At 71.6% G+C, this 55,635-nt stretch carries 55 protein-coding genes and 1 pseudogene (1 of these 56 running past the window's edge); 25 read left to right on the top strand and 31 right to left on the bottom strand.

Annotated features, from left to right (window positions below; genetic code table 11):
- The 12 genes in view from ACLJQE_RS38350 to ACLJQE_RS38295 are tightly spaced (at most 31 nt apart) and all read left to right on the top strand, a layout consistent with a single transcriptional unit that may run on beyond the window.
- A protein-coding gene (locus ACLJQE_RS38350) for a hypothetical protein (protein WP_410644497.1) crosses the window boundary here: on the top strand, positions 1–74 show its final stretch. Its footprint begins 334 nt before the window's first position; the window shows 74 of its 408 coding nt (coding positions 335–408); its start codon lies beyond the left edge, outside the window; it ends in the stop codon at positions 72–74.
- Between the two features lie 29 nt (positions 75–103).
- Entirely contained in the window at positions 104–427 is a 324-nt protein-coding gene (locus ACLJQE_RS38345) for a hypothetical protein (protein ID WP_410644495.1), read from the top strand.
- 18 nt (positions 428–445) lie between these two features.
- Entirely contained in the window at positions 446–3,724 is a 3,279-nt protein-coding gene (locus ACLJQE_RS38340; RefSeq protein ID WP_410644493.1) for a hypothetical protein, read from the top strand.
- A 1-nt stretch (position 3,725) separates the two neighbouring features.
- Positions 3,726–4,601, top strand: coding sequence for a phage distal tail protein (locus ACLJQE_RS38335; protein ID WP_410644491.1), 876 nt, complete (start codon positions 3,726–3,728; stop codon positions 4,599–4,601).
- 11 nt (positions 4,602–4,612) lie between these two features.
- On the top strand, positions 4,613–5,791 hold the full coding sequence (locus ACLJQE_RS38330; RefSeq protein WP_410644489.1) for a hypothetical protein: 1,179 nt from the start codon (positions 4,613–4,615) through the stop codon (positions 5,789–5,791).
- A 2-nt stretch (positions 5,792–5,793) separates the two neighbouring features.
- Positions 5,794–6,951 (top strand): hypothetical protein, encoded by a 1,158-nt coding sequence (locus ACLJQE_RS38325; RefSeq protein ID WP_410644488.1) that lies wholly within the window; start codon positions 5,794–5,796, stop codon positions 6,949–6,951.
- Entirely contained in the window at positions 6,952–7,641 is a 690-nt protein-coding gene (locus ACLJQE_RS38320; protein ID WP_410644486.1) for a hypothetical protein, read from the top strand.
- A 16-nt stretch (positions 7,642–7,657) separates the two neighbouring features.
- Positions 7,658–7,936, top strand: a complete 279-nt coding sequence (locus ACLJQE_RS38315) for a hypothetical protein (RefSeq protein WP_410644484.1) — start codon at positions 7,658–7,660, stop codon at positions 7,934–7,936.
- On the top strand, positions 7,933–8,364 hold the full coding sequence (locus tag ACLJQE_RS38310; protein ID WP_410644483.1) for a hypothetical protein: 432 nt from the start codon (positions 7,933–7,935) through the stop codon (positions 8,362–8,364). Before ACLJQE_RS38315 ends, ACLJQE_RS38310 begins: the two co-directional genes overlap by 4 nt.
- Complete coding sequence (locus ACLJQE_RS38305; RefSeq protein ID WP_410644482.1) at positions 8,364–8,702, top strand: hypothetical protein; 339 nt, start codon at positions 8,364–8,366, stop codon at positions 8,700–8,702. The genes ACLJQE_RS38310 and ACLJQE_RS38305 overlap by 1 nt, the downstream gene beginning before the upstream one ends.
- A gap of 8 nt (positions 8,703–8,710) precedes the next feature.
- Positions 8,711–9,532 carry a hypothetical protein gene (locus ACLJQE_RS38300; protein WP_410644481.1) on the top strand — a complete coding sequence of 274 codons (822 nt, stop codon included), beginning with the start codon at positions 8,711–8,713 and terminating at the stop codon, positions 9,530–9,532.
- A gap of 31 nt (positions 9,533–9,563) precedes the next feature.
- Positions 9,564–9,830, top strand: a complete 267-nt coding sequence (locus ACLJQE_RS38295) for a hypothetical protein (protein WP_410644480.1) — start codon at positions 9,564–9,566, stop codon at positions 9,828–9,830.
- A gap of 71 nt (positions 9,831–9,901) precedes the next feature.
- On the opposite strand, the gene ACLJQE_RS38290 is transcribed toward ACLJQE_RS38295, so the two are convergent.
- The 3 genes from ACLJQE_RS38290 to ACLJQE_RS38280 all read right to left on the bottom strand — a co-directional run bounded on the left by ACLJQE_RS38290 (position 9,902) and on the right by ACLJQE_RS38280 (position 11,352).
- Entirely contained in the window at positions 9,902–10,144 is a 243-nt protein-coding gene (locus ACLJQE_RS38290; RefSeq protein WP_410644479.1) for a helix-turn-helix transcriptional regulator, read from the bottom strand.
- Between the two features lie 672 nt (positions 10,145–10,816).
- Positions 10,817–11,113: a hypothetical protein gene (locus tag ACLJQE_RS38285; protein WP_410644625.1), complete on the bottom strand. Its 297-nt coding sequence runs from the start codon at positions 11,111–11,113 to the stop codon at positions 10,817–10,819.
- A 2-nt stretch (positions 11,114–11,115) separates the two neighbouring features.
- Positions 11,116–11,352, bottom strand: coding sequence for a hypothetical protein (locus ACLJQE_RS38280; protein WP_410644478.1), 237 nt, complete (start codon positions 11,350–11,352; stop codon positions 11,116–11,118).
- Positions 11,353–11,535: 183 nt separating this feature from the next.
- Here ACLJQE_RS38280 and ACLJQE_RS38275 point away from each other — a divergent pair, with 183 nt between their 5' ends.
- From ACLJQE_RS38275 to ACLJQE_RS38265, 3 genes are read left to right on the top strand one after another with little or no spacing between them, the layout of a single operon-like run.
- On the top strand, positions 11,536–11,766 hold the full coding sequence (locus ACLJQE_RS38275) for a hypothetical protein (RefSeq protein ID WP_410644477.1): 231 nt from the start codon (positions 11,536–11,538) through the stop codon (positions 11,764–11,766).
- Positions 11,766–12,290 carry a DUF6879 family protein gene (locus ACLJQE_RS38270; protein ID WP_410644476.1) on the top strand — a complete coding sequence of 175 codons (525 nt, stop codon included), beginning with the start codon at positions 11,766–11,768 and terminating at the stop codon, positions 12,288–12,290. Before ACLJQE_RS38275 ends, ACLJQE_RS38270 begins: the two co-directional genes overlap by 1 nt.
- 9 nt (positions 12,291–12,299) lie before the next feature.
- Positions 12,300–13,133 carry a helix-turn-helix domain-containing protein gene (locus tag ACLJQE_RS38265; RefSeq protein WP_410644475.1) on the top strand — a complete coding sequence of 278 codons (834 nt, stop codon included), beginning with the start codon at positions 12,300–12,302 and terminating at the stop codon, positions 13,131–13,133.
- 15 nt (positions 13,134–13,148) lie between these two features.
- On the opposite strand, the gene ACLJQE_RS38260 is transcribed toward ACLJQE_RS38265, so the two are convergent.
- The 6 genes from ACLJQE_RS38260 to ACLJQE_RS38235 all read right to left on the bottom strand — a co-directional run bounded on the left by ACLJQE_RS38260 (position 13,149) and on the right by ACLJQE_RS38235 (position 17,714).
- On the bottom strand, positions 13,149–13,562 hold the full coding sequence (locus ACLJQE_RS38260) for a hypothetical protein (RefSeq protein WP_410644474.1): 414 nt from the start codon (positions 13,560–13,562) through the stop codon (positions 13,149–13,151).
- A gap of 232 nt (positions 13,563–13,794) precedes the next feature.
- Positions 13,795–15,708 carry a hypothetical protein gene (locus ACLJQE_RS38255; protein ID WP_410644473.1) on the bottom strand — a complete coding sequence of 638 codons (1,914 nt, stop codon included), beginning with the start codon at positions 15,706–15,708 and terminating at the stop codon, positions 13,795–13,797.
- Positions 15,701–16,360: a DUF2637 domain-containing protein gene (locus tag ACLJQE_RS38250; protein ID WP_410644624.1), complete on the bottom strand. Its 660-nt coding sequence runs from the start codon at positions 16,358–16,360 to the stop codon at positions 15,701–15,703. The genes ACLJQE_RS38255 and ACLJQE_RS38250 overlap by 8 nt, the downstream gene beginning before the upstream one ends.
- A gap of 42 nt (positions 16,361–16,402) precedes the next feature.
- Entirely contained in the window at positions 16,403–17,017 is a 615-nt protein-coding gene (locus ACLJQE_RS38245) for a hypothetical protein (RefSeq protein ID WP_410644472.1), read from the bottom strand.
- A complete protein-coding gene (locus ACLJQE_RS38240) occupies positions 17,014–17,202 on the bottom strand; it encodes a hypothetical protein (RefSeq protein ID WP_410644471.1) in 189 nt (62 codons plus the stop codon). The genes ACLJQE_RS38245 and ACLJQE_RS38240 overlap by 4 nt, the downstream gene beginning before the upstream one ends.
- Before the next feature lie 263 nt (positions 17,203–17,465).
- Positions 17,466–17,714: a hypothetical protein gene (locus tag ACLJQE_RS38235; protein WP_410644470.1), complete on the bottom strand. Its 249-nt coding sequence runs from the start codon at positions 17,712–17,714 to the stop codon at positions 17,466–17,468.
- A 356-nt stretch (positions 17,715–18,070) separates the two neighbouring features.
- Between ACLJQE_RS38235 and coaE the strand changes: the two genes are divergently transcribed.
- On the top strand, positions 18,071–19,255 hold the full coding sequence (gene coaE / locus ACLJQE_RS38230; protein ID WP_410644469.1) for a dephospho-CoA kinase: 1,185 nt from the start codon (positions 18,071–18,073) through the stop codon (positions 19,253–19,255).
- 148 nt (positions 19,256–19,403) lie between these two features.
- On the opposite strand, the gene ACLJQE_RS38225 is transcribed toward coaE, so the two are convergent.
- The 6 genes and pseudogenes from ACLJQE_RS38225 to ACLJQE_RS38200 form a co-directional block, all read right to left on the bottom strand.
- Complete coding sequence (locus tag ACLJQE_RS38225) at positions 19,404–20,027, bottom strand: response regulator (RefSeq protein WP_410644468.1); 624 nt, start codon at positions 20,025–20,027, stop codon at positions 19,404–19,406.
- A complete protein-coding gene (locus tag ACLJQE_RS38220; protein ID WP_410644467.1) occupies positions 20,024–21,295 on the bottom strand; it encodes a sensor histidine kinase in 1,272 nt (423 codons plus the stop codon). Before ACLJQE_RS38220 ends, ACLJQE_RS38225 begins: the two co-directional genes overlap by 4 nt.
- Entirely contained in the window at positions 21,292–22,800 is a 1,509-nt protein-coding gene (locus ACLJQE_RS38215; protein WP_410644466.1) for an ArnT family glycosyltransferase, read from the bottom strand. The genes ACLJQE_RS38220 and ACLJQE_RS38215 overlap by 4 nt, the downstream gene beginning before the upstream one ends.
- 85 nt (positions 22,801–22,885) lie before the next feature.
- On the bottom strand, positions 22,886–24,382 hold the full coding sequence (locus ACLJQE_RS38210) for an ArnT family glycosyltransferase (protein WP_410644465.1): 1,497 nt from the start codon (positions 24,380–24,382) through the stop codon (positions 22,886–22,888).
- A gap of 68 nt (positions 24,383–24,450) precedes the next feature.
- Positions 24,451–24,648, bottom strand: a pseudogene (locus ACLJQE_RS38205) (ATP-binding cassette domain-containing protein); the annotation flags it as partial.
- A gap of 117 nt (positions 24,649–24,765) precedes the next feature.
- A complete protein-coding gene (locus ACLJQE_RS38200; RefSeq protein ID WP_410644464.1) occupies positions 24,766–25,284 on the bottom strand; it encodes a DUF402 domain-containing protein in 519 nt (172 codons plus the stop codon).
- Positions 25,285–25,382: 98 nt separating this feature from the next.
- Here ACLJQE_RS38200 and ACLJQE_RS38195 point away from each other — a divergent pair, with 98 nt between their 5' ends.
- Entirely contained in the window at positions 25,383–26,993 is a 1,611-nt protein-coding gene (locus tag ACLJQE_RS38195) for a DUF5685 family protein (protein WP_410644623.1), read from the top strand.
- Between the two features lie 67 nt (positions 26,994–27,060).
- Positions 27,061–29,217, top strand: coding sequence for an excinuclease ABC subunit UvrB (uvrB, locus tag ACLJQE_RS38190; RefSeq protein WP_410644463.1), 2,157 nt, complete (start codon positions 27,061–27,063; stop codon positions 29,215–29,217).
- A gap of 287 nt (positions 29,218–29,504) precedes the next feature.
- On the opposite strand, the gene ACLJQE_RS38185 is transcribed toward uvrB, so the two are convergent.
- On the bottom strand, positions 29,505–29,894 hold the full coding sequence (locus ACLJQE_RS38185; protein WP_410644462.1) for a VOC family protein: 390 nt from the start codon (positions 29,892–29,894) through the stop codon (positions 29,505–29,507).
- Between the two features lie 60 nt (positions 29,895–29,954).
- A complete protein-coding gene (locus ACLJQE_RS38180; RefSeq protein ID WP_410644461.1) occupies positions 29,955–31,346 on the bottom strand; it encodes a S28 family serine protease in 1,392 nt (463 codons plus the stop codon).
- A 247-nt stretch (positions 31,347–31,593) separates the two neighbouring features.
- Between ACLJQE_RS38180 and ACLJQE_RS38175 the strand changes: the two genes are divergently transcribed.
- Complete coding sequence (locus ACLJQE_RS38175; protein WP_410644460.1) at positions 31,594–32,118, top strand: SRPBCC family protein; 525 nt, start codon at positions 31,594–31,596, stop codon at positions 32,116–32,118.
- On the opposite strand, the gene ACLJQE_RS38170 is transcribed toward ACLJQE_RS38175, so the two are convergent.
- From ACLJQE_RS38170 to ACLJQE_RS38160, 3 genes are read right to left on the bottom strand one after another with little or no spacing between them, the layout of a single operon-like run.
- Positions 32,094–32,840 carry an enoyl-CoA hydratase/isomerase family protein gene (locus tag ACLJQE_RS38170; protein WP_410644459.1) on the bottom strand — a complete coding sequence of 249 codons (747 nt, stop codon included), beginning with the start codon at positions 32,838–32,840 and terminating at the stop codon, positions 32,094–32,096. The genes ACLJQE_RS38175 and ACLJQE_RS38170 overlap by 25 nt on opposite strands.
- 19 nt (positions 32,841–32,859) lie before the next feature.
- Positions 32,860–33,783, bottom strand: a complete 924-nt coding sequence (locus ACLJQE_RS38165) for an ABC transporter permease (protein ID WP_410644458.1) — start codon at positions 33,781–33,783, stop codon at positions 32,860–32,862.
- Complete coding sequence (locus ACLJQE_RS38160; protein ID WP_410644457.1) at positions 33,780–36,647, bottom strand: alpha/beta fold hydrolase; 2,868 nt, start codon at positions 36,645–36,647, stop codon at positions 33,780–33,782. Before ACLJQE_RS38160 ends, ACLJQE_RS38165 begins: the two co-directional genes overlap by 4 nt.
- 307 nt (positions 36,648–36,954) lie before the next feature.
- Here ACLJQE_RS38160 and ACLJQE_RS38155 point away from each other — a divergent pair, with 307 nt between their 5' ends.
- Together ACLJQE_RS38155 and ACLJQE_RS38150 are read left to right on the top strand one after the other, a co-directional pair.
- Complete coding sequence (locus ACLJQE_RS38155; protein WP_410644456.1) at positions 36,955–37,917, top strand: TerC family protein; 963 nt, start codon at positions 36,955–36,957, stop codon at positions 37,915–37,917.
- A gap of 51 nt (positions 37,918–37,968) precedes the next feature.
- Positions 37,969–39,915 carry a S9 family peptidase gene (locus ACLJQE_RS38150; protein ID WP_410644455.1) on the top strand — a complete coding sequence of 649 codons (1,947 nt, stop codon included), beginning with the start codon at positions 37,969–37,971 and terminating at the stop codon, positions 39,913–39,915.
- A 97-nt stretch (positions 39,916–40,012) separates the two neighbouring features.
- Here ACLJQE_RS38150 and ACLJQE_RS38145 read toward each other — a convergent pair whose 3' ends face one another.
- From ACLJQE_RS38145 to ACLJQE_RS38130, 4 genes are all read right to left on the bottom strand, one after another.
- Complete coding sequence (locus ACLJQE_RS38145; protein WP_004558748.1) at positions 40,013–40,669, bottom strand: RES family NAD+ phosphorylase; 657 nt, start codon at positions 40,667–40,669, stop codon at positions 40,013–40,015.
- A gap of 51 nt (positions 40,670–40,720) precedes the next feature.
- Positions 40,721–41,302, bottom strand: a complete 582-nt coding sequence (locus tag ACLJQE_RS38140) for a DNA-binding protein (RefSeq protein WP_410644454.1) — start codon at positions 41,300–41,302, stop codon at positions 40,721–40,723.
- Between the two features lie 547 nt (positions 41,303–41,849).
- Complete coding sequence (locus tag ACLJQE_RS38135) at positions 41,850–42,827, bottom strand: LacI family DNA-binding transcriptional regulator (protein ID WP_410644453.1); 978 nt, start codon at positions 42,825–42,827, stop codon at positions 41,850–41,852.
- 105 nt (positions 42,828–42,932) lie between these two features.
- Positions 42,933–43,742 (bottom strand): helix-turn-helix domain-containing protein, encoded by an 810-nt coding sequence (locus ACLJQE_RS38130; protein WP_410644452.1) that lies wholly within the window; start codon positions 43,740–43,742, stop codon positions 42,933–42,935.
- Positions 43,743–43,899: 157 nt separating this feature from the next.
- Here ACLJQE_RS38130 and ACLJQE_RS38125 point away from each other — a divergent pair, with 157 nt between their 5' ends.
- On the top strand, positions 43,900–44,373 hold the full coding sequence (locus ACLJQE_RS38125) for an MmpS family transport accessory protein (protein ID WP_410644451.1): 474 nt from the start codon (positions 43,900–43,902) through the stop codon (positions 44,371–44,373).
- A 17-nt stretch (positions 44,374–44,390) separates the two neighbouring features.
- Complete coding sequence (locus ACLJQE_RS38120) at positions 44,391–45,134, top strand: ABC transporter permease (RefSeq protein WP_410644449.1); 744 nt, start codon at positions 44,391–44,393, stop codon at positions 45,132–45,134.
- Here the strand turns inward: ACLJQE_RS38120 and ACLJQE_RS38115 are convergent.
- From ACLJQE_RS38115 to ACLJQE_RS38105, 3 genes are read right to left on the bottom strand one after another with little or no spacing between them, the layout of a single operon-like run.
- Positions 45,118–45,804 (bottom strand): histidine phosphatase family protein, encoded by a 687-nt coding sequence (locus ACLJQE_RS38115; RefSeq protein ID WP_410644447.1) that lies wholly within the window; start codon positions 45,802–45,804, stop codon positions 45,118–45,120. The genes ACLJQE_RS38120 and ACLJQE_RS38115 overlap by 17 nt on opposite strands.
- Before the next feature lie 10 nt (positions 45,805–45,814).
- Positions 45,815–47,698: a Na+/H+ antiporter gene (locus ACLJQE_RS38110; RefSeq protein WP_410644446.1), complete on the bottom strand. Its 1,884-nt coding sequence runs from the start codon at positions 47,696–47,698 to the stop codon at positions 45,815–45,817.
- 33 nt (positions 47,699–47,731) lie between these two features.
- Positions 47,732–48,139, bottom strand: coding sequence for a nuclear transport factor 2 family protein (locus tag ACLJQE_RS38105; protein WP_410644445.1), 408 nt, complete (start codon positions 48,137–48,139; stop codon positions 47,732–47,734).
- A 59-nt stretch (positions 48,140–48,198) separates the two neighbouring features.
- On the opposite strand from ACLJQE_RS38105, the gene ACLJQE_RS38100 reads away from it, so the two are divergent.
- A complete protein-coding gene (locus tag ACLJQE_RS38100) occupies positions 48,199–49,584 on the top strand; it encodes a carboxylesterase/lipase family protein (RefSeq protein WP_410644444.1) in 1,386 nt (461 codons plus the stop codon).
- Positions 49,585–49,667: 83 nt separating this feature from the next.
- On the opposite strand, the gene ACLJQE_RS38095 is transcribed toward ACLJQE_RS38100, so the two are convergent.
- The 4 genes from ACLJQE_RS38095 to rnhA all read right to left on the bottom strand — a co-directional run bounded on the left by ACLJQE_RS38095 (position 49,668) and on the right by rnhA (position 54,803).
- The gene (locus ACLJQE_RS38095) at positions 49,668–52,730 is read right to left on the bottom strand and encodes a glycosyl hydrolase 2 galactose-binding domain-containing protein (RefSeq protein ID WP_410644443.1); all 3,063 of its coding nucleotides are present in this window, start codon (positions 52,728–52,730) and stop codon (positions 49,668–49,670) included.
- A gap of 109 nt (positions 52,731–52,839) precedes the next feature.
- Positions 52,840–53,820, bottom strand: coding sequence for a hypothetical protein (locus ACLJQE_RS38090; RefSeq protein ID WP_410644442.1), 981 nt, complete (start codon positions 53,818–53,820; stop codon positions 52,840–52,842).
- A 108-nt stretch (positions 53,821–53,928) separates the two neighbouring features.
- Positions 53,929–54,309 carry a YchJ family protein gene (locus tag ACLJQE_RS38085; protein WP_410644441.1) on the bottom strand — a complete coding sequence of 127 codons (381 nt, stop codon included), beginning with the start codon at positions 54,307–54,309 and terminating at the stop codon, positions 53,929–53,931.
- A gap of 32 nt (positions 54,310–54,341) precedes the next feature.
- Complete coding sequence (gene rnhA / locus ACLJQE_RS38080) at positions 54,342–54,803, bottom strand: ribonuclease HI (RefSeq protein ID WP_410644440.1); 462 nt, start codon at positions 54,801–54,803, stop codon at positions 54,342–54,344.
- A 74-nt stretch (positions 54,804–54,877) separates the two neighbouring features.
- Here rnhA and ACLJQE_RS38075 point away from each other — a divergent pair, with 74 nt between their 5' ends.
- The gene (locus ACLJQE_RS38075; RefSeq protein ID WP_410644439.1) at positions 54,878–55,582 is read left to right on the top strand and encodes a Crp/Fnr family transcriptional regulator; all 705 of its coding nucleotides are present in this window, start codon (positions 54,878–54,880) and stop codon (positions 55,580–55,582) included.
- The last annotated feature ends 53 nt before the right edge of the window (positions 55,583–55,635 follow it).

Raw genomic sequence — 55,635 nt, 5'->3', positions numbered from 1 at the left:
CGGCGTGGGAGAAGGTGCTCAACGCCCTGGTGGACCGGATCCTGCCGGATGGGGTGCTGGGCCCAAAAGCCTGACCGACGCCTGGCACGAGCGGCTCTCGGCCGTGGGGTGGTTCTTCGAGCACCTCGACGACGTGCTGAGCGACATGTCGGTCTTCCACCGGGTCGACGAGCTGGACCAGCTACCCGCCGCTGTGTTCCTGCCGCGCATGGTCCGGCTCGCGCTCTACGACGGCGCGGTTCGGCACGCGATGCGCCGAGCGGCCGAGCGGCCTCAACCCGCGCCGACTCCGGCGCCGCAGCAGTCCGGCCAGGCCGAGCCCGCTCCGGTGCGGGCGCATACCGCCGACGAGCTGAAGGCCCTGAATCAGACCCGTGAGTACGGGCCGCTGGGTGTGAATCAGGCCGGGGTCTTCGACTTCGGCTGACCGGGGAGGGGGCACGCGGTGACCGCACCTGGTGGCGATTTCAAGCTGGCCGGCGCCTACGTCGAGGTCCACTTGAAGGACGAGACCTCGGGCGACGAGAAGCGTATCCGCGCGAAGATCGAGGGCGAGCAGCCGGTCAAGTTCGACACCGCGCTGAAGGACCCGCGCAACACCAAGCTCGTCAAGGAGAAGATCGAGCGGGAGACCAAGCCGGTCATCCGCCCGGAAGTCGACGAGAAGTCCACTCGCGACTCCGCGCGTAAGGCGGGCAAGTCTGCCGAGGATGAGCTGGGCCGCTCGGCGAAGCGCGCCAACGCCCAGTTCGACGCCCTGAAGTTCACGGGCCTGTCGGTCGGCCTTCCGGCGGCCGCCGCTGTCGGCGCGGCTGGGACCACGGCGTCGCTGGCGTTGGTGGCCGGTGGCTTCGCCGCGCTCGGCGTGTACGCGGCGCTGTCCTCGGATCGGGTGCAGACGAAGGTCCAGGATCTGTCCAACCACGCCAGCGCCGACCTGCGCGGTCTGTCGGGCGTGCTGGAGAACGAGACGGTTGCCGCCGTCGACTCGGCCGGTCATGCCTGGGACCGGCTGGCCCCGCAGATCCGCGCGGGCGTGGCCGCCTCGGCCCCGGCGGTGCGCGAGCTGTCCGGTGCCGCAACCGACTTCGCCGAGAACGCGATGCCGGGCGTGATCACGGCCGTGAAGGCGTCCGAAGGCCCGCTCAAGGGCTTGCACAGCTTCGCCTCGCAGGCGGGCACCGGGCTGAGCCTGTTCTTCACCAACGCCTCGCAAGGCAGCGAAGGCGCCCGGCAGGGGTTCGTGATCTTCGGCTCGACCGTGGCGCTGCTGGAGGCCCGGCTGGGGACGCTGTTCGCGAACCTGGCCAACGGCAGCGCCGGGCCGCTGTCCTCCCTGCATGTGATCGTCGACCAGGTCACCGGCGGCCTGAACGACATGACCGCGCAGGGCTCGGCGGCCATCGGGTTCCTGTCCGGCTTCACCAGCACGGGCACCGGCACGGTGTCGATGCTGCGGCTGCTGCTGTCGCTGGTCTCCATGCTGCCGCCGCAGGTCGGGCAGTTCGCCGGATCGCTGACCGCTGCCGGAATGATCGCGAGCCGGTTCGGCATCGACGTCGGCGCCGGGTTCAGGGGCATCGGCCAGGACATCAAGGCGGCCGACGGGGTCCGAGGCAAGTTCTTGACCGGCCTCGGCGGGCTCGTCGCCGGGGTTACCCCGGTCACTGCGGCCGTGGGCGTGTTCGGGCTGATTCTTGGTCTGCTCGGGCAGAAGCAGGCGGAGGCCGCCGCGCGGGCCGCGCAGCACACGCAGGCGGTCAACGACATGACCGAGGCGTACCGGCGCGACAACGGCGTCATCGGGGAGAACGTCCGCCAGACCGCGCTCAAGGCGCTGTCGGACAAGAACGCCTACTACTCCAACGACCGCCTCGGCGTGTCGATGGCGACAGTGTCGGCGGCCGGCCTCGGCCAGGCCGACGCGCTGAAGAAGGTCAACGACGGCTTCCACGGATACCTCACCGGCCTGGTGCAGGCGAACCAGCACGGCGGCGACGTCACCGACATGGTGATGCGGCTGTCGGACGCCTACATCAAGCAGGGCGGGTCCGCCGAGGACGTGGTGGACAAGATGACCGCCACCCGCATGGCCTCGCTCGACCTGACCGACGCGCAGAAAGCCGAGCTTGCCACCACCCTCCAGAACGTCCGCGCCATCAACGAGCAGGCCGGTGCATCAGCGGAGGGTGCAAGGCGCGCTGCTGACCTGGAAGCCGGGCTGCGCAAGGTCGAGTCGATCGCGGCGCGGGGCACCACCCCGGCGATGTATGCGGCGAAGGCGGCCACGGCGGATCTGGAGACGGCGTTCGCCGCGCTCAACACCACCGGCGGCGACGTGGCGGCCAAGGGCCAGGCGATCATCGAGGTGATGCTGCGGCTTGCCGGGCAGACGCCCAGCGTAGAAGAGGCGTTGCAGGCGTGGAACGACGACCTGCGCGGCATCTCGGATGCGTTCAAGAGCCTCGACATCAAGAGCCACGCCAAGGACCTGGTCGACGCTTCGGGCTCGATCAACACGGTCACCGAGGCCGGGTCGAAGCTCCAGGACACCGTCCAGAAGGGCGTGACCGACTTCGCCAGCTACGCCCAGTCCTTGAAGGACGCGGGAACCCCGGCGGCGGAGATCACGCCGAAGCTGGCAGCGATGCGCGGCGAGTTCGAGAAGCAGCTGCGCCAGCTCGGGCTCAACGACACGCAGATCGGCAAGATCCTCGACCACTACGGGATGCTCCCGGACAAGGTCGTGACCCAGCTGGGCCTCGAAGGCGACACCGAGACGCAGCAGCAGCTGACCGACATCCAGACCAAGCTCGCGGCGGTGCCGGACGAGAAGGGCATCACGGTCGACACCCTGACCGATCCGGCGATCCGCGCGCTCGGTGAGCTGGGCATGAAGGTCGTGAAGCTGCCGAACGGCAAGTTCGCCGTCTTCGCCGACACCGAGCCCGGCCGGGCCGCCGCACAGCGGCTGCTCGACCAGGTGGGCAGCAGCGATGCCACCGCCACGGTGTTCGCCAACACCAGCCCCGCCGACGGCGCGGTCACCAAGTGGAAGAACGTCACCACGTCCACCGTCGGGAACACCACGACCTACACGAGCACGGACCCGGCGAGCGGGATGGTGCGGCAGTGGAAGGCGACCACCGACGCCACCGGCGCGGTGACGCACACCTACGCCGACATCAATCCGGCCAACGGATCGGTGCGGGTGTGGAAGCAGAACGCCGACGGCACGTGGGCGGAGGTGCACGCTCGGGCCGACGTGGCGTCGGCTGAGGCGTCGCTGAACAACGTGGCCCGCACTCGCACGGCGACGATCAACGTCGGCGTGAACCAGCGGGAGACGATCCGGATCCCCGGCACGAACATCCGGATGAATGCCAAGGGCGGCCTGTACGGGCCGAACGTCGGGTTCGCTCGCGGCGGCTTCCCGGTGCCGTCGATGGCGAATCGGTTCCGGGGCGCGGAGATCGTGACGCCAGGGACGTTCAAGTGGGCCGGGGACGCCAAGGTCCCCGAGGTGTTCATCCCGCTGGAGCCGTCGTCGTCTCGATCGCAGCAGCTGCTCGACGAGGCGAACGCGCGGATGGGTCGCACACCGGCGATGGCCGGCGGGGACGGGGTCGTCAACAACATCACGGTGCACACCGCCGCGATGGAGCCCTACGCGGTCGCGGCGGCGGTGTCGGGCGAACTCGGCTGGGCCATGAGGGGAGCCTGATGTGCCTACCTCGGTGATCCTGCCGACGTACTCGATCGGCGGCTGGTCGGCCAATGTGGACGACGACTACGGCTGCCGGTGGGTGGTGACGAGCCAGACGCTGCACGGCGGTGCCGGCCGGAAGCTGCACGCGACGGAGCGGCCGTTCGGGATGGGCGCGTATCGCGCGCGCTCATACCTGACGGCTCGCTCCGACATCGTGCAGGGCTGGTGCCAGGCGCCGGACTTCGCAGGGGCAGCAGCGGCGCAGGACCGGCTGCGCGGCCTGTTCCCGGACGGCGCACAGCTCGCGCTCGTCAAGGCCGACGGGCTCTCGACGCGGCAGCTGCTGGTCGAGCTGAACTCGGACGCGGTGAAGATCGAGGGCTGGGCTGACGCTCAGGGCTTCGACTGGCAGCTGCCGCTCTACGCCGCAGATCCGCGCTGGCTGGACACGACGGTGCAGACGGCTGGCCCCGTCGTCGTCGGCGGCCCTTCGACGGACGGCCTGGACTGGGGCGGCGGCGGGCTGGACTGGGCCAGCGGCGGGCTGGACTGGGGACTCAGCGGCAACGGTGGCGTGCTGTCGCTGTCGAACGTCGGCACCGCGCCGACGTGGCCGGTCTTCACGATCGCGGGCCCGCTGCTCAACCCGATGTTCACCAACCCCGCCACCGGCGACCAGGTGGCCTACACCGGCACCGTCGAGGCCGGACAGACCCTGGTGATCGACACCAGTCCGTTCACCCGCTCGGTCGCGCTCAACGGTGTCGACCGCTTTGGGTTCCTCGCCTCGGCGCAGTGGATCGAGATCCCGCCGGGCGGCCAGGTGACCGTGCAGTTCTCCGGCACCGGCGCGGGAACCGTCACCGCGACCTGGCAGCACGCCTACAACTGAGAGGGGGCCCGATGCCCACCAACGCAGCAGCGACCGGCTTCTGGACCGCGATGCCGAGCGGCTCGCGCGCCAACAACGCCCGGCAGGGTCGTGCTCTGCTCCAGGCCGTCTACCAGAACATCGACGCCACGCCGATGAACGGCACCCGCTCCGGCGTCGTGCCGACCACCTGGGACGCGGCGAACCTCCGCTTCTCCGACCTGCTGGTCACGGTGACCTCGGGCCTGACGATGAACGTGGCGCCCGGTTCGGCGGTCGCGCACCGCTCCGGCCAGGGCCCATACGAAGGCTGGCTGACCTCCGCCGCCTCGGTCACGACCGACCCGGCTCCGGCCAGCAACCCGCGCAACGACCTGGTCGTGATGCGCTGGTACGACTCGACGGCGGGGGACGCCTCCCCGGACGGCAACCCGTGCCGGATCGAGATCATCACCGGCACGCCCGGCGCGGTCCCGGTCGACCCGATCACGGCGAACAGCCTCGGCGTCTACACCAGCTTCCCGACCTCGGGTGGCGGCGTCGGTATCCCGCTCGCGCGGGCTCAGGTGTCCACAGGCGGCGTGATCACGCTGACCCGGCTGCGTCGCTCGGTCGGCGTCATCGGGGCGACCCGGGCGTTGCTGGAGGGCGACAGCGACACCGCAGGCAGCGTCGGTGATCACCGGTACACCCCGAGCACGGACACGCTGGAGGTCAAGAACAGCGCGGGGAACTGGCTGCCGATCCAGGTCGGTGTCACCGGCATCGTGGGCGCGCAGGTCGGCTACGCCGAGATCACCGCCAACTCCGCCACCTGGAACTCGGCCACCAAGGTCGTGACCAACCTGACCACGACGTTCCCGGCGATCGCCGGGGCGGTCTACGAGGTCGAAGCCGACCTGACCTGGGCGTGCGCCACCGCGTCGAACACCGACGAACTCGGCATCGGCTGGCGGCTGGGCGGCGCCGGGACGGTGGTCAACACCGACCCGATCATCGGGCCGCGCCAGACCCGCACGCATCCGGACGGGACCGGGCTGAACGACCTGCACCTCTACGGCCGGTTCACCGCCGTCTCGGCGGGCACGCACTGCGTGGCCGTTATGGGCTGGAAGCCGACGGGGAACACCGGCACGAGCAACCTCTACGCCACCACCGCGTCCGCGACGAACATCTCCACGAACGTCATTCGCGTCCGGCGGGTGGCGTAGCCGTGGCCGCCACGGAGCGCGCGTACACGGCGCTGGCCTACACCACCGTGACCGGCCGCGTCCTGTTCGAGGTGGACCTGGCGGCCGAGCCGGAGTGGTCGTCCCGGATCAACGACGTGGGCGGCTGGAAGATCACCGTGCCGCTGCACGGGCAGGCGCGCGCGGCGAAGGTGCGGGAGTGGTGCGTGCCGTGGCGGTTCTCCATCGCGATCGTGCGCGGCCAGGGCGTGGCGAGCGACACGGTGTGCCAGGCCGGGCCGATCGTGCCCTACGCACCGGACGACGACAGCCCAGTGCACACGGTGTCGGGCAAGGGGTTCTGGGAAATACTGAACCGCCGGGTGCTGCACCACCGCAACTGGAACCCGGCTACCGCGCGGATTACCGATGCGTCAGCGGACCTGACGATCAACGACAGCCTGCCGAACATCGCCCGGAACATCGTCGACCACGCGACGACGATGACTTACCGGGCGGGCTCGGCGCTGCCGGTGGACTTGCCGACGCCGACCGAGACGGGCACGAGCACGCGGGCCTATCCCGGGTACGACATGGCAATGGCCGGCCAGCGGCTTCAGGAGCTGACGCAGGTCAGCGAGGGGCCGGACGTGCTGTTTCAGCCCTACCTCACCGTGATCGGTGGCCTGCGCTACATCCGGCACCGGATGCTCGTCGGCAACCCGTACCTCGTGCAGCCCGGCGTCCCGCTGCTGTTCGACTACCGCTCGAACCTGGTGAAGCTCACGATCGCCGGTGACGGATCGGACCAGGCCAACACCGCCTTCGTGAAGGGCACAGGGAACGAGGCCGGCCAGCTGTACGGCTACGCCACCGATCCCTCTCTGGTGACTGCCGGGTGGCCGTTGCTGGACATGGTCGACTCGGGCCACACCTCGGCCTCGGAGCAGCCCACCTTGGACGGCTGGGCGGCTGCGGACGTGGCGCTGTACAGCTCGCAGCCCGAGCAGTGGCAGGCCACCGTGCTTGCCGACGCCGAGCCACGGCTGGGCTCGTACCTGCCGGGGCACTTCGCCGACTACAGCGTGAAGAACCACCACTGGCTGAAGAACGGCAAGTACTCCTACCGCATCCTCGGCGTCTCCAACGGCCCGGAGCGGGACAAGGTGCTGCACCAGCTGCAAGCGGTGAGGGGGTCCTGAGTGGTCGCCAGCCAGCCGATCGAGCGCCCGGACTCGCCCGACTTCCTGATCAACCGGCTGCGTGAGCTGGAGCAGCGGGTGGACGAGCTGACCCGCCAGTCGAAGTATCCGTTCTCGATCTCGCACAACGGAGTGCCTGACTTCACGGTGCTCCCGAACGCGGACAACTCCGGCGCGATCGTGTCGGTCTACGACGGGGCCGGGCACGCGCTGATCCAGACGGACCCGGATACGAAGTACGGGCTGGCTCGCCCCGAGCAGCATGTGCCGATGTATCAGGTGACGCCGGGTGCGATCTACAACAGCTCCACGACGTTCGTGCGGATGCTGGCGGGCACCACGGTGGCGATGTGCTCGTCATTCGCCATGCAGTGGATTCTCACCGTGGTCTACGGCGGCGGTGGCGCGGCGGCGGTGGCGCAGACCTATGCCGTCATCTCGGACCCGGCGACCGGTTACGCCACCACCACCACGACCACGACGACCCCGAGCACCACATCCAGCATCGGCGACGTGACCACGGTCAGCCCGTTCGCGATCACCCTGCCGCCGACCGTCATCGGGAACCGGCTCGGCGTGGACATCTACACCCGCATCTCGGCAGGCGGGTCTCAATCATCCGTTGCGGCACAGCCCATCTTTGCGGCGGGCGTGTCCCGCGCGACCGCCGTCGGCTTCGGCGCGGCCTGACAAAAGGGGAAGCTACATGGCGACGTTCATTGTGGACGGCGTGGAACAGCCGCGCGGCGAAGGCGAGTCGGTGTTCCCGAAGCTGATCTTCGATCGGCAGATCGGCATTTTCAAGATCGAGTACGCCGATGTTCCGGAGGAAGAACTCGGCGGCTGGCTGCTCCACCGGGCGAACATCATGGCGGACGGCGACGGCGTCCCGTTCGGACTGTGGTTCTTCCCCCAGGGCTACCAGCCGCCCACCCCCGAGCCCGGTGCTGATACGCCCGGCGACGGGACGGAGACCGACGAATGACGATCATGCTGCGCCGGTCGCGCTCGCCGTTCCAGGTCGGCGTGCTGCTGGCCCTGTTCCTCATCTCGATCATGTCGGCGCTGTTCTTTCCCGACGTGGCCACCAGTACCGCGCGCGAACTTGGCGCAGGACTGGGGCGGCTGATGTACGGCGGCACAGCAGTGGCCGCCGGGGTCGCGCTGGCCGGCATCTGGCGGCCGGGTGTGAACGGCCTGCTCGTCGAACGCGTCGGGCTGATCTCGATGGCCTTCTGGGTCCTGGGCTACGGCGTGGCGGTGTTCATCAACTCGGGGGCGCGCGGCGTGCAGTTCGGCGGCTACATGCTCGCCGTCGCCGTGATGGCCTCCTGGCGGGCCTGGCAGATCGGCCGCGAAGCGCGCGAGCTGGCGACGGTGCAACACCTGGCCGACACCATCCGGGAGGACTGATGAACGACTGGATCCCGGTGATCGTCGCTGCTCTCGGCGGTGGTGGTGTCGCTGCGCTGGCTGCGCTGCTGCTGGTCCGCAAGCAGGGCCGGAAGCTCACCGCCGAGGCGAAGGTGTCGGAGGCCAACGCGGCCGACGTGCTCGGCAAGGCAGCGGCGTTCCTTGTGGAGCCGCTGACCAAGCAGCTCAAGGACGCCGAGGCGCGCGCCGAGCGGCTGAACAACCAACTCGCCGTGGCGCAGGCCGAGGTGCAGCAGCTCCGGGGCGACGTCGACCGGCTGAGCAAGGACCTCGTGACCGCGCGCGAGGAGAACGACCGGCTGAAGGGCGGGGCTTAATGCGCACCATGTACGACGCGGTGACGGCGCGGAACATCCCGACGTCGGCCGTGATGGTCGCTGGCTACATCGACAAAATCAAACTCGAACCGTGGTCGGCCGCGGACTGGGCCCGGTTTCCGAACGCGGTCAAGGTGACCATCGTCAAGAAGGCCAGTACCAATGCTGGGCACGTGCTCGACGTGGAGCCCGGCGACGCCACCCCGGCGCAGGCCCCGGGCTGGGTGCGGATGCGGCGCGCGGCCGGCGCCGACCCGACCGTCTACATGAACCTCTCGACCTGGCCGACGGTGCGCAAGGCGTTCACCGATCAGGGTGTGGCGCAGCCGCACTACTGGGTGGCGAAGTACGACAACAACCCGGCGTGGGGCACCGGATGGGCGGCGCTCGGCTGCGTCGCCAAGCAGTACGCGGGCGACGTGGCGCCCGGCATCGACCTCAGCAGCGTGGCCGACTACTGGCCCGGAGTGGACGGAGACGACATGCCCCTTACCAACGAGGACGTCGCGAAGATCTGGAGCGGCGTCGTCCCGAACAAGACCAACGGCAGGATGGACCCCGCCGGGGAACTGCTGGGCTGGACGAACTTCGAGGCGAAGCGCAGCGCCGACGCGGTGGCCGGGCTCACCACGTCCGTCGCCAATCTCGCCCAGCTGGTCGCCAAGCAGGGCGACGTCGACGAGATCGCGCTGGCGAAGGCGCTGGAGCCTGCGATCGACGCGAGCGTGACCCGAGCGCTGGCCGACGCCGGGGGCGCCGACCCGGCCGCCAACGCGCGCGCGGTGTTCGACGAGCTGCGTCGCCTGCTCGGCACCGGTGGCGCGGCGTGACCACGAACAACCCGACGAAAGGAGCCCGCCCGTGAGCGAGCAGGAGTATCACCCGAGCGCCCAGTTCAACCCCGCCCACCCGGATCACGCCGGGTGGGCGAACGGCCCGAAGCCGCCGCAGCTGCCCGCCGAGGCGCAGATCGTGCGCGACTTCCCCGACCCGGAGACGGCGCCGGCCGCCGAGGCCGGGATCGTCACGATGCACCAGGAGGGCGCGTTCGCCGACGAGCACGTGGCTCTCTCGGGCGCCGACGAGGAAGAGCCCGAGACGAAGCCGAAGACGACCCGCAAGCGCTGAATAGCACGCAAAGCCCCACCCTCCCGCGCGGAGGGTGGGGCTTTTTGTGTGCTCTGGAGCCGAACGCCGAGCTACAGCGGCTTGGCCAGCTCGCGCCGCCCCTCGTCGGTGAGCACGTAGTAGCGGTGGGTCTTGGCGGGCTCGTCCCACCCATCCGTGAGCCAGCCGCGTTGCTCCAGCGTGTCCAGCATCGGGTAGAGCCGGTTGCTGTGTACCTGCGCAGCACGGCGCAGGTCTTCGGGGTAGAAGCGGGCGTCGGCTGCTCCAGCGAGCAGTACCGCCGCCAGCCTGCGCATTTCCCGGGTCGACCGCATGGCTCGATCCTAACCTTCGTCGTCCGGCTCGGGCGGGTGCTGCTGCCAGCGGAACACGGTCGACCGGTACCTGGCGCCCGGATGGGTCGGCCCGCTCGGCTGGAGCGGCGGGCGGCTTCCCGCCGAGCCGGGGTAGGCCACGTTGCCAGCCTGGCCTCCGGCGAGACAGCTGCGGCGGTCGCGTCGGCGACCGCGAGGTTGCTTGGACATCGTTGCTCTCCTACTGCCGCGGATTCGGCGGGTTCGGCTGGACGGGGCGCGGCTGCGGAGCGGGATTGCTCCGGGTGGGGCTGGCGGGCCGGTCCTTGCCCGGCCCCGGCCTCGTCGGTCCTGGCCCAGCGGGGTTGCGCGGCGTAGGCATCGGCCGTCCTCCGGTTCGGTACGCGGGCAGGTGGAACCCAGCCGACGCGCCGATGGAGGGCAGCGCGCCGGCCGGGGGCTCAGCGGTTGAGCGTCAACTTCGCCAGGCAGCGGCTACAGCGCATGGCCTGCGGGTGCACTTGTTCGCCGCACGCCTTGCACGTGAACCTCAGCGGGAGCGGCGGCCCGGCGACCCGAGCGGGGCGCGTGAACCCGTCGGCACCGTGAAGCCACGCGGTGAACAATGTGAGTGGGCTGGTCCCGGTCTCGTTGCCGAGGTGCCGACGGCGCGTATTCTTGCGCGGCCCAGCGTCAGCGGCGTGCACGGGGCACCTCGATCCGGCGGTGCTCGTTCTGGCTCGCACAGCCGGGGCAGGTCCGCCCGGGAACCGGAATGATCTTGTCCCGGCTGACCGTCGATCGGGCGTGGTCCAGCGGGAACCGCTGGAGCGTCTCGCACCACGGCCGGACCAGCGGGACGCGCTCGCTGCCGTCTCCGCGCAGCTGCGCACCGTCGTAGAGATGAGCCCAACCGTCGTCGGCGCACTCGTGCCATTCCCAGCCGAGGACCGGCGGGTCCTGCATCCGCTGCGGACGTTCGGCGACCATTGTCACTGCGGGCTCCTCGAACTACGAACCACCCGCGCTCGGTCGATTCCGTACTGGCCGGTGTCCAAACCTCGGTAGAACAGGTCGCGCGCCAGCTCGGGACTGCCATGCCAGTCAGGGCTCAGGACGTTGACCTCGGTCTTGTCGGCACCGAGCCCGAGGCCGCTTACCCAGACGTTTCCGGCTTCGACCTCGCGCGCGAACACGGCGTCGTCATCCTGGCTTGCGTCTTCAGCCATCACGCCTCCATCCGGTGCCGCCCGGCTGGGCGGCCGGCGTCACTTCGGCAGCGTCCCACGATTTCGCGACATCGAGACATGATTTCGCGAAATCATGCGGATAAGCACACGATTGGACCAATTGAGCGAGACGCGCCGCCTGACATGATCGTTCTTCGCGAAACCACCTGCTAGGAGGCCGACATGTCCGACCGCGAAGAGCCCCTTGACCTGACCTTCCTGGGCACCACCAGCACCGGCGGCCAGTGTCCGAACGCGTACGCCACGAACCGTGGTACCTACGTGATCCAGGGCTACAAGGTCATCGACCCCAACGCGCTGGCCCAGCTGCACGAACGCGGTCTGCCCGAGGGGGAGACCGCCGTAGAGATCCCGGCCGGCCTGCTCAAGTTCCTGCCGGTTGAGGGCTCGTGATGGGTGTTCGCCTCTCCGGCGAGCAGTGGGCGCGTGCCCTGCACGACTTCGAGCGGACCGCGTTCCGGTTCGAGTGCCAGGGCACGTACCACGAGCCATACGAACAGCAGGCGCTTCACCAGTACCTCGCGGGCGACGAGCCGGACCTGACCTATCTGCGCCCGTGGCTCGACGACGTGCGCCGGGGCACCGACGCCGGGCGCCGGTACAGCCGGGTGCGGTTGGTGACCGACCCGATCACCGACTACCTGCGGTTCGAGCTGGCCGTCACCCCGCACAACGAGGCGGCCGGGGAGGACGTCCGCGTGCTCTCGGCTACCTGTGCTGCCCAGCTGGGCCCGCTGCCGGGCGATGACTTCTGGCTGTTCGACGACCGGCTGGCGACCGTCATGCACTTCGACGAGAACGAGGGCTTCCAGTACGCCGAGGCGGTGACGGCACCCGATCAGGTGGCCCGGTTTCTCGAAATTCGCGAACGCGTGTGGGATGCTGCGGTCCCGTTCCGGGAGTTCGTGATGACGTAGCGAGGGTGAGTGCCTAACAGCTTCGAGAGGCGGCGCGAGGCGCTCGGCGAGCGCCTGCGTGAGTTGCAGGTGGCCGCCGGGTACGAGCAAGGCAAGGACTTCGCTCGTGCCCTCGGCTGGAACGCGCCGAAGGTCTCGAAGATCGCGAACGGCCGCCAGACCGCGAGCACCGAAGATATCGACGCGTGGCTGGCCGCGGTCAGCGCATCGCCCGATGTCGCGGACGAAGTGCGCACCTTGCATGCTGCCGTGCTCGACGCCTACGTCACTTGGAAGGACAAGGTCCGGACCGGTCACCGTGCGCGGCAAGAGGAATCGGTGACCCGCGAGGGCAAGGCTCGCGTGATCCGAGCCTTCGAGATCGGCGCCGTGCCTGGCCTGATCCAGACGGCCGACTACGCGCGGTGCGCGTTGACCGCGCACGCCGAACTACACGGCGGCGGCCACGACATCGACGACGCCGTGCGCGCCCGCATGAAGCGACAGACGATCTTGTTTGAGCCTGGCCGCGAGATCGAGCTGCTGTTCTCCGAAGCCGCACTGCTCAACCCAATCGCACCACCCGAGGTGATGCGCGGTCAGAAGCACCGCCTGATCGCGACGATCGGCACGCCGGGTGTCCGCGTCGGCATCGTCCCAACCGGCGTCAAGCTGCCGTACCCGTTGCTGCACAACTGGTGGATCATCGACGACGTCGTGCTGATGGAGTCGGCCACCGCCGAGATCGTGGTAGACGACCCCGACGAGGTCGAGGTGTACAACAAGCTCACCGACATGTTCTGGGAGGTCGCAGTGGAGGGCGACGCCGCACGCGACCTCCTCGCCGGTGCAGCGCCGTCCTGACGGCGAGGATTCGGTTTATCGAGCGCACCTGGCCAGCCGCGCGCTGACCGACACGTCGTACTGGGTGGGCGCCGATGGATCTGGGCTTGCCGGGTCGACGAAAGTCTGCAACCAGACGGTGCCGTCCGGGCTGATGCCGTACACGCCGACGACCTCACCGGGCGTGCAGCCCTTGTCGCTGGGCACCCGAGCCGAATCGGAGGCGTAGCGCACGTCGGTGTAACCGCGTGCCAGCATCGTGGCCGCTGCGTCGGAGGCCGTGTAGCCGGCCAAGTCCTGCCGGTTGTAGACGTGCTCGGCGGGGAAGACCGGGTGCGGAGAGGGAACGGCGAAGCCGTCGACCTCGTTGTCTCCGCCGAGCCACAAGGGCAGCAGCACTGCCAGGGCCAGGGCCAGCGACGCGCTGACGAGAACGGCGGTGCGCTTCACCGGACAGCGCCGTGGCGGGTCGAGACTCGATTCGTGTCGGACATCGCGCTGGCTCCTTCAGTTGAGGCACTGCAAGACCAGATCGGCTGAGCCTCCACCCCTGTTACGGTCGATCTCCTCCGCATCTCATATGTGACCGTGAGTTACCGGTGTCCGCTCATCGAGCGCTCAACGCCCACTCCTCGCCTGCGCGTAAGGGGCGCCAGTGAGCGTTGAGCGCTCGCCAGGCGGGTCACTCTGCGTGCACCCACTTGCCGCGGCCCTCCCGCCGCGCCCGGCCCTCGGCCTCCAACTCGGCGAGCAGTCGGCGCAGCGTCGAGTCTGGGAAGCCGGTCGCCTCACGCAGATGCGCCGGGCTCACCGGCGCGTCCGACAGCAGCTCGGCGACGCGGTCATGCTTGCTGGCCGGGCGCTGCATCGGCACGCGCACCGTCACCCTCGGCGCCTCCAACGGCACCGTGCCCGTGTACACGGGCACGGTGCCGTCCGCGTCGACGACGACGGAATTGTTCAGGTGCGCGAAGATCGCCGCCGTCCCCGCGTCCAGCGGCACCGCGCGGTGGGCCTTGATGAAGCGGTTCCGCTCGGCGACCGTCGCGATGTAGCCCTTGGCCTGCTGCGGCGTCGGGTGCTCGGCGTCCTTGACCAGGAACACGCCGGTGCCCAGGCCCTCCGAGCGCCAGCCCAGGTCCCGGGCGCCGCCCCACAGCGTCTTGGACTGCTGCTCGTCCAGGGCCAGGGACATCTTCGTGAGCTGGGCACGCATCTCCGTCGAGCCCACGTCGGACTTCGTCGGGTTCTGGGTGGCCAGGATCAGCCGGATGCCGACCTTGCGGGCACGCTTGGCCACCCGGCCGGTTACCTTCTTCACCGCCTCGCCACCGGCCTCCACCAGGTCCGGGTACTCGTCGAAGACCGCCACCAGCCACGGCAGCTCCGGCGACGGGGCGAACGAGTCCGGCCCGCCGTGGCGCTTGCCCTCGGCCAGCTTCCCTTCGCGGTACTTCACCGCGTCCAGGACGGCGTCCAGCAGCGCCAGCGAGTCGTCCTCGTCCCGGGCCAGCGGCACCGCCAGCAGCGGCTCCCACGGGTCCAGGGTGGCGCCGGAGGCCATATCCGAGCCGACGACCGCCACGTCCCCGGCGTCGAAAAGCCACATCAGGATGGACTCCAGCAGCACCGACTTCCCGCCGCCGGTCTGGCCCACCAGGAGCAGGTGCCGCAGGGTCACGATCTGCGGTTCCCCGTCGTCGAGCAGGCCGAGGTCTAGGCGCTGGTCCATGCCGAGCAGCGACTGGTGCGGCCGGTCCGGGCACAGGACGGGGTGGTCGAGCTTCGCCTTCCACGGGTCCTTCGGCAGGATGCGGATCTTCACCCGGCGAGCCGAGGCCATGTCCTCGGAGATCTGCACCGCCGACGGGCGCAGGCCGAACAGGCTGGCCAGCCGGGAGGCGCCGTACTTGGCGTCCTGAATGGTCTCGCCGCTCTTCAGCTCCACGGTCAGCAGGCAGCCGTTCGCCTGGAGCTTCTCCGACTTCATGATCTTCGAGTGCATGAGCCCGCGCACGCCGTTGTCCGGGTCGGCCACGCGCTTCGGCCAGGCGCGGGTGAAGCGGTTGGTGACGCCCTTCGAGCGGATGCGGCGGTGCCAGGACCACGGGGCGCCGAACACGACCAGGAGCACCAGGCCCACCCACCAGGTCACCTGGTTCCACCCGGTGAGGCTGGTGAGCGTTAACCAGGTCCCGCCGGCTGTCACCAGACCGAAGGCATAGACCTTCTCGACCGGGCGGTCGAGCACACCGCGCTCACCGGCGTCGGCATCGGCCGGCACCAGGTGGCGCACCAGCCAGGTGAGGGCGCTGGCGGCGCGCTGGTGCAGCAGGCTGGCGACCAAGGCGGCGGCCACCAGGAGCGCCAGGGTGGCGGGTAGCGCCCACCAGGTCGGCCACCAGGTGTGGATCACCAGCCCGGTCAGGCCCGCCAGCACCCACAGGTAGACCGGCACCAGGAGGTGCCGCCAGCGCCACCCCAGCTTCGCCGACCACGACGACGCGATGAGGAGGGCGCCCAGCGCCAGCGGGACGTCCACGGCCCACCAGGACCGCCCGACCGTGACGCGCCGCTTCTGCCTCCGCCTAGCCATCGGCGACCTTCCGGCCGACGACCGACAGTCGAGCGGTCTGGCCCTGGCGCAGCTCGGCGAGCACCTGGCGGACCTGGTTCTCGCTGGCGTCGAGCTGGTTGGCGAGGGCCTGGCGGCCGGGCGGCCGCTGCCCGGCGGTCTCGGCGGCCGCCAGCGCCTCGGCGACCCGCTGGCGCAGCGGTGGTGTCTCCTGGTGAACGTCTTCGCTGGTCGCCAGGTCGCCACCAGGTTGCTGGTGCGGGTCACCAGCTTCCTGGTGGGGCTCCTGGTGGGCTGGCTCCGGCTCACCAGCCGCCGCCAGTTCGCTGGCGTCGGCCGGGCGGATAAGGGACACGACCAGCTCGTAGGCGATGGCGAACGCCAGCGGCGGCCACGCGGCCACCAGACGGTTCACCAGGTCGGGCCCGGCGTTCGCCACGTTCGCCACCAGGCTTACCAAAATGCCGACGATGACCGCCAGCCACGCCAGGCCCGGTGCGCCGGTGCCGTCGCGGCGGGCGCGGACGATCGCCAAGCTGGCGACGACCAGGAGCCCGTCAACCGACAGCGGGACGAGCCAGGACAGCCACGTCTCGCCGTGCTTCGCCGCGAGGTCGCGCATGTGCGTGTAGCTGGCGACGGCGGCGACGAGCGCCACCAGGGCGCCGAAGATGATGCCGCTGGTGCCGGAAGCCGTCGGAGGTGCCGCGCGCGGTCATCGGCTCCACCGCCGCAGGTCGCGCGCCCGGTCCAGCTCGGCGCGCGAGCAGCCGTCGCGGCCGCCGGCCGCGTGGCGCTCGGTCAGGTACGGGTAGTAGTCCGGCCAGCCGGTGAGGACGCTGCCGCAATCGGCGACGATCTCGGCGGCCGGGCCGTGGCCGTCGGCGTAGAGGTCGCAGCCGCCGCACGCCCGGTACTGGAGGACGTGCGTCCACTCGTGCGCGACCGCGGACCACACGTACCGGCAGGGCAGGACGGTGTGGTCGGTCGACAGCACGATCCGGCCAAAGCCGTCCGGTGTCGGCTCGGCGTAGGCCGCGGACCCGGCCGGGACGGCGGCGTCCACGGCGGACTGCGGGCGGACGAACAGCCCGACGTGGTGCTCACCGAGCTGCGCCAGGGCGGCGTCAGCGGCCGTGGCGGTGTCGCACCGCGCGCCGGTGGCGCCGTCGAGATCGCGGATCGGCGTCCACTCGGCGGCGGGGCGGCTCGGGGCCGGGGCCGCGGAGACGGTGAGTGCGCCGGAGGCCCAGAGCGACAGCAGAGCCACGACGACGATGACGGCGACGAGCTCGAGCAGGGCGGCCAGAACGGCCGCGGCTCGCTTCACCGGATCTCCCATTCGGTGCCGACCTGCGAGGGCGTGATTCCGGCGTGCAGGGCCTTGTTGATGCGGGCCGAGAGCCGGAGCGCGGCGTCGCGGACGTCGTCGTCGCGAGCGGGCTCCACGCCCTGGCGCAGGTTGAGCAGGTACCGCAGGACGCGGTTGGTGTCGTTGGCCTCGGTGATGTTCATCGCCGCGCCGCCGTCCAGTCGGCGAGCGCGACGCCGAGGCGGCAGGCGCCCCAGCAGAGGAGGGCCCCGGCCAGGGCGCCGCCGATAGCGGCGAGGATGGGCAGGATGATGACCACGGTGCTGTCCTCCGATTGCTCGGTAGAGGGCAGCTATCCCTGATCAGAGATGGTTTCTATTAGGAAACGCTCTAGTCGGAAATCGTGGTCGAGACGCGCGAAACCGGTCGCTGACCACCCGCTTTCCGGGGGACCGGGCGGCGGAGCTCAGGCGGCGCGCACGGTCACCGCGGCCGGCCTGCCCCGGCTGACCGACGGCACCCAGATGTGCTCGAGCGCCGCGGCGCGGGCCTTGCGGCGGAGGCCGGCGAAGCTGTGCTTGGCCGGGACCAGCAGCGTGCTCAGCCAGGTACGCCGGTAACCGGCCAGTGCCTCGGCCACCGGGCGGTGGACAACGCAGTGCACCAGCCCCGGCGTGCCGAGCCGGTGCCTTCCGGCGTGCTTGCTGTCCGCCATCGTTCCTCCGCGTGGACGACGCTGTCGCGCGCACCGTACGCACGGGGGCGGTTCCAGGTGGGTAAGCAACACGGCGTGTCCGGATATCGGTTGAGTCACGCTCGCGGCCCGGGGTGTGCGGTGTCGCCGCGGCTTCGGGCACGACCCCGCCGAGCTCGCCCGCGCACAGCAGGACGGCGGCCGCCCGGCCGATCTTCGTCTTCTTCACCGGCCCCCTCGGCGGTGCTCCCTTGCTGAAGATGTCGACCGGACCAGCCGGGTGTTACGACATTTTCCCACCTGTCACACAGATGGAGCAGGTCTGACCGGACGTGTCCACCACGGGCGCGTCCACCCGCGTGACTAGGGTGATCGGCATGTTGCGTGTGGGGTTGACGGGTGGGATCGGGGCCGGGAAGTCGACCGTGGCGAACCGGCTCGCCGAACACGGCGCGGTGCTGGTGGACTCCGACCGGATCGCCCGCGAGGTGGTCGAGCCCGGGACCGAGGGACTGGCCCGGCTGGTGGCCGAATTCGGGGCCGGCATCCTGGCCGCCGACGGCTCGCTCGACCGGCCCGCGCTCGCCGCGAAGGCGTTCGCCGACGACGAGTCGCGGCACCGGCTGAACGCGATCGTGCACCCCCTGGTCGGCGCCCGGACCGGGGAGCTGATGGCGGCCGCGAAGCCGGACGCGATCATCGTCCACGACATCCCGCTGCTGGTCGAGAACGGCCTCGCGACGGCCTACCACCTGGTCGTGGTCGTCGACGCGCCGGTGGAGGTGCGGGTCCGGCGGCTGGTGTCCGCGCGCGGGATGGCCGAGGCGGACGCGCGGGCGCGGATCCGGGCGCAGGCGAGCACGGAGCAGCGCCGCGCCGTCGCGGACGTCTGGCTGGACAACGGCGGCGCCGAAGACGCCGTGCTGGCCGAGGTCGACGCGCTGTGGGCGGACCGGCTGGTGCCGTTCGAGGCCAACGTCCGGCTGCGCCGGCCCCGGCCGCCGATGTCGCCGAAGATCGCCGAGTACGACCTCACCTGGCCGGCCCAGGCCGAGCGGGTCCTGGCGCGGGTTCGCGCCGCGGCGGGGGAGCTCGCCCGCCGCGCGGACCACATCGGGTCGACCGCCGTGCCCGGCCTGCCCGCCAAGGACGTCCTCGACCTGCAGCTCACGGTGCCCACCCCGGCCGACGCCGACACCCTGCAGGACCTGCTGTCCGACGCGGGGTTCCCGCGGCTGCGGGGCGACTGGGGCGACGACGCCCAGGACGGCACCGGGACGTGGCCGAAACGCCTGCACGTCGGCGCCGACCCGAAGCGTGCGGTGAACCTGCACGTCCGGAGCGAGGAGACGCCCGCGTGGCGGCTCGCGCTGCTCTTCCGCGACTTCCTGCGCGCGAACCCCGGCGAACGCGACGACTACCGCGACGTCAAGCTGCGGCTGGCCGAGGCGCACGCCGAGGACGGCAACGTCGCCGCCTACGCGGACGAGAAGCAGGAGTTCGTCAACGGCGTCTTCGCCCGCGCGGAGAAGTGGGCCGCGGCCGGCGGCTGGACGCCCTAGCGCCGCGCGTCCGAGGTGCGTGACAGCCGTCCGGTAAGCGCCCCAATGTGGCCTTGGGTGCGTTCAACGCACCGAAGGCCACCTTGGGGCGCATCCGTCGGCGGGCGACCCCCACCCAGCGGTCCCGATCATCAAACAACCTGCGACGCTAGGAACCCAGCAGCCCCCGTTCGAAGGCCACGGCCACCGCGGCCGCGCGGTCGTTCACGCCGAGTTTCGCGTAGACGTGGATGAGGTGGGTCTTGACCGTCGCCTCGCTGATGAACAGCTTCTTCGCCGCTTCCTTGTTCGTCGAACCGCGGGCGACCAGGGTGAGCACCTCGAGTTCGCGCTGGGACAGCGGTTCCCGCACGGGCGCGCGCATCCGGCCCAGCAGCCGGCTCGCGACGGCGGGGGAGAGCACCGCTTCGCCGCGGGCGGCGGCCTCGACCGCGCGGAACAGGTCCTCGCGCGGAGCGTCCTTGAGCAGGTAGCCCGTCGCACCCGCCTCGACCGCGGGCAGGACGTCGGAGTCCGTGTCGTAGGTCGTGAGCACCAGCACGCGCGCGGGGTTGCCCAGCCGGGCCAGCTCGGTGATCGCCGCGACGCCGTCGGTGCCCGGCATCCGCAGGTCCATCAGCACGACGTCGGGGCGCAGCCGCTCGGCCAGCGCGACGGCTTCGGCGCCGTTCGCGGCCTCGCCGACGACCTCGAACCCGCGACCGGTGAAGATGCCGCGCAGGCCGTCGCGCACGACCGGGTGGTCGTCGGCGATGAGCACGGTGATCGTCATGCGGAGGCCTCCGGCGGGGACGGGACGGCGGGCAGGGCGGCCGAGATCGCGGTGCCGCCACCGGGTTCGGACTCGACGTGCACCGTACCGGCGAGCCGCTGGACGCGGCGCCGCATCCCGGGCAGCCCGAACCCGGGGCCGGGTCCGGGGACGAACCCCACGCCGTCGTCGCGGACGTCGAGGGTCACTTCCTCGTCCATGTAGGACAGGGTGACGCCGACCCGGCCGGCCGCGGCGTGTTTGTCCACATTGGACAATGCTTCCTGGGTGACGCGCAGGATGGTCGACTCGATCTCGGGGTGCAGCGGCCGCGGGACGCCGGTGGCGGTCATCGCGGCGGGCACCCCGGTCCGCGCGCTCCACCGCGCCGCGACGCCGGCGAGCGCCTCGGGCAGCGTCGCCGAGTCCAGGTGCTCGGGGTGCAGTGCCCGCACCGAACGGCGGGCGGCGGTGAGGTTTTCCCGCGCCAGCGTGGTCGCGGAGTCCAGGTGCCGCTGCCACTCCGCCGGCTCGTCCTTGGCCAGCGCGGCCGCTTCCAGCTGCGTGATGATGCCGGTGAAGCCCTGCGCCAGGGTGTCGTGGATCTCCTGCGCCAGCCGCTGCCGCTCGTCGAGCACCCCGGCCTCGCGGGCCTGGCCGAGCAGTTGCCGTTGCAGGCCTTCGTTCTCCGCCTGGGCCGCGGCCAGTTCGTCGAGCATGCGCCGGCGCTCCTCGTTCTGCCGGGCCACCGCCGCCGACAGCAGCCCGCCGCCCCCGACGGCCGCGGTCTGCACGACGATGATCGCGATCCAGACGCCCGGCCGCTCCCGCAGGGCCTGCACCGGACCGCCGTTGCCGAGGGTGTTGATCAGCAGCGACGTCACGGCCAGCGCGGTGAAGGCGAGCCACGTGGGCCGCAGCCGCATGGCGGACAGGAACGCGTAGATCATGAAGATGACGTAGGTGACGTCGCGGACTTCGAGGGCGCTGCCCAGCGCGAGGATGCCGAGGAACGTGAGCAGGGCGAAGGCGGGCCGGTCGCGCAGCCGCGCCGGCGCGAAGACCACCGTGCCGAGCACCCAGAGCGCGGTCAGGGCGACCAGTGCGCCGGTGACGGCCCACCAGCGGCCGTCGTGGCCGCCGACACCGATGCTGACGGCGGACGCGGCGGCCAGCAGCACGCCGGGCAGGAAGCGTTCGACGCGGTACAGCCACGGCTGCCAGCCGGCCGCGGTCTGCGCCGACTCCGGCGGCCACATCGCCCGGTCCCACCCGGCCCCCGGGTTCACGCTCTCATGTCCTTGAGCCGCGGCCAGATCTCGGCCCACTCCGCGGTCCGGCCGGTGAGCTGCCAGACGGGCATGTGCTCGCTCGCGTTGCGGATGCCGAGCCGGTTGCCGACCTGGCCGACGATGCGCGCGTCCCCGAAGTACTTCGCGAGCTTCGACGGGTCGTAGCCGACGAAGAGCACGGTGCCGGCGTTGTCGGCCGGGCGGCCGAAGTACCAGAAGCCGCGGCTCGGGCTGTACGCCTCGGGCAGGCCGCGCTCGGGCCCGTACCGGCCGAGCGCGCCCGCCTGCCAGTAGCCGCCGGTCACGACGGCCGTGCCCGGCGGCGCGGTCCGGTACAGCTCGGCGACGTCGTCGGCGAGGTCCGGCCAGCCGATCTCTTCGGCCGCGTACGCGGGCCGCGGCGCGGCCGGGTGGGCGGCCAGCCAGTGCGCCGGCCAGACCGGCACCGTGAACGGCAGGCTGAACAGCGCCGACAGCACGAACACCGGCCAGGTCGGCACCCACTTCCACCAGCGGGACGGTGCGAGACCTTCGAAGTGCACGGCGGCCGCCGCCCACAGCACGCCGAACGTCCCCGCCGCGTAGTAGTACCGCCCGTTGGCGACCAGGAAGACCGCGACGACGCCGAGCGCCGTCCAGCCGAGGAACCGGTACGGCCGCAGCCGCTTGCTCCCGAGCAGCACGGCGACGCCGTAGAGGACACCGAGCGCGCCGATCACCCAGCCGGCCCCGGCCAGCAGCTGCGGGACGAAACTCGCGCGGCCGCCCGCCGCGTCGACCTCGGCGCCGACCGCGTCACCCATGCCGAGCTGCGGCCAGCCGTTCGCCCGCTGCCACAGCAGCGTGGGCACCAGCGAGCCGGCGGCGATCAGCGCGCCCAGCCAGAGCTTCGGCCGCCGCAGCAGCTCCCGCGGGCCGAACGCGAGCACCGCGAGCCCGGCCAGCACCCAGAACGCGCCGATGAGCAGCTTGCCGTTGAGCGCCACCGCCGTCACGACGCCGAGCCACACCAGCAGCGAGTCGTCGCGGGTGCGGACCCAGCGCACCAGCAGCCACAGCACGAGCGTCCACAGCAGCGGGTCGATCGTCGACGTCGCCAGGTAGTGGCCGCTGCCCACGAACTGCCCGCAGATCGCGTACGCCGCCGCGGCGCGCGCCTGCGCCTTCCGCCGCCCGCCCAGCTCGCGGGCGATCAGGGCGGTGGCCACCACCCCGCCGGCCGTCGCGGCGATCGCCGGCAGCCGGAAGACGACCAGCGAGCCGGGGGCCAGTGTGTCCATCGCCCACGCCAGGAACGGGACGAGCGGCGGCTGGTCGGCGTAGCCCCAGGCCAGGTGCTTGCCGGCGGCGAGGAAGTACAGCTCGTCGCCGAAGTAGCCGTAGCGGCCCGCGGTGAGCAGCAGCGCGGTGGCCGTGCCCAGGGCCAGCAGCGCGACCGGCAGCCGGGCGAACGGGGCGAGTTCGGCTTTCGCCTGGTCGGGGGCCGTGGCTACGGCGTCCATCGTGCTCCTGTCCGTGGTCGGCGCCGGTCCTTCCCGCACCCTACGTGGGGCACTGCCGGCCACCGCGGGGATGGTGACGCCGGGCTCACGTGTGCGTGTTCACCAGCTTCGGCCACAGCTCGGACCACGGTTCGGCCCGGCCGGTCGCCAGCCACAGCGGCACGCCGTCGAAGTAGCTCGGCTTCGCGTCGCCGGTGTCCACCTTCCCGATCGGCCGCAGGCCGGCGAAGTGCCCGAGCAGCGGCCGTGGATCTTCACCGACGAAGAGGACGTCGGTCGTGCTCTCGGGTGGTACGACCAGCGTCGCGTAGCCGCGGTTTCCGCTGGCCGGCTCGGGCAGGCCGAGATCGCGGCCGTACCGGTCGAGCGCGCTCGCTTCCCAGTAGGTTTCGGTCACCACCGCGGTCCGGTCCCGCCCGGGCAGCCGCGCGAACGCCCCGGCCACCGAGCGGGCGGCCTCCGGCGAACCGATCTCGGCGAAGGCCAGCGCCGGGGCCGGCAGCGACGGGTGCTCGGTCAGCCACGCCCGCGGCCAGACCGGCAGCGAGAGGGGCAGGACGAGCAACGCGGACAGCGCGTAGCAGGGCCAGGTCGCGATCCACCGCCACCAGCGCGCCGGCTCCCCGCGTTCGAGCGCGACGGAGGCTGCCGCCCAGCACACCGGGTACATCCCGGCGAGGTAGTAGAACCGGCCGTTCACCGCCAGGAACACCACGGTCAGCAGCACGACCGTGCAGCCGAGGAAGCGGAGTTCCCGGCTGCGCAAGAGCCGCCACAGGCCGTAGCCGAGCAAGACGGCGCCGACCGGGAGCCCGGCGGTGACCAGTGCCCCCGGCACGAACGTCACCCGGCCACCCCAGGTGCCCTCGACCTCCGCCGAGATCGCCGCGCCCATGCCCAGTTGCGGCCAGCCGTGCGTGGCCTGCCAGAGCAGCGTCGGCACCAGCGCCGCCACGGCGATCCCCGCGCCGAGCCACAACCCGGGTCGGCGCAGCAGTTCCCGTGGTCCGCACGCGAGGACCGCGACGCCGGCGGCGAGCCAGAAGCCACCGACGAGGAACTTCGTGTACAGCGCGATCGCCGTGACCACGCCGGCCCAGACGAGCAGGCCGTCGGCGCGGGTGCGCAGCCAGCGGACCAGCAGCCACAACAGCACGGTCCAGAGGAACGGGTCCACTGTGGACGTCGCGAGGTAGTGGCCGCCCGCCAGGAACAGCGACGACACGCCGAAGGTCGCGGCGGCCAGGGTCTGCGCCTTCGCCCCGCCGCCGAGTTCGCGGGCGATCAGCGCGGTCAGCGCGATGGCCCCGAGCATCGCCAGCATGGCGGGAATCCGCAGCACGAACGGCGAATGCCCGAGCGCGTCCATCGCCTTGGCCAGCAATGGAAGCAGCGGCGGCTGGTCGACGTACCCCCAGGCGAGGTGCCGTCCGGCGGCCAGGAAGTACAGCTCGTCGCCGAAGTAGCCGTAGCGGTTCGCGGTCAGCAGCAACGGGATCGCCATCACCCCCGTCACGACCGCCACCGGCTTCACGGCGAACGGCCGGACGCCGGCCGGGGCGGGCGCGGTCGTCACTCCCATCGGAACACCCGCGCCGCGATCGTCGTGCAGCCGACGGCGAACACCGCCATCGCGCCGAGCTGCAGCAGCTCGAGCCCCAGCACCGAAAGCTCACCGCCGTCGGGCGTGCGCAGGCCCTCCAGGCACTCGACGGTCGTGGTCTTGCCCGCGCCGTTCGGGTCCAGGATCCCGAAGATCTCCCCGCGTTCGACGGTGAACGAGACGTCGTCCACCGCGACTTTGTCCCCGTACCGCTTGTGGAGGTGCTCGACTTCGATGACCGGCATGCCGCCGTCCCCCTTCTCGATCCGTTTCCGACAGATCGAGAATCCCGCGGCGGCCCGGTGCGGCGCGTCATCAGAACGATCCACTCCGCATCCACCATCCGGAGGATGCGGCGGCCCTTAGGGGTGGCGGCGCCAGGTGAGCGCGATGTCCTTCGTGGACAGCCACGCGGCGAGGTCGTACCCGTGCGCGGCCAGCCCTTCGACCGCCGCGTAGGTGGTTTCCAGGGCGAACTGCGCGTCCTCGGCGGTGAGCAGGCCGGCGGCGTGGGCTTCGAGGAGCTCGTCGGTGTCGATCACGCTGAGTGAGAGCTTGTCCTTCAGCACGATGTCGATGTAGAGGTCGGTGGCGATCCAGCGCGGGCCGTCGCGGTGGACGCGGACGACGTCGAGGTAGAAGTCCTGGTCGCGCTCGTGGCCGGGGGAGAACCAGAAGTCGGTGAGGCGCAGGCCGAGCCCCGGCACCAGCCACGATTCGAGGTAGTGGAACTGGGCGCGGCCCGGCGTCGGGCGGGCGAGGTACAGGCCGAACGGCTCCTCGCGGAACTCCTCGACCTCCCGCACGATGCCCTTGGGGTCGATGTTCGAGCGCGCGGCGGGGTCGAAGACCTCGACCTTCGGGGGGTGCAGTGCGGCCATGCCGATCATCCTGCCGGGCCGGTCACAAAACGCGTACTCGCCCCACGGGCGTCACACGTTCGGGCTAAGGTGCGCCGACCGTGAGTGGGGGGTGGGAAATGTTCGGGATCATCCGGCCGTGCCGGCACCGGCTGGCCGAGGGGCTGCACGCGGACTGGCTGGCGCACCTGTGCGGGCTGTGCCTCACGCTGCGCGACGAGCACGGGCAGCTCGCCCGCGTCGTCACCAACTACGACGGGCTGATCATCTCGGTGCTGGTCGAGGCGCAGACGCCGCGCGCGGACGGCCGGCGCGAAGCGGGTCCGTGCCCGCTGCGCGGGATGCGGACGGCGTCGGTGGCCCGCGGCGAGGGCGCCCAGCTGGCGGCGGCGGTGTCGCTGGTGCTGGCGGCGGCCAAGGTCGGCGACCACGTCGAGGACGGCGACGGCGCGTTCGGCAGGCGCCCGGTGGCGGCGGCCGCCCGCCGCGTGGCGGCCCGCTGGACGGCGCAGGGCGGCCGGACGGGCGGCCGCGTCGGGTTCGACACGACGGTGCTGACGGAGGCGGTGGAGGGACAGAGCGCGCTGGAGTCGTCGGTGCGCCTCGGCGACTCACCGCTCCTGGCGACGGAACCGGCCGAGCGGGCCACGGCGGCGGCCTTCGCGCGCACGGCGGAGCTGGCGGGCAAGCCGGGCAACGCGCCTGCGCTCGCCGAGGCGGGCCGGCTGTTCGGACGGGTGGCCCACCTGCTGGACGCGGTGGAGGACCACCCGGCCGACGCGGCGGCGGGGGTGTGGAACCCGTTGCTGGCCACGGGGACGGGGCCGGAGGAGGCCCGACGGCTGTGTGACGACGCGGTGCTGGGGGTGGAGCTGGCGTTGCGCGAAGCGGAGTTCGCCGAGCCGGCACTGGTGCACGCACTGCTGGTCCACGAGCTACGCCAAGCAGTGCGGCGAGCCTTCGGCCACGGCTTCTCCCACGGCCACGGCGACAGCCACGACCAGCACCGCGGCCACGACCACGGCCAGCACCGCGGCCACGACCAGTACGGCGGCCACGGCCAGCACGGCGGCCACGACCAGCGTCGCGGCCACGGCCACGACCACCACTCTGGTTTGGCCGGGCAGCAGCCGCCGCCAGGGTGGATCGGGCCGGGGCCCACTCCGCCGCAGCATCCCCACCAGCAGCCGCCGCCGGGGTGGGTCGGGCGCGGGCCGGCGCCGCAGCAGCACCCGCACCAGGTTCCGCCCGGCTGGAACGATGCTCCGCGGCCGCACGCGTTTCCCCCGCCGGGGCCGGTCCCGCCGCCGGGCGCTCCCGGCGGCCGCGGTCCGGGTGGCCGCGGCCCGGGTGACCCAGGTGGCCCCGGTGGCCCCAGTGGTCCAGGTGGTCCAGGTGGGCCCGGTGGGCCGGGTGGCCCCGACGGCCCCGGTGGGCCCGGTGGTCCGGATGGCCCCGACGGCCCCGATGGGCCCGGCAAACGCGGCAAGTCCGGGCCGTACGACGGCAAGGGTGGCGGCCTCTGGTACCCGAAGTTCGCCGTCCCCTCGAAGAAGCGCAACCTCTTCCTCGGCTGCGCCCTCATCCCCTACATGTGCTGCACCTGCCAGTTCTGCTGCCGCGATCCCTACCCCGGCCCGTGGAGCGGGAAACCGGTCGAGGCGTGGGGATGCGACTCCGGCTGTGACGGTTGTTGCAGCTGCTGCAGTTGTTGCGATTGCGGCGGGTGAGGCCGGCGTCGAGCCCGCTGACCAGGGCCGACGGAAATTGTCGGTGGCTCCGCCTACTCTGGTCCACGTGGCTTTCGCAACCGAACACCCCGTGCTCGCCCAGTCCGACTTCCGGCCCGTCTCGGAGATCCCCCGGACCGGCGGCCGGTTCGAGGTGGTCAGTGACTACCAGCCCGCCGGTGACCAGCCGGCGGCCATCGACGAGCTCGAACGCCGGATCAGGGCGGGCGAGAAGGACGTCGTGCTCCTCGGTGCCACCGGCACCGGCAAGTCGGCGACGACGGCGTGGCTGATCGAGCGCGTCCAGCGGCCGACGCTGGTGATGGCGCCGAACAAGACCCTGGCCGCGCAGCTGGCGAACGAGCTGCGCGAGCTCTTCCCGCACAACGCGGTGGAGTACTTCGTCAGCTACTACGACTACTACCAGCCCGAGGCGTACATCGCGCAGACGGACACCTACATCGAGAAGGACTCGTCGATCAACGACGACGTCGAGCGGCTGCGGCACTCGGCGACGATGAACCTGCTGTCGCGGCGCGACGTCATCGTGGTCGCCAGCGTCTCGTGCATCTACGGCCTGGGTACGCCGCAGTCGTACCTGGACCGGTCCTCGAAGCTCGCCGTCGGCATGCAGCTGGACCGGGACGTGTTCCTGCGGGCCCTGGTCGACGTGCAGTACACGCGCAACGACATCGCCTTCGCGCGCGGCACGTTCCGCGCCCGGGGTGACACGGTCGAGATCATCCCGGCGTACGAGGAGCTCGCGATCCGGGTCGAGTTCTTCGGCGACGAGGTCGAGAAGCTGTACTACCTGCACCCGCTGACCGGGGACATCGTCAAGGAGGTCGACGAGGTCCGCATCTTCCCGGCCACGCACTACGTCGCCGGCCCGGAGCGGATGGAAAAGGCGATCCAGGAGATCGAGAAGGAGCTCGAGGAGCGGCTCGCCGAGCTGGAGCGGCAGGGCAAGCTCCTGGAGGCGCAGCGGCTGCGGATGCGCACGGCCTACGACATCGAGATGATGCGCCAGGTCGGCTTCTGCTCCGGCATCGAGAACTACTCGCGGCACATCGACGGCCGCGGCCCGGGCACGGCGCCGGCCACGCTGATCGACTACTTCCCGGAAGACTTCCTGCTGGTGATCGACGAGTCGCACCAGACCGTCCCGCAGATCGGCGGCATGTACGAAGGCGACATGTCGCGGAAGCGGAACCTGGTCGAGTACGGCTTCCGGCTGCCGAGCGCGGTCGACAACCGGCCGCTGACCTGGGAGGAGTTCTCCGACCGGATCGGCCAGACGGTGTACCTGTCGGCGACACCGGGGCCGTACGAGATGGGCCAGGCGGGCGGCGAGTTCGTCGAGCAGGTCATCCGGCCGACCGGCCTGGTCGACCCGAAGGTCGTCGTGAAGCCGACCGAGGGCCAGATCGACGACCTGGTGCACGAGATCCGCGAGCGCGCGGACAAGGACGAGCGCGTCCTGGTCACGACGCTGACGAAGAAGATGTCCGAGGACCTCACGGACTACCTGCTGGAGCTGGGCATCCGGGTGCGCTACCTGCACTCGGAGGTCGACACGCTGCGGCGCGTCGAGCTGCTGCGGCAGCTGCGGGCGGGCGACTTCGACGTGCTGGTCGGCATCAACCTGCTGCGCGAGGGCCTCGACCTGCCGGAGGTGTCGCTGGTGGCGATCCTCGACGCGGACAAGGAGGGCTTCCTCCGGAGCGGGACGTCGCTGATCCAGACGATCGGCCGCGCGGCGCGGAACGTGTCGGGCGAGGTCCACATGTACGCGGACAAGATCACCGACTCGATGCGGCACGCGATCGACGAGACGGACCGCCGCCGCGAGAAGCAGGTCGCCTACAACGAGGAGCGGGGCGTCGACCCGCAGCCGCTGCGGAAGAAGATCGCGGACATCCTCGACCGGGTGTACAGCGAGGCCGAGGACACCGAGCAGGTCTCGGTGGGCGGCTCGGGCCGCAACTCCTCGCGCGGCAAGAAGCCCGAGCAGGGCGACCGGGTGCGCAGCTCGGGGATGCTGGTCGACAAGAACGTCTCGGCGATGCCGCGGGCTCAGCTGGCGGACCTGATCCAGCAGATGACCGACCAGATGATGCAGGCGGCGCGGGACCTGCAGTTCGAGCTGGCAGCGCGGCTGCGGGACGAAATTTCGGACCTGAAGAAGGAGCTGAGGGGCATGGACGCGGCCGGCATCAAGTAGCGGTCGGGTCGCCGGGCCCGGGCCGGCGCCGGGGGCGGGGAGGGCCGCGGAGCAAGGCAGCCCGGCAGCCCCGGCAGGTCCCCTCCAGCCGGGCGAGGACGCCGCGCGGGACGAGACCGGCAACCACACCCCACCCTGCATCCCGATCCGAAGCCCCAACACGGCCGGGGGCACCGGGTCAAGGCACGCTTTCCCGCCTTGACGCGGTGTCACCGGCCGTAGTCACAATCGGGCTTCGGGATGAAGGGCCTCCCCACAGCCGGTTCACCCGGCCAAACCCCGCCAGCTCACTCCGGCGCAGGCGCGTTCTCGTCCGGCTGCAGCATCCCGAAGACGTTGCCCTCCGTGTCCTTGCAGTACGCCAGCCACCCCACACCCGGAACCGGGTTCTTCGGCAACGCCAGCGTTCCACCCGCTTGGTTGACGTCGCCCAGTGCCTCGTCCAGGTCCGTGACTTCGATCGTGTTGACGAATCCGTGGACCGGGGCCGAGGACTCCGGCGCCGGACCTTGGCGGGGGAGGAGGCCGCCGTCTATTCCGTCGCCTTCTCCGGTGGTGATCATCCAATAGGGGACGTCGCCCCAGCGTTCGAACTTCCAGCCGAACACCGCCGTGTAGAACGCCACCGCGCGTTCGGGGTCGCCCGCGTGGATCTCGAAGTGGACGGGACGAGGCATGCGTGCCTCCTCAGGCTGGGCCGTCAGGGTGTGGTGAGGGTACGCCCGGCCCGCCGAAAGTCACAGCCGCGGCCGCTCCCGGATCGTCAGGTCCGCGTCGAAGTCCGGGAAGCCGGCCGGTGCGCTGCGCGCCGTCGGCGAAGCGGCCGGCGGGAGGCCGGCCCAGCGCCGGATCGTGGCGGTGGCCGCCGCCGCGTCGGGCGGGGCCAGCTGGGCGATCTTCGCTCCGTGGTTGCCGCCCTGGACGTAGTACCGGTACGAATCGCGGCTGCCGTGGCCGAGTTCGAACGGCTCCGCGCCCCACGGATCGTTGGACCCGTACACGAACAGCAGGCGGGTGCCGCGGGACTTCACCCAGAAGTCGATGTCGGGCATCGCCGGGTAGTCGAAGCGCGGCAGGCGGATCGACGCCGGCACGAACGTCTTCGGCTGGTTGGCGCCGGGGTAGCGCAGCAGGTCGCGGAGGTAGCCGTCGTACGACTCGGGCGAACCCAGCTGCACCGCGGCCTGGTAGTAGTAGGGGATGTAGCGCGCCAGGTCCTGGTCGGAGTAGGTGTTGAGGCTCTCCACCTTCTCGTACCAGGCGTAGACGTCCGCCGCGGGCGCGCCCGGCGGTGGCACCGTCGCGCAGTCCGCCTGCTTCTGGTACTGCCAGAACGCGAAGTACGAGTCGATCACCGAGATCTCGAGGGACTTGTCGGCCGAACCGACGATCGAGAACGTCAGCCCGCGCTGCGCCGCGTCCGCCGCCGCGATCGCACCCAGTTCGTCACGCCGCTTCAGCGCGTCGCGCTGGATCGCCTTCAGGGCGGCGCGGCACGCCGGATCGTCGCCGACGCGGGAGAGGAACCGGTTGTAGACGTCGAGCGGGTCGATGACGTCGTTGGGTGCGACGTACGGGATCGTCGCATTGACGTCGCCGGGGAAGAAGCGCCGGAAGTACGTCGCGGTCATGCCGCCCTTGCTGCCGCCCGTGGCCAGCCACTTGCCCGGGTAGATCGCCTTGAACGCCTGCACCGCGCGGTGCTCGTCCACCGCCGCCTGCCAGATCGTCAGCTGCTTCGCCCAGTTCTCCGGCTCCGGCCGGGACGGCGTGAAGTAGCGGTACTCCATCGACAGCTGGTTGCCGTCGACGATCTGGGTCGGTTCCGAGCGGTTCGGCGAGCCGCTGACGTTGTAGCCGCTCGTGAAGGCGACCGTCGGGGCGGCGAAGTCGCGGTGCAGCAGCGTGAACCGCTGCTGGAACGTGCCCGCGCCGGGGTGCCGGTGGTCGGCGGGCTGGGTGTAGGTCAGCTTGAAGAACCGGAACCCGGCCGGTGCCGCGTCCTCGGAGACGACCGTCAACCCGGGGATTCGCTGCAGCTCCGCCTTGATGTCGGGCGCCGCCGCGGCCGCCGGGGCCAGGCCGGCCAGCGCCAGCAGGACCGCACCGGCGGTGAAAGTTCTGCGCATCGAGCACCCTCCCGGCTCACCGGACCCCAACCGGACCCCTCGGTGGACCCTCACAGAACCGGCCGGGGTCGGCAATCGGCTGTCCGGGCGCAGAATCGGTCAGGATCCGACTTTCGACGGGTGACGCGGTGCCGGGGGTGGCGTCCTCCCGCGTGCGCATCCGCGGGCATTGTGCGAGTTGTCCGCGTGATCGACGCCACGTTACGGTCCGAAGCCGTAGGCACCGTCATCGAGCGAGGGGTCCGCCATGAAGGTTTCCGACTGCCCGACGACCGAGGTCGAGGTCCGCATCGCCGCGCGGCCGGCCGAGGTCTGGTCCTGGCTGCTGGACGTCGACCTGCCGGCCCGGTTCTCCACCGAGTTCCAGGGCGGCGGCTGGGTCGAGGGCGCCGAGCCCGGCCTCGGCGCCCGGTTCCGCGGCCGCAATTCCCACCCGATCGCCGGGGAGTGGGAGACGGTCTCGACCGTCACCGGCTACGAGCCCGAGCGGCTGTTCGCGTGGGCCGTGATGGACGTGACGAACCCGGCCGCGTCGTGGCGCTTCGAGCTCGTCCCGGACGACGAGGGCACCGTCCTGCGCCAGTGGGCCCAGATCGGTCCCGGCCCGTCCAACCTGACGACGATCATCGGCTCGATGCCCGAGCACGAAGAGGAAATCGTCGCGATGCGGCTCGGTGAGCTGCAGGCCAACATGCAGAAGACGGTCGAGGGCATCAAGGTGCTCGCCGAGAGCGGCATGCGCGCCGGTCAGCGAAGCATCCGGTCCACATAGGACTTGACCGCGGCGAGCGCCTCGGCGGACTGCCACAGCCGCTGGACCTGCGGGTCGTCCGAGTGGCGGTATTCGGCGATCCGCTCGTGGAAGGGCTGCCGGATCTGGGCCTTGGTGTGCGCGAACGGCTCGGCGGGCAGCTCGCCGAGCCGGGCCGCGACGGCGACGGCCCGCTCGAGCACCTCCTCCGGCGGCGCCGGCTCGTCGGCCAGCCCGCGGGCCAAGGCCGCCTCGCCACCCCAGGTTTCCCCCGGGTAGATGAGCGACGGCAACCGCGACGTCCCGTACGCGCAGCGGAGGATCTCCAGCGCGGCCAGCGGGAACGGCAGCCCGACGAGCAGCTCGGTCACCCCGATCCGGCCGGGCCCGGTGGTGAGCACGCGGTGGTCGCAGGCGGCGGCGAGCACCGCGCCCCCGGCGATGGCGTGCCCGTTGAGGGCGGCGACCACCGGACGCGGGCAGCCGAACACCGCCAGCAGCGCGTCGGACAGCAGCGGCAGGAACTCCGCGACGTACGACGCGCCACCCCGGTCGATCCGCTTGAGGTCGACGCCCGCGCAGAAGACACCGCCGGTCCCGGTGAGCACCACGGCGCGGGCCTGCTCGGCGTCCTCGAGCCGCCGCACCAGCTCCCGGCACGAGTCCGTGTCGAGGGTGTTGCCCCGGCCGTGGTCGATCCGGAGCACGGCGACGTCGTGGTGGCTCTCGAGGAAGACCGGCACGGGCCCGACCGTACCGGCTTCAGCTCGTGATGTCCTTGCGAGCGAACCTCCGCCCGGCGTACAGGAAGAACACCGTCCCGTAGATCGCCGCCGACAGCATGCCGCTCGCCAGGTTGGTCCAGTCGACGTCGGTCGAAATCAGGTCCATCCAGGAGAACGCGTAGTGCGTCGGCAGGTAGTTGCGCAGGCCTTCCAGCGCGGTGATCTGGTCGAGGATCTGCGACAGGATCGCCACCAGCACCGCGCCGCCGACCGCACCGAGCGGGGCGTCGGTCGACACGCTCAGCGCGAGCGCCAGCCCGGCCACCCACGCCAGCTGCAGGATGATGTACACCGTGGCCAGCCCGATGGCGAGCAGGCTGTCACCGAAGGACACCGCGTCGCCGGTCGGGCTGATCGCGTCGCCGGCGCCGTACCAGAGCACCCCGACGCCGAGTGACACCAGCGGCAGCAGGACGAGCGCGAGAGCCGACAGCAGCCCGGACACGATCGCCTTCTGCCGCAGCACCCGCTGTCGTGGCACCGGCACGGCGAGCAGGTACTTCAGGCTCGACCACGACGCTTCGCTCGCGATGGTGTCGCCGAAGAACAGCGCGACGATCATCGGCAGCAGGAACGTCCCCGACACGAACAGCGCCAGCACGACGAAGTTCGGCGCGGACGCCGTGGCCAGGTCGACGAACCCGCCGCTGCGCCGGTTCGGGCTCGACTGCCCGAGCTCGAACGCGATCACCAGGATGAACGGCAGGAGCGCGACGAACCCGAGCAGGAACTGCGTGCGCCGCCGCTTGAGCTGGCGCCGCAGCTCGACGCCGAGGCGCAGCGTGCGCCGCGCCGAGTAGCCCTCGACCGCGCCGTCCGGTCCGACGCCCGCGTGCTCCTGCGACGCGAGGTCGCTCAGCTCGTCGAGCGCGTGCGGATCGGTGTGGACACCTTCACTCACGACTCATCTCCGACCAGTTGCAGGAACGCGTCTTCCAGCCGGCGCCTCGGCCCGGCCTGCTCCACCGCGACACCGGCGCGGACCAGGGCGGCCACGCCTTCGGCCCGCGGCAGTTCGCCGAGGTTCGCGTGCACGAGTTCGCCCTCGACGTCGACGTCGGTGACGCCGCGGAGCGCCTTGAGCGCCGCCGCGGCCGCTGCCGGGTCGTCGACCCGGAACGTCGCCTCGCCGCCGGCCGCGGCCAGCTCGCCGACCTCGCCCGAGGCGACCAGTGAGCCGCGGTGCATGACCACGACGTGCGTGCAGGTCTGCTCGACCTCGGCCAGCAGGTGGCTGGACACCACCACGGTGCGGCCGGTCGCGGCGTACCGCTTCAGCACCTCGCGCATCTGGTGGATCTGGGGCGGGTCGAGCCCGTTGGTCGGTTCGTCGAGCACCATGAGCTCCGGCAGGCCGAGCATCGCCTGCGCGATCGCCAGCCGCTGCCGCATGCCCTGGCTGTAGGTCCGCACGCGGCGCTCGACCGCGTTGCCGAGCCCGGCGATCTCCAGCGCCTCCGAGAAGTGGGCCTTCTCGGCCGGACGTCCGGTCGAAGCCCAGTACAGCTCGAGGTTCGCCCGGCCGGACAGGTGCGGCAGGAAGCCGGACCCTTCGACGAACGAGCCGATGCGCGAGAGCACCGGCGCGCCCGGGGTGATCTTGTGCCCGAACACGCGGATGTGGCCCTCGGTCGGCGTGATCAGGCCCATCAGCATGCGCAGGGTGGTCGTCTTGCCGGCGCCGTTCGGCCCGAGCAGGCCGAGCACCTGGCCCGGCTCGACGCGGAAGGACAGGTCCTTCACCGCGACGAACCCGCCGGGGTACTCCTTGCGCAGCCCCTCGATGACCAGCGGGGTGGTGGCGAGCCCGGGGTCGACGTCGGTGGCCCGGCGGCGGCGCAAGGCGGCGAAGAGCACCGCGGCGAGGCCGATCGCCAGCGTGACGCCGATGCCCGCCAGCTGCCCGATGGGAGCCGGGGAACCGACGGACTTGCCCGGCACGACCGGCACGGCCAGCGCGGTGCCGCCGGCGAGCCCGATCCGGAACACCGCGGGCGCGGCCGGTGCGGCGTACCCCTGGTCGGTGGTGCCGACCACCAGCCGCAGCGAGTGCCCGCCCTCGATCGGCCGGACGATGCCGGGCAGCGTCACGGTGACCTCGACCGGGGTGCCGTCGGCGGGCAGCCCGCTCACCCGGAACGGCGCGACGGCGTTGGCGGGCAGCACGCGCGAGCCGTCCTGCCCGACGTCGTAGAGCTTCGCGAACAGCACCGCGTCCGGCTGCGGGTGCGCCGGGTCCGCGGCGACCTGCAGCCGCACGGTGGACGAGCCGCTGACGACGACCTGGCCGTCGAGGGGAGCGGTGGTGAACTGCGCGGCCTGACCGGGCGGGTCGTTGCTGAACAGCGCACCGAGCCGCGTCGAACTGCTCGCGACGCCGTTGAGCCCGGGGATCCCGCTGACCGCGGCCGGGTTCGCGCCGGCCGGGCGCACCACCGGCTGCGCGGGCCCGGTCAGCGCCAGCAGCCGCCGTTCGGTCGCGGTCCCGGTCAGCCCGGGGTAGGCGGCGGCGGTGACCGTGCGGACCGACGGCGTTCCGTTGGCGCGCAACGTGCCCTGGACGTCGTAGCTGAAGCCGGTGCCCGGGTCGCCGCCGTCCACCGCGGTCCACAGGAAGTCGGCGATCTTGCCGCGCAGCTGCGGTCCCGGCTTGCCGCCGTCGTGGCCGCCGGTGTACCAGATCGTGCTGACCTTGCCGCCGGCCGCGGTGATCTGCCGGGCGGTCGCGTCGGACTGGTCGAGGCCGAACAGCGTGTCGCTCTCGCCCTGCACCAGCAGGGTCGGCACGGTGATCTTGTTCGTCACGGACGCGGGGGAGACGCGGCGCAGCAGGTCGACGCTCGCCTGGCTCGCCTGCCCGGTGGTGCCGAGTTCGGTGTAGGCCCGGCAGACCGCGGCGGTGAACCGGCCACAGGGGTCGGCCGGCGCGCTGCGCGGCCCGCCCCCGCCCGGCGGCCCGGCGGGGATGGCGGCCGCCGCGGCGGCGGTCCCGGCGGCGCCGGTGGATCCGGTGTCGGTCTCCTGCCCGGCCTCCGGCGCCTCGGCGGACGGCGAGCCGCTCGCCGCGGCCCCCGAACCGGCCGAGAAGAAGATGCCGGCCCAGCCCTTCTTGAAGACGCCGTCGGTCGCGAAGGCACCGGCGGACGGGGTGCCCGGGGCCGTGGCCGCGGGGGACGCCGCGTTCGGGACCAGGCCCTGTGCGAGGTCGTTGTAGGTGATCACGGGCGCGATCGCGTCGACGCGCTTGTCCGTGCCGGCCAGCAGCAAGGACAGCGCGCCGCCGTAGGAGGCCCCGGTGACGGCGACCTTCGGGTCACCGCCCGCGTCGAGGGTCACCTGGCGTTGCGCGACGAGCCGGTCGATCAGGCGGCTCGCGTCGGCGACCTCGCCGTCCGGGTCGTTGAGCCCGATCTTGCCGGTGCTCTTGCCGAACCCGCGTGCGGACCACGTCATCACGACGAAGCCCTTCCGCGCGAGTTCGCGGGCGTCGTCGGTGACGCTGTTCTTGTCCCCGCCGAAGCCGTGCGCGAGCAGCACCGCAGGTGCGGGCACGGTCGCGGGGAGGTAGGTGGTCGTGTCGATCTTGACCTGCTCGGCCGAGCCGGGAGCGGCGGGCATGTCGAGCAGCGCGTCTTGGGTGGGCACGGCGGGCGGGGCCGTATCGCGCGTCGCCCAGAGGACGGTCGCGGCGGCGAGCACCGCCACGACGGCGCCGAGCGCCGTGAGGCGGGCTCGGCGGGTGCGCGGGAGCGGGAGTCGGGGCACGGGCAAACCGTATTTGAGTCTTGCTGAGAGTGCCCTCCGCGGCTCACAGTGATCACACGTTGCGGACCACCTGGTGGACCGAAGTGACCGGAATTACACGACCAACACGGTGACGTGCGCGATCTCGGCTGGCGTTCCGGCGGGGGGAACCTGCACACTGGAGCCGCTGTGAGGGGAGTATTCCTTCGCGGCGGTGTCGTCAGCACGGTGGCCCTTGCGTCCCCCGGCACCGTCGGCCGGTGGGTTCCACCGGCGGAAGAGACCTCCGGTTAGTTGCTGCTGCGCACTATCCGGAGGTTTGAGTTTCATGACTGTCCCCCTGTGGCTGTGGATCGCCACGATCGGTGGCCTGCTCGCGCTGATCGCGCTGGACCTGGTCATCGTCGATCGCAAGCCGCACGAAGTGACTACGGGGGAAGCGGCTCGCTGGGTCATCTTCTACGTCTCGTGCGCGATCGTCTTCGGCATCGGCGTGTGGATCTTCGCCGGGCACGACCCGGGCGTCGAGTTCTTCACCGGGTACATCACCGAGTACTCGCTGAGCGTCGACAACCTGTTCATCTTCATGATCATCATGAGCTCGTTCAAGGTGCCCGCCATCCACCAGCACCGCGTGCTGCTGGTCGGCATCCTGCTCGCGCTCGCCATGCGGAGCGTCTTCATCGCCATCGGCGCCGCGCTGATCGCCCAGTTCGTCTGGGTGTTCTTCCTCTTCGGCGCGATCCTCGTCTGGACCGCGGTCAGCATGCTGCGCAACAAGGGTGAGGACGAGGAGTACCACGAGAACGCCGTCACCCGGCAGGTCCGCAAGTTCGCCCCGGTGACCGACGAGTACCACGGCCACAAGTACACGGTGAAGATCGACGGCAAGCGGATGATCACCCCGATGCTGCTGGTGATCGTGGCCATCGGCTCGGCGGACCTGCTGTTCGCCGTCGACTCGATCCCGGCGATCTTCGGCATCACGCAGGAGGCGTTCCTCGTCTTCACCGCCAACGCGTTCGCGCTGATGGGGCTGCGGCAGCTGTACTTCCTGCTGGGCGGCCTGGTGACCAAGCTGGTGTACCTCAGCTACGGCCTGGCGGTGATCCTCGCCTTCATCGGCGCGAAGCTGTTCCTGCACGCGCTGCACGAGTACCACGTCGTGCCGGACTGGCTGGACATCAACAACTGGATGTCCCTCAGCGTGATCGTCGTCGTCCTCACCGTGACCACGGTGGTCAGCCTGGCGAAGGCCCGGCGCGACGAGCGCAAACAGGTCGCCGCGTAAGTCCTCGCGCAACTCGTTCGCACCGCTAAGGACTTCGGGTACGGTCGGGACGTGCGCCCTGCCGACATCGAAGACCTCGTCGTTCCCGGCCGTCCCGCGCTGCACGGGAACCTGCTGCTCACGGCGCTCAAGAGACCGGATCTGAAGGCGAACGCCACGCGCGGCGAAGTGCGGCGCGTGGCGCTCGGCGGCGGCGAGGCCGCGTGGACCCACGGTCCACGCGACTCGGCCCCGGCGATCTCCCCGGACGGGCGCTGGGTCGCGTTCCTCCGCGCGGGGGAGGGCAAGGGTGCCGACGGCAGCCCGCAGCTGCACGTGATGCCGTCGGACGGCGGCGAGGCCCGCCGGCTGACGTCGCTGCACCTCGGGGCCGGGGAACCGGAGTGGGCGCCGGATTCGCGGCGGATCGCGTTCACCGCGCGGGTGCCCGAGCCCGGCCGCTACGGCTCGCCGGGCGCCGACGGCGAGACGCCGGAGCCGGCCGCGGAGGCCCCGCGCCGGATCACGCGGCTGGACTACCGGATCGACGACGTCGGGTTCCTGCGCGATCGCATGCAGCGGCTGTTCGTCGTCGACACCGTCGCGGCGCCCGAGCCCGGCGACCTCGAGCCGCTGACCGGGGACGGGTTCGACGCGGCCCACCCGGTCTGGACGCCGGACGGCACCCGCGTGGTCTTCACGGCGCCGCCGGACTGGGGTGCGGCCGAAACCGACTCGCGCGACATCTGCGCGATCTCGGCCGAGGGCGGCGAACCCGAGGTCGTCGTCCGCGGCGAGGGGTACTCGGAGCGGCCGGTGTTCGGCGACGACGGCACGCTGTTCTACTTCGGACAGTCCTTCGAGGAGCACCACGAGGCCGCGCCCACCGGGCTCTACGCGGCGACGCCCGAGTTCGGCGCCGGCCCGGTGAAGGCACGGCGGCTCACCGACGCCGAGACCGTCGACTGCGAGGCCGCGGCCGGCCCGCCGGCCCCGCGCGGGGACGACGTCCTCGTGGCCGTCCGCCACCGGGGCGCGGTCGAACTGCGCGCGGTCGCCGTCGACGCCGTCGAGGCCCCGCTGGCCGATCTCGCGGTGGTCTACGCGGACCACACCGTGGTCCGGTCGTTCACGCTGGCCGGCGCGGTGCTGGTGGCGGTGATCGCGACGCCGTCGACCGCGGGCGAAGTCGTGCTGCTGGGCGACGGCGGACCACGGGTGCTCACCGGCTACTCGGCGCCGTTGCGGGACAAGGGCATCCGGCCGATGATCGAGCTGGAAACCACCGCCCCGGACGGCTACCCGGTGCACGGCTGGCTGGTGCTGCCCGAGGGCGAGGGCCCGCACCCGGTGCTGCGCGTGGTGCACGGCGGCCCGTTCACCCAGCAGGAGTGGAAGGTGTTCGACGAGGCGCAGGTGTACGCGTCGGCCGGCTACGCGGTGGTGGTCGGCAACCCGCGCGGGTCGGCGGGGTACGGGCAGGCGCACGGCCACGCGATCACGCACGCCTTCGGCACGGTCGACGTCGACGACGTCCTGGCGCTGCTCGACAAGGCACTCGAACGCCCGGACCTGGACGCCTCCCGCGTCGGCATCATGGGCGGCTCGTACGGCGGGTTCATGACGAGCTGGCTGGCCGCCCACCACGGCGAGCGCTTCAAGGCGGCGTGGAGCGAGCGCGCGGTCAACGCGTGGGACTCGATGTTCGGCAGCTCCGACATCGGCTACTACTTCGTCGACGCGTACATCGGCACCGATCCGGAAGTGCAGCGGGACCGGTCACCGCTGTCGTACGCGGCGCAGATCGAGATCCCGTTCGCCGTCGTGCATTCGGAGCAAGATTGGCGTTGCCCGCTGGAGCAGGCGGAGCGGATGTTCGTCGCCCTGCGCTGCGCGGGCACGCCCGCGGAGATGCTCGTGTTCCCCGGCGAAGGCCACGAGCTGAGCCGCTCGGGCCGCCCGCGGCACCGCGTCCAGCGTTTCGAAGCGGTCCTCGAGTGGTGGGCGCGGCACCTGTAGTGCGCGGGCTGGTCTGCATCGACGTCGACGGCACCCTCGTGCCCGGCACGAGCTGAGCGTCGGTTTCAACGCGGCGATCAATCCCGCTGCTCGCGGCTCAGTTCAGCAACGTGTAGTTCAGCTCTTCGCAGACGCGGCCCAGCGGGACGTCCAGGCCCGGGTGGTCCAGCGGCAGCAGCACGTCCGGCGCGATGGGCAGCGCGGCGCCCGCCGGCGGGTCCCACAGGCAGATCGCGGGGTCGCCGGAGTCCATCGACGAGCGGTACCAGAGGCCGTCGAGGTCGCTGAACGCGCCGCGGATCGCGCGGGCCCACGCCTGCGTCAGCTTCTTCGGCCCACTGGAAATCTCCTGCGACGCGCCCACCCGCGTCGGCCAGAGGCCGGTCAGGTCGAGCAGGCGCAGGGTGCGCGTCGGGCGGACGACGACCAGCCGGGGACCGCGGGTGCGGCGGTCGACCGTCGAGCTGGTCTGGAAGACCTCGGCGACCGACGTGCGCACGGTGAGGCCGAAGTAGAGGACGCCGTTGGCGGGATCGGTGACCGGCGCGCCGCCCCGGCCAGGCGACTGCTGGTCGAAGCGGCCGTGCGGGAGCGGGCCGGTGTAGCGGAACGAATTCCACTGCTGGGGGTGGTTGCCGTGCGCGGTGAAGATCCGTACGAGCCTGGTCGCGGGCTGGACTGTCACCACGTCGTCGGCGCGGTTCAGCTGCCGGACCAGGACGGATCGGGCGGGCGGCAGCGGGAGCCGGGCCATGGGTCGGGGGTGGTCCGTCCTTGTCGGTGATCTTGCTCGGGAGGGTCCAGCCTAGAGCGGAGTGCCGAGCGTGGCGATGAGGCGGGCGACGTGGTCCGGGTCACCACCGGAGAGGAGCCATTGGCGCGGGGTCGCGGGCTGGTCGTTGATCACCAGATCGGCCTGCGGAGTGCTCATGAAGGCGGCGACGACGAGGGCGGGCTGGTCGTCGGGCAGCGCCTTCAGCACGACTTCGAGCCCGGGCAGCACGCCCGAGCCGGCGAACTGCCACGCGGGAAGCCGCCAGCCGCCGTCCTTCCAGCCGGTCAGCCGCCCTTCCTTGAGGCGGTGCCGGATCCGGCTGTCGTCGACGCCGAGGGTCTTGGCCGCCTCGTTGACGCTGAGCGCGCCTTCGGCCAGCACGGCGTGGGCGGCGACGGTGCGCGCCCGGAAGTCCGGTTCGTCCTCCCGCCGCGGCGAGAGGTCCAGGCCGACATCGGCGAGCGCGGCCCGCTGGTCGGCCGAGAAGTAGTGCGAGGGATCCGGATTCGGCGGGGACAGTCTGCGCGCCGCATCTTCGACGAGTGTGAGGAACTCGTTCGCATCGACCTTCAGGCCCGCCTTGGCGAGGATGTTCTCCAGCGCTACAGACATGTGGCTCAGGTTAACCCGAAACAGCGCGCGTGTGCGGGTTCGTGCGGTTTCTTGCCCTGTCTGTGGGTGAATTCACCAGAGATCGACACTCAGGGCACATCATCCAACACGTTGAGTAGGCAACTTCCGGTCAGTCTCCCCGGATCGGTCGTCGTTGTCCAGCCTCGCCCCCAGCTTGACACTGTGCGGCCCGGAACCTAGGTTCCGGATGAGAAAACGATTTCCGCTCCGTGCTCACAAGCCCCGGCGTTCCGGCGCCGGTAATGGGGGACACAGGGGGTGGGGCGTGCCTGGGGGGCCCGGCACGAGCCGGCCCCCTCAGGCACGTCGCTCCCACCCGACCGTCTGGGCACGCCGCCCGACCTTCCCGGCCCGCCGATCCACCCCGGGGGCGAAAGACTCATCTTTCATAGGGAAAGTGACGCTTTTTGGGGCTGGTGGGGCTGATGTGGTGCTTCTGGTGCGCGATCCGACTGTCTGGGTACGCCGGCCGACCTTCTGGGGGCGCGATCCGACCTCTTCGGCGGGCGGAACGATCTCGCCGACGTCAGCGGCGGGAGCTCTTCCGCACGATCAGGCGGGCCTCGAGTGTCGTCGTCGTCGCGTCGCGGGTGCTGTCCGAGATGCGGGCCAGCAGCAGCTGCGCCGCCACCCGGCCGACTTCGTACGCCGGCTGGGCGACCACCGTCAGGGGTGGGTCGATCAACGTCGTCCACGGTGCGTCGTCGAACGAAACGATGCCCACGTCGCTGCCCGGGCGGAGGCCGCGGGCCGACAGGGCCTCCAGTACGCCGATCGCCATCGTGCTGTTCGCGACCAGGAGCGCGTCCGGCGGCGACGGCTCGTCCAGCAGCTCCAGCGCCGCCAGCCGGGCACCCTCGGCGCGGTATTCCGCCCGCCGGAACCGGACGTTCTCCTCGCCCACGACGTCGGCGTACCCCGTCAGGCGGTCTTCCGCCGTGCGGACACCCGGCGGGCCGGTCAGGCAGCCGACGCTCCGGTAGCCGCCGGCGAGCAGGTGCCGCGTTGCTTCCGCGGCCGCGTGGCGGGTGTCGACCAGGACCTGGTCGCCCTCGGCTGCCTGCAACGGGCGGTCCACCGCCACCAGCGGCGTGCCCTGGCGCCGGAGGCCCTCGACGTTCGTCGACCGGCCGGTGGGCGACAGCACCACGCCCGCGACGCGCTCCTGCAGTGCGACCTCGATGTAGCGCCGCTCCTTGTCCTCGTTCTCGTCCGAGTTGCAGAGCACCACCGAATACCCCGACCGCTGCGCGAGATCCTCGACGCCCCGCGCGATCGCGGTGAAGAACGGGTTCTCGACGTCGGAGATGATCAGCGCGAGCACCGCGGTTTCCTGACGGCGGAGGTTCCGGGCTAACCCGTTCGGGTGGTACCCGAGCTCGGCGGCCGCTTCCTGGACGCGCGCGGCCAGTGCGGGGTCCACAGTGGACTTTCCGTTGAGTGCCCGCGACACGGTCGCCGTGGAGACGCCGGCCCGCGCTGCGACGTCGCTGATGGTGGCCACGCGCCCTCCCTGATCACTCGTCGAGGGGAGGATAGCGCTCCTGGTAGTCGTTTACCGTCCGCTTACCTTTTCGGGTGAACGGCCACTTCCGGTTGATCGCACGGGTTACGCCGAACGGAGTCGATCACGCTCCGCAACGTCCACAGTGGAGGATCCGCGGAAGTAGCGGCGCGGCGTGAGTCCGGTCAGGGCCCGGCAGTCCCGGCTGAGGTGCGCTTGATCGGCATACCCCGCGGCGGCGGCCAGCGCGGCCAGCCCCGCGACGCGCGGAGCCAGCGCGACGGCCCGCTGGAACCGGCTGATCCGGAGGTAGGTGGCCGGCCCGTACCCGACGGCTTGGACGAACCGCCGCCGCAGCCGCCGCTCGCTCACCGCCGCCGACTCCGCCTCGGCAACCCGGGCCGCTCCCGCCTCCAGCCGCAGGCTCGTCGCCTCGCCGACCCAGACCGCCTCCGGTCGCGCGCCCATCGCTGCCGCCGCCTCGCCGACCCGCGCCACCCCCGCCTCCAGCCGCGCGATCAACTCCGCCACCGCCGAGTCCGGAGGCGGCAGATCCGCCAGCCGGCCGGCCACCGCCTCGACCGGTGACAACTCGCCCTCGGCCAGCCGCTCCGCCACCGATCGCCCCCACAACTCGGCCAGCGGCACCCGCTGATCACGCAGCTCGTCCGCCGCCACGCCCAGTACCGCGGCCGCCCGGCCCGGCCGGAAGCGGACGCCGCTCAGCACCGCGCCCGGCGTGGTCACCGACGACCACGCCGCGGTGTCCGGCCCGGCCACGAACACCCCGCCGTCCCCGGCGACCAGGTCCACACAGCCGTCCGGGACGATCCGCTTCGGTCCCTCCGAAGCCGACCGCCACACACATCTCGCCACGCCTCGCAGCGCCGCCGGTGCTGCCGCCTCCTCGTACACCCCCCGATCATCCCCCGCGGGTCCGACAAAACCGGGAGCCCCCCGTCCGGGTGAACATCGAACTTCCGGCGAAGAGCGGCTAACACCCCGTCAGGTCACGGCGAGATATAGGTCGACGCACTCGACGGAAGTGCGCGCGACGAGAGAAGACCTCTCCATGGGCGTTCTCACCGCGACCCGCCCCGAGCGCGACTGCGCCGGGCGGGCTCGGTCGGCCGGCAGCTTCGTCGTCATCCTCGGCGTGCTCGCCGCCGCTTTCGCGGTGACCGCCCACATCGTGCCCCGGTCCACGCGCGGACCCGGCCAGGAAGAGGCCGCCGGCGCGCCGGTCGCCCCGGCCGCGGTGCGCACGGTGAGCCACAGCGTCGTCTACGAACTGCTCGGCGCGCACGGCGCCCGCAACGTCACCTACGCCGCGGCGGGCTCGGCGCTCGCCCAGCAGGCCGAGGTCGCGACGCCGTGGGCCACGCAGTTCACCCGGGTCGGCCCCGCCGGCCGCACCGAGTTCTACAGCGTCGCCGCCCGCAACCCCGGTCCGGGCGCGCTGCGGTGCCGGATCGTCGTCGACGGCGTCGTCGTCGCCGAGAAAACCGAGACCGAGCCGGGGCGCCTCTTCAGCTGCGCCGTCTGAGCGGCAGGATCGGCGGCGTGAACGCCGCGATCACCTTCGGCCCCGCCCTGGTGGCGGTCCTCGTCCTCCTCACCGTCGCCGGTGCTGCCGTCGTCCGGGCCGGTGGCCTCGGCGAGGGGCTCGCGGTGCTGATCGCCGCCGCTCGCGCGGTCGCGCAGCTCGCCGCCGTGTCGCTGGTGATCACCGCCGTCCTGCGCTCGGCGCCGCTCACCGGCCTGTTCGTGCTGTTGATGTTCGGGATCGCCGCGGTGACGTCGGCGCGGCGGGTCGGAACCCGCAAGAACCTCCCGTGGGCGGCGCTGGCCATCGCCGCCGGCGTCGCGCCGGTGCTGGCGCTGGTCCTCGGGGCCGGCGTGGTCCCGCCGCAGCCGATCGCCGTCGTGCCGATCGCCGGCATCGTGATCGGCGGCGCGATGACCGCGACGTCGCAGGCCGCCCGCCGCGCCCTCGACGAGCTGAAATCCCGCCACGGCGAGTACGAAGCCGCGCTCGCCCTCGGCTTCCTGCCCCGCCCGGCCGCGCTGGAGATCTGCCGCCCGTCGGCCGGGCACGCGCTGATCCCGGCGCTCGACCAGACCCGCACGGTCGGCCTCGTGACGCTCCCGGGCGCCTACGTCGGCGTCCTGCTCGGCGGGGCGGGCCCGATCCAGGCCGGGATGACGCAGGTGCTCGTGCTGATCGGGCTGCTGGCCGCGGAGGCCGTCTCGATCCTGGTGACCGTGCAGCTCGTCGCGGCCGGGAAGCTCAGCCGAGCGGAGTAGCCAGGTGGGCGGTGTCGTTGAAGCGCCGCACGATCCAGTGGTCGCCGTGCAGCACCAGGTGCGAGATCGACCCGTTGTCGGCGCCGAGGAACGCGAACCGCTCGACCGAGCGGCTCGCCTGGGCGAACACTTCGCCGATCACGCCGCCGTGGGTGAACACCGCGACGCGCTGGTCGGGGTGCGCGGCCGCGATGCGGGTCAGCGCGCCGCGCAGCCGGGCCCCGAAGCGCTCGTCGGACTCCGCGCCCGGGATCACGTCCCAGCGCTGCTCGGTCCACAGCCGCTCGACGACCGGGTGGCCTTCGGTGGTGTACTTCCGGAACAGGCCGTTCTCCCAGTCGCCCAGGTGGATCTCGCGCAGGTCGGGCTCGACGACCGGGGTCAGCCCCAGCTTCTCCGCCAGCGGCGCGGCCGTCTGGACCGTGCGGCGCAACGTCGTCACGTAGATCGCGTCGATCCGCTCCCCGGCGAGCCGGACGCCGACGCGCTGGGCGTGGTCGCGGCCCTCCGGGGCGAGGTCCGGGTCGGCCTGGCCGTCGACCAGCTCGAACGGGTTGTCGCCGCGGGCAGGAGCCGACTCGCCGTGCCGGACCAGGAAGATCTCCGTCGCGCCCGGGGGCGGGCTGAAGCGGTGCTGGCGGTACTCGATCTCCTGCTCCGGCGTGCTCATGGCCCCGACATTAGCCCAGCTGCTTGTCCACGAAACACCACCGCCACGTCTCGCCCGGCTCGAAACTGCGCATGACCGGATGGCGCGATTCGTGGAAGTGCCGGGTCGCGTGCCGGCGCGGCGAGGAGTCGCAGCAGGCGACGTTGCCGCACTTCAGGCACATCCGCAGGTGCACCCACGTGGTGCCCTCGGCGAGGCAGGCGGCGCAGCTGTCGGCCGCGCTGGGCTCCCTGTCCACCCACTCGTGGGCCAGGTGCTTGCACGAACCCGCCGTCGCGGCCGGGGTGCGCAGCTCGCGGCCCTCCACCTCGGGCTCTTCCTCGTCGCGGTCGAGCATCGACTCCTCGATGTCGAGCCGTTCCAGGATCTTGCGCAGGACGTCGTCGTCGGCGCTCCCGCTGGCGCGGGCCTTGAGGAACTGGTCGCGTTCCACTTCGAGCAGCTCCAGCCGCAGCCGGCGGTACGCGTCGCTCGGCGTCTCGGCCAGCGTGCTCTGCCGGCCGAGCTGTTCCCACGCCGAGTCGGCGCGGTGCTGCAGGCGATCGCGCAGGCGCTGGATGATCTCCGGCGGGTCGTCGGGCTGCCGGATCTCCTCCAGCTTGGTCAGCGCCGCGCGGGTCATGTCGTGGAGCACGGCCGCCTCCTGCAGCGCGTCCTCCGCGGGGTCCGGCCGCGGCAGGCGCAACCGCCGGATCAGCGGCGGCAGCGTCATGCCCTGCACGGCCAGGGTGCCGGCCACGACGACGAACGCCGCGAGCACCAGCACGGCCCGCTGCGGGGTGTCCGTGGGCAGCACGAACGCGGCCGCGAGCGTCACCACCCCGCGCATGCCCGCCCACGCGATGACGGCCGAGTAGCGCCACGGCCAGATCTTCCGCTTGGACCGGCCGGGCAGGAGGCGGCGTTCGAGCCGCTTGACCGTGCCGATGCCGGCCAGCCACAGCACCCGGGTGAGGATGGTCGCGCCGAGCACGGCCACGCAGATCCAGGTCAGCATGGCCAGCGACAGCCCGCTCTCGCCGACCTCGGCGAGGATCCGCCGCAGCTGCAGGCCGATGAGCAGGAAGACCATGTTCTCCAGCAGGAACGCGATGGTCTGCCAGTTCAACCGGGACGCCAGCCGGGTGGAGCCGGACAGGATCTGCGGCGCCTTGTGCCCGAGGATGAGCCCGGCGATGACGACCGCGAGCACGCCGGAGCCGTGGATCGCCTCGGCCGGGATGTAGGCGATGAACGGGACGGCGAACGACAGCGCGGTGTCGAGCACCGGCTCGTTCAGCCGGGCGCGGATGAACGCGGCGACGAACCCGACGACGAGCCCGACCACGGCCCCGCCGATGGCCGCGCGGAAGAAGTCGGCGCCGACCTGCCAGAGGCTGACCGAACCGGCCAGCGCGGCGATGGCCGTGCGGAGGGCGACCAGCGCGGCGGCGTCGTTGAAGAGGCTCTCGCCTTCCAGGAGCCGGATCAGCTTGCGGGGCATCCCGACCCGCCGGGCGACGACGCTGGCGGCGACCGCGTCCGGCGGGGCCACCACCGCGCCGAGCGCGATGCCGCCGGCCAGCGGCAGGCCGGGGATCACCGCCCAGGCGACCAGGCCGACGCCGACCGCGGTGAACACGACGAGCCCCACCGACATCAGCCCGATCGCCCCGCGGTTCTTCCGGAAGTCGACCAGCGACGTCTGGATGGCCGCCGAGTACAGCAGCGGGGGCAGCAGGCCGAGCAGCACGACCTCGGGGTCGAGCTGGTACTCGGGCACGCCGGGGACGTAGGAGGCCGCGACGCCGACGACGATCAAGCACAGCGGAGCGGACCAGTCCAGCCGCCGCGCCACCGCGCTGACGGCGAGGACGGTCACGACCAGCGCCACTATCTCTGCCGCTATGTGCACGGGCCCATCATCACCCGGGCGTCGCGGCGGGCGTCACCGGGCCAGCTCGGGGAGCACCTCCGCCACCAGCTGGGTGTCCATGTACTCGGTGATCTCGCGGATCCGGCCGCCCGCCACCCGGAAGACGAAGCAGTACTTGTTGTCGTACCGCGCCCCGGCCTTGGTCGCGACGCTGCCCTGCGTCTCGACCACGACGACGTCGTCCTCGGCGACGAACCGGCTCGCGGTGCTCGTGTAGGAGCCCTCGAACTGCGCCCCCAGCGGGCCCAGCAGGTCGCGGCGGACCGAGTCCTTGCCGCGGAAGGTGCCGGCCCAGCTGTTGTGCCCGCTGACCGTCCAGGTGACGTCGTCGGCCATGGCGGCGACGAGCGGCCGGATGTCGCCGGTCGCCCAGGCGTCGAAGGCCGTCTTCAGGAGCTGCTTGTTCTCCGCTGCGGTCAAGATCCCTCCAGGGTGTGGGCTCCAGTCAACACGGTGGAGCAACTCCCTAGGCTGACGGCGTGACGACGGTGGAGATCACGGCCGGCGCCGTGCGCGGGTCCGAACGGGACGGGGTCCGGACGTTCCTCGGCGTGCCGTACGCCGAGCCGCCGGTGGGGGAGCTGCGGTTCCGCGCGCCGCGTCCGGTGCCGCCGTGGCCGGGTGCCCGGGACGCCACCGAGTGGGCGCCGCGCGCGCCGCAGCCCGAACTGACTGGGCGCGGCTTCACCGGTGACGAGGACTGCCTCTACCTCAACGTCTACGCGCCCGCGGAACCCGGCTCGTACCCGGTGCTGGTGTGGATCCACGGTGGGGGCGGCGTGCTGGGCGCGCCGCACCAGTTCGACGCCTCGGCGTACGCGCGGCGAGGCGTCGTCGTCGTGACCGTCGCCTACCGGCTCGGCGTGCTCGGGATGCTGCACCTGCCCGGCGTCGCCGACCCGAACCTCTCGCTGCGCGACCAGGTCGCCGCCCTCGAATGGGTGCGGGACCACATCGGGGCGTTCGGGGGCGATCCCGGCCGCGTCACGCTGGCCGGGCAGTCGAACGGCGGCCGCACGGTCGGGACGCTGCTGGCCGTGCCCGCCACCCGCGGGCTCGTCCACCGGGCGATCGTGCAGAGCGGCACCGGCGTCGGCTCGGTCGTCCACACCCCGTCCGAAGGCGCGGCGGTGGCATCGGCGGTCCTCGACGAACTGGGTGCCGCGCCGGAGGACCTCGCGACGCTGCCCGTGACGCGGATTCTCGAAGCGCAGCAACGGGTTTCGGCGGCGTCCGGCACCAAGGTGACCTACCGCGTGGTCGTCGGCGACGAGCTGCTGCCCGCCCGTCCCCTCGACGCCGTCCGCGACGTCCCGCTGCTCATCGGGACGACGGCCGACGAGGAGGACCTGTTCGGCTGGCTGCAATCGGGTGGCGCGAAGCTGCTGGGCGCCGGCTCGACGATGCTGACCGCCGAGGAGGTCGAAACGGCCGTCGCGGCCTACACCGGCCTGCTCGACTGGCCGGAAGACCAGATCCGCAACCGCGCGCTGACGGCGGGGGACTGGTGGATCCCGGCGATCCGCTTCGCCGAGGCGCAGCCGGACGCCTGGATGTACCGCCTGGACTGGCGGATCGCCCCGCGCGGCCGTGGCCTGGGCGCGGCACACGGGCTCGACCTGCCGCTGGTGTTCGACGACATCCGCAACCGCAACTGGCGGTTCCTCTTCGCCGGGCGCCCGTTCCCGGCGGAGCGGATGCAGGCGGTGGCGACGGAGATGTTCGACACCTGGGTCCGGTTCGTCACCACCGGCGACCCGGGCTGGCCGCGCTACACGACGGCGGACCGCGTCACGCGCCTGTTCGACGACGTCTCCACGACCGTCTCCGATCCCGACCGCGCCCAGCGCCTCCTCTGGAACTGACCAAGGGGGGCACTTTCACGTGAAAGAGCCCCGTCCCTCGGAGGCGGAGCTTTCACGTGAAAGCTCCGCCTCCGGGAGAGGAACTAGAGGGTGATCTTGTCGACGTTCGGGCCGCCGTTGGCGGTTGTCGCGGTCGCCTTGATCTTGTTCGTCCCGGCGGCGAGGGAGACGGGCACGGTGACCGTCTGCCACGTGTCCCAGTTGCCCGTGCCGCCGAACGCCACCGCCGACGCCACCTTCGTGCCGTTGACCGTGATGTCCATCGGGCGGTTCGCCGTGGTGCCGTTGGCGAAGCGCAGGACCACGTTCGCCGGTCCCGCCGCGGCCGCGGGCACGGAGAACTCCACCGCGCTGCCGGTCGCGTTGCCGTAGTTGACGAACCCGGTGCCGGTGTAACCGAGGTGGTTGGCTTCCACGGCGCCGTTCGTGATCGTCGCGTCCTCGGCCTGGTGGTCCACCGGGCCGGCCGAGCCGTCCGCGGGAACCGTCTTCGTGCCGGTGTTCCAGCCCGCGACCCGCACGGACGGCTTGGCGCCCTTGAGATCCGCGGTCCGGTACGTCGCCGTCAGCGTGGCCGACTCGCCCGGCCAGAGGGTGACCTGGTTGTCGGTCCACCGCACCGGCAGCACCGGCACGCCCGCCGTGCCGACGACGTGCGCGTCGACGAAGAACGCCGGCACCTTGCCGGCGGTGCCGTTCTTCAGCGTCACCTTGGTCGTCGTGGTGCCGTCGCCGTTCGTCGTCGAGGACGCCGTCGTGTCCACCGCCACCTGCGCCAGGCCGTTCAGCCCCGAGAGGTCGGCGTAGGACGTGGTCGGCGTGTAGTACCAGTCGCTGTTGGCCCAGTCCAGGGTGTCGGCCTTGGTGGACAGCCAGTACACGTTGCGGCTGACCTCCTTGCCCGACGAATCGGTCAGGACCAGCTTCGCCAGGTACGTCGTCGACAGCCCGCTGACCGAACCGATGGTCAGCGCCGTCGTCTTCGCGCCGTCACCGCCCACCGAAACGGCCTTGTTCTGGGAGAACTTTTCCGTCCCGTCGAGGTTGTAGAGCTTCACGGACGCGGTCAGGTTCGACGCCGCGTCGTGGTTGTGGTTCACGACCACGACCGACCTGGTGTCGTAGGAGTACTGGATGTGCAGTGGCTCGTTCGCCTTCTTGGCCCCGAAGTACGAGCCGTTCTGGTCGAGGTAGGCGTCGAACAGCTGCCAGTGCAGGGACGTCCAGCCGCTGTTGAGCATCCAGTAGATGAGCCCGGTGGCCGGGTTCGAGCTGTCGCTGAAGTTGCGCGAATGCGACTCGAACTCGGCGCGGACGTTCTCGTACTGCGCGAGCTGCGCCTTCCGGACGAAGTCGGCCAGGCTCGTCGGCTTGCCGTAGCGGCCGGTCAGCGCGTCGCTGAACAGCTTCAGGTTCGAGAAGGTCGACGACGAGGACCGGTGGTACTGCGGGGTCGACGGGCTCTGCCACATCGTGTCGAGCTCGCTCGCGGACATCATCCGCTTGAGCGTGTCCATCGTCGGGATGTCCGGCCCGGCGCTGGTTTCGGAGTTGAAGCTCCACGCGCCGCCGAGGTCGCTGTGCGCCTTGTCGTACCAGTAGTTCGGCGGGACGTAGTCGTACGGCCCGTTCATCTTCATCCCGGACGACCCCAGCTGCGGCGACGACTTCGCCGACGCGGCCGGCACCACCGGCGTGGCCCAGTCCGCGGCGCTCAGGGCGTCGAGGTAGTTCTTCTCGATCGTCGCGTCGGGGGCGAAGTCACTGCCGATGAGGAACGAGATGACGCTCGGGTGGTCGCGCAGCCGCTCGGCCTCCGCGGTCATCGACGCCTTCGCGACCGGGTAGTCGGCGGCGGTCCAGGGGTCACCCTTCTCGCTGCCGTTGACCTGGCCCTCCCACTTGTCGCAGCACTCCCAGCCGGGCAGGGTCAGCACGCCCATCCGGTCGGCGAGGTCGAAGAACTCGTCCGGCTCGATGTGCCCCTCCAGGCGCACGGTGTTGAGGCCGAGGTCCTTGACGTAGGCGAGCTTGTCCGCGGCGGCCTGGGCGTTCCAGCGCAGGAACAGGTCCGGCGAATAGCCGCCGCCCTTGATCAGCAACGGGCGCCCGTTGATCGTGTACAGGCGGCCGCCGCTCGAGTTCTTGTTCGCCGTCACCTGGCGGATGCCGAAGGTGGAGTGCGAGGAGTCCGACGCCGTGCCGCCGACGCTCACGGTCAGGTCGAGGTCGTGGAGCGGCTGCCCGCCCATCCCGGCCGGCCACCAGATCTGCGGGTTGCCGATCCCGATGACCGGGAAGGTGACGGTCTTCTTCTCCTTGGCCGCCAGCGAGACCGGTTGGCTGATGGCCCGCCCGGCGACCGTGCCCGAGACCGTCGCGCTGACCGCGGTGGCCGAGTCGTTGCGGACGTCGGCCTTCACCGTCAGGTCGGCGTGGGTCAGCCCGGTCAGCTTCGTGACGACGTGACCGCCGCGCAGCGCCACCGGCCCGCTGCGGCGCACGAGGACGTCCCGCACGATGCCCATGTTCTGGTCCGGCGGGGTCTGTGCCCAGTCGATCCAGCCCATCGACAGGTCCTTGTTCGGGTCGTTGGGGTAGACCTTGAACGCGACGCTGTTCGTCCCGGCTTTCACCAGCGCGGTGATGTCCAGGTCGTGCCGGGTGTAGGCCCCGTTGACCTGCGTCTTGTCGGCGACGCGCGTCCCGTTGACCCAGACGTCGGCCTTCGACAGCACGCCGCTGAAGTCGAGGTACGTGCGCTGGGTGGGGTCGGCGATCGTGAGGTCGGTGCGGTACCACCACGGGACCTGGAAGTCCGCGACCGGCACGTTCTTCATGTTGGTCGAGTAGAACGGGTCGGCGTACTTGCCGTTGGCCAGCAGGCCGGCGTAGACGGTCGAGCGCGGGCCGACCGGGTACCAGCCGGACGTGTTGTAGCCGGGCTTGGAGACCGCCGAGTCGTCGCCGACCTGCGCGGACGTCTGGATCAGGAAGCCGGGGACGGCGGTCGCCGGTGCCGCGGCCGCGACGACCGCCCGCACCGGTTCCTGGCCGGTGGCCGACGCGACGCCGGCACCGCTGACCGCGACGGCCAGCGAGGCCGCCACGAGGAGAGTCCGGGTTCTCTTCTGCCGATAGCTCACTAGCGCGCCTCCTAGGCACCCACGGCGGCGGGAACGATCGTTAGGGAACTTTCCTAACTATTGCGGACGATCGTAGCGGCCCGATCACGCGGAGAACAGGGGCGTTTCGTCAGACGCGGGCGGCCTGCCACGCCGCGGCGGCGCGCAGGGCCAGCAGGAGCGGCAGGGAACCGTCTTCCCAAAGCCGTGGGGGAAGTGCCTCGCTGAGCGGGACACCCCCGGCCAGCGCGGCACCGATCGCGGGGAGGTCGACGTCGAAGAGCGTCAGGCCGGCGCTGTAGAGCCGCTCGCCGCTGACCGGACGGCGCCGGGTGACCTCGGCACTGCCGACCGCGAGCCGGGTCAGGCCGAAGAACTCCGGCTTGGCGCCGCGCTCCATCCAGCGCGCGAAGCCGACCACCTTCGTCTCCCGGACATCCGCGGGGGTGAGGCCGCTCTCCTCGCACAGTTCGCGTTCCATCCCGGCGCGGACCGCGGTGTGGAGGAACCGGCGCGGGCTGCCGTCGGGCGTGCGCAGGTCGCGCGGCTCGAGCGAGCCGCTGCCCGAGGGGGCGAGCAGCAGCCCGCTGACGGAGTTGAGCGACGACTGCCGGACGGTGACCAGCTTGCCGTCGGTGGTGAACGCGACCGTCGAGACGCCGACGAGATCGGCCAGCGTACTGCCGCTCAGCTCCCGGAGGGCACCGGCGGTGTCGGTGAGCTCGGCCTTGCGCAGGTCGTACTCTTCGCCGGTGTCGGTGCGGGTGATGCGGAGCGCGGCGAGCTCGTTCGAGCAAACGGCGTCGAAGAACCGCGCCCGGTGCAGCCGGATCGGCGCGGGCCGGGCGCCGGCGGCGGGCAGCGGATCGCCGCGCATGCCGACGATCGGGCCGTTGAACAGCAGCCGGCCACGCGCGCGGAGCGGCAGCACGTGCGGCGCGGTCGCCTTGAGCGAGGGCGGCAGCCGGTAGGGCTCCTCGGCGACGTCGATGGTGTGCCGCTCTTCCCACAGGTCACGGTCGATCGCGGCGCTGACCAGCGCGGTCCCGCGGGCGGGCACGGCGAGGTACTCCGACGCAGCACCCCGAGCCCCGAGGCGGCGAGCGGCCATTCCCGGGCACCGATGAAACCGAAGTAGTCCGCCTTGGCACGGGCGCGGCGCGTCAGTTTTCCCATCGCCGCACTGTTTAGCACGAGGGCGGGCCCGGCTGGGACGGCTTTACGCTTCCGCGTCGAGGTAGACCCAGTGGCCGTCCTCACGCCGGAAGCGGCTGTTCTCTTCGAGGAAGCCGTCCCGGCCCTGGTGGCGGTAGTGCGCCCGGAACTCGACGGTGCCTTCGGTGTGCAGCAGGCCGCCCCCGGTGCGGCCGAGGATCTCCAGCCGCGTCCACTCCTGGCCGGGATCGAGCTTGAGCTGCCGGGGCCGCGTGCGGGGGTGCCAGGTGCGCAGCAGGTAGGCGGTGTCGCCGACGGCGAAGGCGCTGAACCGCGAGCGCATGAGCAGTTCGGCGGTGGGAGCGGTGAGGCTGCCACCGTGGAACCGGCCGCAACAGGCGGCGTAGGACTCGGCGAGGCCGCACGGGCACGGAGCGGGAGGCATCGGGAAATTCTGCCACGACCGTCCACACCGGACTAACCCGCGTTGACCGGCTTCCCGCTTTCCCGTGCCTCCTGCGCACCCCGCACCGCGAGCCGGTCCGCTCGCTCGTTCTCCGGGTGGCCCGCGTGGCCCTTGACCCACAGCCACTCGACCTGGTGCTCGCCGATCGCCGCGTCGAGGCGCTTCCACAGGTCCGCGTTCTTCACCGGTTCGCGCGCTGTCGTCTGCCAGCCGTTGTTCTTCCAGCGGGGCAGCCACTGCGTGATCCCGTTGCGCACGTACGTGCTGTCCGTGAACACCCGCACCTGCGACGGCCGGGTCAGGCTCTCCAGCGCGCGGATCGGGGCGGTCAGCTCCATGCGGTTGTTCGTCGTCGGGGTGGCTTCGCCGCCGTACAGCTCGCGCTCGTGCCTGCCGTACCGCAGCACCGCGCCCCAGCCGCCCGGTCCCGGGTTTCCGCTGCACGCGCCGTCGGTGTAGATCTCCACGTCCACGCGGCGACCCTACCGGTCGCGGTGCTCGCCGGGAGCCGCCACGTCGGGTTACGGTGGGCCTCCGGAGGGGAACCATGAACGGGCAGGACGACACGGCGGAGGGGGCACTGCTGGCCTACCTCGCCGACACCGATCGCGAGTACCTGCTCGCCCGGGGCACCCGGCGCCGGTTCCGCGCGAACGACGTCGTGCTCATGGAAGGCGACCCGTCCGACCACGTCCACGTGCTGGTCTCCGGCTGGGTGCGCGTCTCCACGATCGTCGAGGACGGCCGCGAAGTGCTCTTCGGGTTGCGCGGTCCCGGCGAGGTGCTGGGCGACCTCGCCGCGGTCACCGGGCGGCCGCGGTCGGCGTCGGTGCGCGCGATCGAGCCCTGCACCGTCTTCCAGCTCACCGGTGCGGAGTTCGTCGACGTCCTGCACGCGCGGCCGTCGATCGCCATCGCCACGATCAAGACGGTCGCGGCCCGGCTCCGCAGCGCCGAGTCCGCCCGGATCGACTCGGCCGCCTTCGACGTCAGCCGCCGCGTCGCGGTGGTGCTGGTCCGGCTGGCCGAGGAACGCGGCCGGACCGTGCCGGAGGGGGTGGTCGTCGACGCGCTGTCGCAGGAGGACATCGCCGCGCAGATCGGCGCCGCCCGGCGTACCGTCGCACGGGCGCTGCGGGTGCTGCGGGAGCGCGGGATCGTCGAAACCGGCCGCCGCCGGTTCCTCATCCGCGAGCTGCGCGTCCTGCGCGCCTTCGCCCACTCTGAGCCAAACGGCACACAACACCCGTGACAGCGGGCCTCTGAGGGGACACGCCGCCCGGGGCATCCTGGAACCCGGCCGGA

Origin of the sequence: Amycolatopsis sp. lyj-346, assembly GCF_046548975.1 — a bacterium.
GTDB lineage: Bacteria > Actinomycetota > Actinomycetes > Mycobacteriales > Pseudonocardiaceae > Amycolatopsis.
The sequence above is the reverse complement of the archived record's forward strand: the minus strand, read 5'-3'. Positions and strand labels throughout refer to the sequence as shown.

Bases quoted from the DNA above. Each gene is read 5' to 3' on its own strand.
- ACLJQE_RS38330 (WP_410644489.1), top strand. From the start codon at position 4,613: ATGCCCACCAACGCAGCAGCGACCGGCTTCTGGACCGCGATGCCGAGC.
- ACLJQE_RS38315 (WP_410644484.1), top strand. From the start codon at position 7,658: ATGGCGACGTTCATTGTGGACGGCGTGGAACAGCCGCGCGGCGAAGGC.
- ACLJQE_RS38310 (WP_410644483.1), top strand. From the start codon at position 7,933: ATGACGATCATGCTGCGCCGGTCGCGCTCGCCGTTCCAGGTCGGCGTG.
- ACLJQE_RS38305 (WP_410644482.1), top strand. From the start codon at position 8,364: ATGAACGACTGGATCCCGGTGATCGTCGCTGCTCTCGGCGGTGGTGGT.
- ACLJQE_RS38300 (WP_410644481.1), top strand. From the start codon at position 8,711: ATGTACGACGCGGTGACGGCGCGGAACATCCCGACGTCGGCCGTGATG.
- ACLJQE_RS38290 (WP_410644479.1), bottom strand. From the start codon at position 10,144: ATGCGGTCGACCCGGGAAATGCGCAGGCTGGCGGCGGTACTGCTCGCT.
- ACLJQE_RS38285 (WP_410644625.1), bottom strand. From the start codon at position 11,113: ATGGTCGCCGAACGTCCGCAGCGGATGCAGGACCCGCCGGTCCTCGGC.
- ACLJQE_RS38280 (WP_410644478.1), bottom strand. From the start codon at position 11,352: ATGGCTGAAGACGCAAGCCAGGATGACGACGCCGTGTTCGCGCGCGAG.
- ACLJQE_RS38275 (WP_410644477.1), top strand. From the start codon at position 11,536: ATGTCCGACCGCGAAGAGCCCCTTGACCTGACCTTCCTGGGCACCACC.
- ACLJQE_RS38270 (WP_410644476.1), top strand. From the start codon at position 11,766: ATGGGTGTTCGCCTCTCCGGCGAGCAGTGGGCGCGTGCCCTGCACGAC.
- ACLJQE_RS38255 (WP_410644473.1), bottom strand. From the start codon at position 15,708: ATGGCTAGGCGGAGGCAGAAGCGGCGCGTCACGGTCGGGCGGTCCTGG.
- ACLJQE_RS38240 (WP_410644471.1), bottom strand. From the start codon at position 17,202: ATGAACATCACCGAGGCCAACGACACCAACCGCGTCCTGCGGTACCTG.
- ACLJQE_RS38235 (WP_410644470.1), bottom strand. From the start codon at position 17,714: ATGGCGGACAGCAAGCACGCCGGAAGGCACCGGCTCGGCACGCCGGGG.
- coaE (WP_410644469.1), top strand. From the start codon at position 18,071: ATGTTGCGTGTGGGGTTGACGGGTGGGATCGGGGCCGGGAAGTCGACC.
- ACLJQE_RS38225 (WP_410644468.1), bottom strand. From the start codon at position 20,027: ATGACGATCACCGTGCTCATCGCCGACGACCACCCGGTCGTGCGCGAC.
- ACLJQE_RS38215 (WP_410644466.1), bottom strand. From the start codon at position 22,800: ATGGACGCCGTAGCCACGGCCCCCGACCAGGCGAAAGCCGAACTCGCC.
- ACLJQE_RS38210 (WP_410644465.1), bottom strand. From the start codon at position 24,382: ATGGGAGTGACGACCGCGCCCGCCCCGGCCGGCGTCCGGCCGTTCGCC.
- ACLJQE_RS38200 (WP_410644464.1), bottom strand. From the start codon at position 25,284: ATGGCCGCACTGCACCCCCCGAAGGTCGAGGTCTTCGACCCCGCCGCG.
- ACLJQE_RS38195 (WP_410644623.1), top strand. From the start codon at position 25,383: ATGTTCGGGATCATCCGGCCGTGCCGGCACCGGCTGGCCGAGGGGCTG.
- ACLJQE_RS38185 (WP_410644462.1), bottom strand. From the start codon at position 29,894: ATGCCTCGTCCCGTCCACTTCGAGATCCACGCGGGCGACCCCGAACGC.
- ACLJQE_RS38180 (WP_410644461.1), bottom strand. From the start codon at position 31,346: ATGCGCAGAACTTTCACCGCCGGTGCGGTCCTGCTGGCGCTGGCCGGC.
- ACLJQE_RS38175 (WP_410644460.1), top strand. From the start codon at position 31,594: ATGAAGGTTTCCGACTGCCCGACGACCGAGGTCGAGGTCCGCATCGCC.
- ACLJQE_RS38155 (WP_410644456.1), top strand. From the start codon at position 36,955: ATGACTGTCCCCCTGTGGCTGTGGATCGCCACGATCGGTGGCCTGCTC.
- ACLJQE_RS38145 (WP_004558748.1), bottom strand. From the start codon at position 40,669: ATGGCCCGGCTCCCGCTGCCGCCCGCCCGATCCGTCCTGGTCCGGCAG.
- ACLJQE_RS38140 (WP_410644454.1), bottom strand. From the start codon at position 41,302: ATGTCTGTAGCGCTGGAGAACATCCTCGCCAAGGCGGGCCTGAAGGTC.
- ACLJQE_RS38125 (WP_410644451.1), top strand. From the start codon at position 43,900: ATGGGCGTTCTCACCGCGACCCGCCCCGAGCGCGACTGCGCCGGGCGG.
- ACLJQE_RS38115 (WP_410644447.1), bottom strand. From the start codon at position 45,804: ATGAGCACGCCGGAGCAGGAGATCGAGTACCGCCAGCACCGCTTCAGC.
- ACLJQE_RS38090 (WP_410644442.1), bottom strand. From the start codon at position 53,820: ATGGCCGCTCGCCGCCTCGGGGCTCGGGGTGCTGCGTCGGAGTACCTC.
- ACLJQE_RS38085 (WP_410644441.1), bottom strand. From the start codon at position 54,309: ATGCCTCCCGCTCCGTGCCCGTGCGGCCTCGCCGAGTCCTACGCCGCC.
- ACLJQE_RS38075 (WP_410644439.1), top strand. From the start codon at position 54,878: ATGAACGGGCAGGACGACACGGCGGAGGGGGCACTGCTGGCCTACCTC.